The sequence below is a fragment of the Bacillus sp. BML-BC051 genome, from assembly GCF_019656175.1.
Taxonomy (GTDB): Bacteria; Bacillota; Bacilli; order Bacillales; family Bacillaceae_G; genus Bacillus_A; species Bacillus_A mobilis.
In genome coordinates this window covers 1-54439 of sequence record NZ_BPLI01000023.1, presented here as the reverse complement: position 1 = coordinate 54439, position 54439 = coordinate 1, and the positions used below count along the sequence as shown (strand labels likewise).

Sequence of the window (54439 nt, the reverse complement as noted above, 5' to 3'; positions counted from 1 at the left end):
AAACATGCTCTTTTATTAAAGTACATCAGTTTAATTTGAATGACCTAATCCGTTCCAATAAAAAGAAACGATTTCTTGGGCTAATTCATCTATATTTGTAAGAATAGGATTGTGATTTTCATCTTTAAAATTCCCAATTGATAATAAAGATACGAATGCATGAGCCGCAAAAGTAGCGTTTCCTCTTGGGATTTCTCCAATTTGCATTGCATCATCAAGTGCTTTTTCTAATACTTCATACATGTTGTCTTCAGCATTTTTTAATTGTTTCAATTGTTCTTCAGATAATGATAGTTTTGCATCTTTCATAAAATTCTTCATATCAATATCCATCGTTGCGTGTAAGTAGACTTTAGCGAAGTCCAATAATCTTTCTTTTAAAGTCTTATTTGTAGAAAGGATTTGAGACATATTTTCGCGTATACGTACCATCATTTGAATCATAGTAGCGGTAAATAAATCTGCTTTTGTTGAATAGTAATAGTAGACGGTTGCTTTCGTAACACCACAAACTTTTGCAACTTCATCCATGGAAACGACTTGATAATTTTGAGTAAGAAATAGCCGAGTTGCAACTTCTAAAATCATTTCTTTTTTAGATTTTGTATTTTTATTTTGACGAGGCCTTCCGAGAGGACGTTGTTTTTGTTCCAAATCCATTCGCTCCTGACATGTATTGTTGAGATAATTATAACACAAATTTTTATTCAATCTTGATTAATTAACCGACCAGTATATATAATTAATGGTAGAGGAAAAAAGGAAGGTGGGTTTTTATGAAAAAGCACCCGTTACATATGTTAGGGAGGCTTGTAGCAGGGAAGCATACGCAGTGGATAACTTTATCGATTTGGATTCTTATTACATTAGTACTTTCATTTACATTGCCACAAGTAAACAGTACGAAAGAACCGAATCCGAAAAATTTACCTGAAACAGCTATGTCGCAGCAAGCGGAAGCACTTATGAAAAAAGAGTTTCCGAATAATGCAGGGAATCCTTTATTAGTAGTATGGTATAAGGATGGTGGATTACAGTCACAGGATTATAAACTCATACAAGACGTTTATAAAGAGTTAAAAGCTAGTCCTTTAAAGGAGCAATCAACGTTACCGCCATTTGATACATTACCAGAACAAGTATTATCAAAAAGTGCATCAAAAGATGGTACATCATTTGTTACACCGGTATTCTTTAACAAGGAAGCTGGAACAGATATATTAAAAGGAAATCTTGATGATTTAAAAAACATAGTGAATAGTAAGATCGATGAAGATCCATTCAAACGAAAACTAAGTGACGCTGGCTTACACGTACGATTATCTGGACCTGTAGGTATTCAAACGGATGCAGTTAGCTTATTTAGTCAAGCAGATGTGAAATTATTAATTGCTACTGTATTACTCGTATTAGTTTTATTAATTTTACTGTACCGTTCACCGATTTTAGCAATTTTACCTTTACTTGTTGTTGGCTTTGCATACGGTATTATTAGTCCTACGCTTGGTTTTTTAGCTGATCACGGATGGATTAAAGTAGATGCTCAGGCGATATCAATCATGACAGTATTATTGTTTGGTGCTGGAACGGACTATTGTTTATTTTTAATTTCAAGATATCGAGAGTACTTGCTAGAAGAAGAAAGTAAATATAAGGCGCTGCAACTTGCAATGAAAGCTTCTGGTGGAGCAATTATAATGAGTGCGTTAACTGTTGTACTTGGATTAGGAACATTATTACTTGCTCATTATGGTGCCTTTCATCGATTTGCAGTACCATTTAGTGTTGCTGTATTCATAATGGGCATTGCTGCTTTAACAATTTTACCAGCGTTATTATTAATTTTTGGTAGAGCTGCATTCTTCCCATTTATACCGAGAACAGCTTCAATGAATGAAGAATTTGCAAGAAAGAAAAAGAAAGTCGTAAAAGTTAAAAAATCAAAAGGTGCCTTTAGTAAAAAACTTGGAGATGTTGTAGTACGAAGACCGTGGACAATAATTATGCTTACTGTATTTGTATTAGGTGGATTGGCATCATTTGTACCACGTATTCAATACACATATGACTTATTAGAATCGTTTCCAAAAGATATGCCTTCACGCGAAGGGTTTACGTTAATTAGTGATCATTTCTCAGCTGGTGAACTAGCGCCAGTAAAAGTTGCTGTTGATTCGAAGGGGAAAGAGCTTCCTATTAAAGAAGAACTAGAGAAGTTTTCTTTCGTAAAAACTGTGAAAGATCCAAAAGAGGGCAAAGAAAATAAGCAAATACAAATGTATGAGGTTTCTTTAGTTGAAAATCCATACTCAATTGAAGCGTTAGATCAAGTCCCTAAATTGAAAAACAGTGTAGAAAAAGTATTAAAAGATGCTGGGGTTAGTAATGCAGAAGATCAACTATGGATTGGCGGAGAAACGGCGTCATTATATGATACAAAGCAAATTACGGAACGTGATGAATCAGTTATCATTCCAGTAATGATTAGTATTATAGCTTTATTATTACTTGTTTACTTGCGATCAATTGTTGCGATGATTTATTTAATTGTAACTGTTGTATTATCGTTCTTCTCGGCATTAGGAGCAGGGTGGTTATTACTTCATTATGGTATGGGAGCGCCAGCCATTCAAGGTGCAATACCGTTATACGCATTTGTATTTTTAGTTGCTTTAGGTGAAGATTATAATATTTTTATGGTTTCAGAAATATGGAAAAACAGAAAGACACAAAATCATTTGGATGCAGTAAAAAATGGGGTTATACAAACAGGTAGTGTCATTACATCAGCAGGTTTAATTTTAGCAGGAACTTTTGCGGTATTAGGTACACTTCCAATTCAAGTTCTTGTTCAATTTGGTATTGTAACTGCAATTGGTGTACTACTAGATACGTTTATTGTTAGACCGTTACTTGTACCAGCAATTACAGTTGTTCTAGGACGCTTTGCTTTTTGGCCAGGAAAGCTTTCGAGAAAGAGTGAAGAAGTACAAAAGGTGGATGCATAGTTAAGAAAGCCAAGGATATTTTCCTTGGCTTTTTTCTATGTAGTCCATTAATTTTTTGAATTTAAATCTTCAGTTTCAGTGTGATCAGCATCTTCAATAATAGTTTCTGGCATTCCATATAAGCCGTTCATTGCTTGTTCTTCGATATTAAGATTTGCAGTATTATCATTTTGAATAGGTGTAGCGTTTTCGGTAACAGTTTCTTTTTTATTTACATTTTTGTTATTCATGTAGGCATCCTCCGAATTTCATTTGATTTATTTATAGTATGTGGATGTATTTCTAGAAATATGTGAACGGATTTTTGCAGATGTTATATAATTTAATAAAAACTTGAGGATAAATTTAAATTGTAAGGAGTGAAAAATTGTGGTGAGAACAAGAAAGTTAGCCTTCTAAAATAAAATGAAATTTTAGGAGGCTATTAAAATGAGGTTTCATATAATTGACAGAGAAAATTGGAATAGAGAGCAGTATTTTAAACATTATTTAAAGTTGAAATGTACGTTTAGTGTGACTGTGAATGTTGATATTACGAGGTTATTAAAGGAATTACATCAAAAGGGAATAAAATTTTATCCCGTTTTTATTTATTTAATTTCTAGAGTAATAAATAATCATAAAGAATTTCGAACATGTTTGAACGATGAAGGAGTTTTAGGCTATTGGGAGGAAATGATACCAAGTTATACAATCTTCCATAAAGATGATAAGTCTTTTTCAAGTATATGGACGGATTATTCTAGTGATTTCCACATATTCTATAAAAATTACGAAGAAGATATGAGATGCTATACTAATGTGCATGGTCTCTTCACGAAAGAGAATATGCCGCCAAATGTTTTTCCGATTTCTAGCATACCTTGGGCTAGTTTTACTGGATTTAATCTAAATATTAATAATGATGGTGATTTTCTATTACCGATTATAACTTGTGGGAAATATTTTAATGAAGAGAATAAGGTTATACTACCAGTTTCATTGCAAGTACATCATTCGGTTTGTGATGGATATCATGCGAGTCGATTTATAGAGGATTTACAGAAGTTAAGTAATAGTTGTAACGAGTGGCTTAATTAATATCTAATCTTTAATTATACACAATTGAAAATGAAAAAAAGAAGAGAACATGTTTATATAGCATGGTCTCTTTTTATTCATTAATACTAATAAATAGTGGAAGATATAGGTTGATTTGTAGTTTAATAGTAAATAGAATGATTGATTTTAATTTTCTGTATTTTATATCTATATCGTTCACAAAACTTATTATTTTGTAACAATGAAGGGGAAAACAAAAATGACAATAATATCTATAGAAAAAGCTTCAATTCTAGATGCAGAAAAATTAACAGAAATAATGACAAAAACATTTGATGAAGAAGCAAAACGATGGCTATGCGGTCAAGGTGATGTTATTGACTACAACATCCAACCACCGGGGTATTCTTCAGTTGAAATGATGAAATATTCGATTGAAGAATTGGATTGTTACAAAGTGATAATGGGTGGAAAAATAATCGGGGGAATTATAGTTACGATCTCAAGTAAGTCATATGGCCGAATTGATCGTATTTTTGTAGATCCTGTTTATCAAGGAAAAGGAATTGGTTCACATGTTATTAAATTAATAGAAGCGGAATATCCGAACATAAGAATTTGGGATCTCGAAACATCCAGTAGACAACGTAATAATCATCATTTTTATAAGAAAATGGGCTATGAAATAATTTTTAAATCGGAAGATGAGTATTGTTATATAAAAAGAATAACTGTAGAGTCGGTTGAAGAGAGCCTAATAAAGAATAAAGATATGGAAAATAGCCAATACGAAAACTGTAATCTAGCAAATACAGAGTATTATCAAGTGAATGTAAAAAACAGTTCCTTTGTTAGTAGCAATATGATGAGTATGAAGATGAGTAATTGTAATGTAAGTCAATCAAATTTTAGAAATATAAATTTCAGAAATTCTTCATATGCAGATTTAAATCTTTCTGGCAGTAAATTTAATTTTGTGACTTTAGGTGGAGTTCAATTTACAGATACAAGTCTTGGAGAAGATAAACATCCTATTTCATTTGATAGATGTGATTTAGAAGGTAGTACGATTAGTAATAGTAATCTGAAAAATATTGAAATAGAAAATTGTGATATATCCGGTATGAAAATAAATGGTATTTCAATTGAAAATCTACTTGAGTTATATAATAAAGTAAAAAGTTAACCTGTAATTTGTGTAGATAAGGTGTTCTTAAAACGGATGTTATACTGAAATAATTATGTAAAAATAACATAAAGAAATACAGAGGAGAAGGGCTTTCAACCAGGGTCCTAGAATAAATTTGTTATGGATATGGAGGAGAGAAGATATGGGGATCAAAGTAAGAGCGGTAGAACTTCAAGATGCTAGAGCCATTTATCGTATATGCATACAAGATGATGTTTTACCTTATATGGTTTTCTTACCAAGTATGCGTGTAGATGCAATGGAAAATAGAATTCGTAATTTAGCACCAAATCAATTTGAATTTGTTGCAGAGTATGATGGAGAAGTTGTTGGGTTTATTGGATTAACCCAAAGCCCAGGACGTAGATCTCATTCGGGGGATTTGTTTATGGGGGTAGATAGTGAATATCATAATAAAGGCATTGGGAAAGCTCTTCTTACAAAAATGCTTGATTTGGCTGATAATTGGTTAATGTTAGAGAGAGTAGAACTAGGCGTTTTAGAAACGAATCCTAAAGCGAAGTCACTATATGAAAAATTCGGATTTGTAGAAGAGGGAGTAAAGATAGGAAATTTGAAGGCTCACGGAAAGTTTATTAATGAAGTAATGATGAGTCGTTTTAGACCTGATGGTTTAATCGTACATAATGAATAGTGAAAAGCATGACAGTATACTGTCATGCTTTTTATTTGTTAGTTGTTGTTAGGCAGTTTTGGTTGCACTAAAAATAATGCTAAGCCAATAAAAATAACTGCAATGCCTAGTCCTTGTTGTATAGAAATGGTCTCATTTAATATAAAGTACGCTAGTATACAAGTTCCAATCGTTTCTCCTAAAATACTCATAGATATTACAGTAGCACTCATCCATTTTAATAGCCAATTAAAAATTGTTTGCCCTAAAATCGTTGCAATGAAAGCTAAGCCAATAAAGCATACCCAAGTTTGTGTAGAATAATGGATGAAAGCTTCGTTTTGCATGTAAGCAAATATACCAAGAAAACAGGCGCTACTTCCATAACTAATTACCGAATATGGTATAAGTGATAAATCTTTACGAACATGTTGGCTAATGAAAAAGTATGCGGTAATAATTCCAGCTGCAATAAACGCTAAAATGTCCCCGTATAAAGCTTCTCCGCTAATTTGGAAATCTTGCCATCCAATGACGATACTTCCTGAAATGGCGATGAGGCAACCAATAACTGCGCCTTTCGTAAATCTCTCTTTGAATAGAAAGTAACCACCAATCATTGAAAATAAAGGTTGTAACGTTACGATAACTGTAGAACTTGCTACAGAAGTATATTGTAAGGATTCAAACCAAAGTACATAATGTGCGGCCAAAAATAACCCAGATATGAATCCGAATCCCCATTGTCTTCTTGTTACGTTTTTTAACTCGTTTCGATTATTTTTATTAAATAGTAATAACGGTAACAGAATCAGTGCAGCAAAGAATAATCGATAAAAAGCAACGATAGCCGCAGGAGCATCTGCTAATTTTACAAAAATCGCTGAAGTTGATAGGGCGAATACGCCGAAAAATAAGATGCAATATGAAAGAATAGGTGATTTCACAGTTTGTCCCTCCGATAAAATGTTTATTATAATAAACTTAGTACGATATAATGTACAAAAGTAAGTATATAAGTCCCTAAGACGATAGGAAAGGATTATTTGCCTTTGTTTACTATGTCAGCACAAAGACAATGAAACATGCAATATGATGGACGAAAGGAAGTTTTTACTATGATACATGATAGACTCGGACAAACTGTATTAAGTTATCGTAAGAAAAATAATATGACAATTCGTGAATTTGCTGATTATGCCGGGATTAGTACTTCATTAATTAGTCAAATTGAACGAGGATATGCGAATCCTTCTTTAAGTGTATTGGAATTAATTGCGAAAGCATTAAATGTACCACTATTTACACTATTTATTAATGAAATCGATACAGATTCACTCATTTCTAAGAAAAAAGATCGAAAGAAAGTATATCGGGAAAACAATGATCACATTGTATATGATGTATTAACACCAGATTTTATGAAAGCTCGTATTGAAATGTTAATGATGGATTTAAATAAACAAGCAAAAACAACGGAAAGTCACTATTCACATGAAGATAAGGAGGAGATTGCTGTTGTTATGAAAGGGGAAGTGTATGTGGAATTAGAAGGGAAAGAGTATTTCTTAGAAGAAGGTGATGTTGTACGTATTCCGCCAAATATGAAACATCGTTTTTTAAATAAAAGTGATGAATCTAATCATATTTTATTTGTATTGACGCCATCTTTAGGATGAGTATAAAGTGATGGAGGATAAAAAGATGGAAAATAAAACTGTCTTAAGAGATGGCCTTTCAATTATTTCTCAATGCAAAAGACAAACAAATGATATTTGGCATGCACATTTCGGAGCAGCTGCAATTGCTAGTTATTTTTTTATAAAAGATAACAATATGGAAGAAGAAATAACTCGTAATATGTATTCCCAAACAAAAAGGATGCTGAACAAGCAAAACTTAGGTGAAGTCATTGATAATAAAGAAGAAATTAATTTTCAAATTGCTGAAAAAATGATTATAGAATCATTAGAACATACAATTGATGAACTTCATTGGGTGGGGCATAATGTCATTTATGCTGCATTAAGTTTATTAGCTATGAAAGAGTTACAAAAATGGGGCGATAATCAAGAGATTGAAGGGATTAGTAACCTTATATTTTCGTTTCGTAAAACAATTCCTGGTAGATCGTGGATTGGATTTACAACAAAGGAAGTAAAACAATTAAGTATAAAAGAAGAGATAGAAAGTGAATTAAGAAATCCAGAACAATTATCTACGTTTATTTTAAAAGAGCTTTCGCAATTTAATATTATTTATAGAGCGGAAGCACACCATGACTTAATTGGTCATTTACTTACTTTTTCTCATGCAATTAATATTATGTACGACTTAGGTCATAGAGATATATTCCGACGAGGGGTACGTCCGCTGTTAAAACTAGTATACGTGTTACGTGCTAGTCAAAATTTAACGTCAAATAGTGAAATAACTTTACACTCACCAATAGATTGTTTACCTTTAGTCGAATCTAAACGTGCTCATATATTACCAACAGAAAATCAATTTTGGCTAAAAGACTATGGTGCATTTGATTGGGATTTCGGGCATGTTTTTAAATTTTCATATAGTTATTTTGATCATATAAACAGGGCTCCAGAATATAAAAATATAACATTAGAGAAATTTCGATTTATTATTCATACGTAATGGAGTCTAATGATCTATATAAAGGGGCTAAATTTAAAATTTCTTTGTTGATAGTATATTATTTTTATATTTGTAAGATTTTACATGCGCATTTTACTTTTACTAATTATGTAAATAGGCTATACTAAAATACATACATTTTAGTATTGGAGAGAGAAGTAAAACGACATGGAATTAGTGAAATTGGAAAAAGTCATTGAAATAAAGAAAGAAGAACTTTTATATTTAGTATCGGATTACGGAATTCAACATGAAAAAGTATTAGCATTAAGCCAAGAAATAGACAAATTAATTAATTACTTTATGTTTTTAAAATAAAAAGAACTATGACATGATTTGAAAATGTTATAGTTCTTTTTTATTTGGAAATTCAGATGTATATTTTATATACTGTTAATTAATAGAATATTCAATTTGAAAAGGAGGGGAATAAATGATATTACATACGAACATTTCAGGTGAAGGAGAACCAATTGTGCTTTTACATTCTGGAGGTATGACAGGTTTAGTAGAATTCGAAGAGCAGGTAGCATTTTTTCGAGAAAAAAACTATCAAGTCATTCGTCCAGATTTAAGAGGACATGGAAAATCAGGGGGGACATTGGAGAATTATTTCTTACGCTCTGTACAGGATTTACATGATACGTTAGTGCATTTGCAAATTGATAGATGTCATATAGCTGGTGTTTCTCTAGGAGGATTAATCGCTTTATTATTTGCAAAAAAATATCCAGATAGAGTGAGAACATTAACTTTTTCAGGTATCTTTCCGATTAAGAGAGAAAATTGGGAGGAGTCTCAGGAGTATGAAGCGAAGTGTCATCAGCAATTGATGGAAAATGAAGAAGTTGTAACTTATATGAATCAAATTCATGAAAAAAGTGATTGGAAAGCATTACTTGAGTCGTGGCAAGTTAAAGATTGGTATCCATTTGGTGAAACTGGTGAAGTAGCTAATCTTCAAGTACCTACACTTTGTATAGCTGGGGGAGATTCAGAAGATGAAGTTACAGCTGCTACAACGTTCAAACAATTAAACGACAATATACATATTGCTGTAATTCCGTTTGCTGGTCATTTAGTGCACAATGATCAACCGGAAATCTATTCGAATATATTGTCTAATTTCTTACAGAATGCGCAAGCTGCTAGTCGAATATAAGGACTTTTGGGTATAATAAGAAAGGAATTATTAATTGTATCGGTTAGGAGCGCAGCACATATGAAAACAGTTGTTGTTATCGGTGGAGGTATAACGGGACTTTCTACTATGTTTTATTTAGAAAAATTAATAAAGGATTATAATGTTGGTTTAAATTTAATCCTTGTAGAAAAAGAAGAGTATTTAGGCGGTAAAATCCATAGTGTAGAAGAAAAAGATTTTATCATGGAATCAGGAGCAGATTCTATCGTTGCTCGTAATGAACATGTTTTACCGCTTATAAAAGATTTAAATTTAGAAGAAGAAATGGTATATAACGAAACGGGTATTTCTTACATATATTCTGATAATACTTTACATCCAATTCCTTCTGACACTATTTTTGGCATACCGATGAGTGTCGAATCGTTGTTTAGCAGTACGCTAGTATCAACGAAAGGGAAAATTGTTGCTTTAAAAGATTTCATAACGAAAAATAAAGAGTTTACAAAAGATACTTCACTTGCTGTATTTTTAGAAAGCTTTTTAGGGAAAGAATTAGTGGAAAGACAAATTGCCCCAGTGCTTTCAGGTGTATATTCTGGTAAATTGAATGAACTTACTATGGCATCGACATTACCGTATTTACTGGATTATAAAAATAAATATGGAAGTATTATTAAAGGTTTTGAAGAGAATAAAAAACAGTTTCAATCAGCAGGAAACAAAAAGTTCGTATCATTTAAAGGTGGGCTATCTACGATTATCGATCGTTTAGAAGAGGTGCTGACTGAGACAGTAGTTAAGAAAGGCGCTATAACGACAGCTGTAAGGAAACAAGGTGATCGCTATGAAATTTCCTTTGCAAATCATGAATCAATTCAAGCAGATTATGTTGTTTTAGCAACTCCGCATGATATTGCACAAACTTTATTACAGTCTAATGAGTTAAACGAGCAGTTCCATACATTTAAAAACTCATCTCTTATAAGTATTTACTTAGGATTTGACATATTAGATGAACAATTACCAGCGGATGGCACAGGATTTATCGTAACGGAGAATAGTGATTTACATTGTGATGCTTGTACATGGACAAGCCGAAAGTGGAAACATACATCTGGAAACCAAAAGCTATTAGTAAGAATGTTTTATAAGAGTACCAATCCAGTATATGAAACGATTAAAAATTATAGTGAAGAAGAATTAGTACGAGTCGCTTTATATGATATTGAAAAGAGTCTCGGAATTAAAGGTGAACTAGAAGTAGTTGAAGTTACAAATTGGAAAGACTTAATGCCAAAATATCATTTAAAACATAATCAAGCAGTTCAAACATTACAAGAAAAAATGACGGATCTTTATCCTAATGTATACTTAGCTGGTGCTTCATATTATGGTGTCGGAATTGGTGCGTGTATTGGAAATGGAAAGAACACTGCAAATGAAATAATGGCAACATTACATAAACCGTCCAATTAATAATACATTTTATTTATTTAACTTGAATTGAGACCTTTTTATTTGTTGTATTATTCTCGGTAATTGTTAAGGTTATGTTCCCAGATTCTTTAAATGAATATGATGAGAGTTGATAGAGTTCTTTTATATTATGTTGCTCTTTTAATTTATTGGCAGGAATTAATGTAATCTTCGGTTTCCAGGTTTCTTGTTTACCCGAAGGATAGTTTACTATTATTTCTGGACTATTTAATTGCATTGGTTTCCAAGAGGCGAAATATAGTTCAACTTCTGTATCTTTTTTTAGTAATTCTTCTGAGAAATATCCAACCTCTCCAACATTACCGAAAACAGTAAAGTTTTGATTTTGTAGTGTGATATCTAAATGTTTAGGTTGATATGTTGCTGCGTGATAGATTCCATATGAAAGAGAAAGAGTGGCTGCAATTAAAATGCCGATTGAAAAAGTTTTAAAGCTATTGCCTTTAAAACTAGTCATCATAAATGAGTTTGGGGCGAACTTTTTTGCGAATAAAAAAATGAGTAATATGAGTAAGAGGGACAAACCGATGAATATATACATAGAACAGTTACACCTCCACAATAAAATATGATATTAACTATATTTTACCATAAATGTATGGAGAAGGGTGTTATTTTAGAAGGGAAAAGTGAGTGTGTAATCGAAATTATTAGATATTATTATTACGAGCGGAATGATGGAAATGAAAAAAATTCATTTTAAAAATATAGAATAAAGAGATGATCAAAGTACTTTGATTATCTCTTTATTTTTTCTATTCATGCAAAAGTAAGAAGGGTTACTCTTAGTTCATATTGAATTAAGAGGATAAGCTTTTCTAGAAATATTTGATAAATGGGACATTGAGGACTTTCCTAATTATAAATACTTTTTCTGCTATAATGAATAAGTAGAAAGAAAGGAGTGATCCTGTGGCATTTCCTATATTAGAAACAGAACGTTTACGTTTAGTTGAAATAGAACAATCTTATTGTCAAAAAATATATGAAATTTTTTCATTGGATGAAGTGACATGTTATTACGGTATGAATTCTTTTACAGAGTTTGGACAAGCTTCACGTATGATTGAATCTTTTTCAAAAAATTACTTCGAGAAAAAAGCAATACGATGGGGGATTTTATTAAAAGAAACAAATACTTTAGTAGGTACAATAGGATTAAATAATTTACAACTATGGAGTAAACGATCTGAAATTGGATATGACTTACATCCTCGTTATTGGGGGAATGGGTATGCGTCAGAAGCGGCACAAGAAATTATCCATTATGGATTTCAAGATTTAGGTTTATTTAGAATCGGAGCTATTACATACCCTGAAAATGTTACTTCTTGTAAAATGTTATCTAAAATAGGCTTTCATAAGGAAGGGTTATTACGGGGATACATTCATCAAGGAAATAAGCAACATGATGCGCTATTGTATTCTATAGTTCGAACGGATGTAGAGAATATAAATTTATAATAAAAAACCCCTCTTATAAAAGAGGGGTTAAGTAAAAATTAACCTAATTTAGGTAATAAACGTTCTCCGCTTTTCATGCTACTTTTACATAAAGGGCATTTAGGCTCTTCTTCAAATGAAAAGTTCTTTCTCATCCATCCTAAACAATCCTCTGCTTCACATTCCCAAACAGGTGTTTGTTCTGGTGGTACTTCTGCTACATCGTTCTTTCGATTGCGATACATATAACCACTCCTTTTATGTAAAAAATTTTAGTTATATATTAAAAAGGTTGTTAACCGAGCTGGTAACAACCTTTTTATTGTTTGAATTATAGCTTTACAACGTTTTTAGCTTGAGGTCCACGGTTACCGTCTTCAACTTCGAAGCTAACTTCTTGACCTTCGTCAAGAGATTTGAAGCCGTCGCCAGTGATAGCTGAGAAGTGAACGAATACGTCGTTACCGCCTTCAACTTCGATGAAACCGAAACCTTTTTCGCTGTTAAACCATTTTACTTTACCTGTTAATGTCATGGTAATGCCTCCTAAAATTTAAAAAGATTACAATATGATCGGCCTTATTTGAATGAAAAATAAAAGTTCACATATTATCAAAAATCCATAAGGAGTATAAAATGTTCCTGATTGATACTTGATAATATGCAAAGAAAATATAGTGTTAAATTGACCTTAATTACTATCTTACAACAAATGGTGGGAAATAGCAAGTGCTGGTAATACCAGTGAATAATCTTGGTGATAATAGTAAAACGCACAAAGTCATCTCTTTTATTTATATATTATTCCAAATGTGGGTTTATGCTAAACATTGAATGTTTTTATTGGAAATTTGTGTTAGGAAAACGATATATAGTATAAGAATAGTGCTGATGTATTTGTTAAGGAGGCGAGAATATTGCAATTTAAAATAATTGAATCAGCCAAAGAAGGAAGAAAAAAAGTTCATCCAATATTTGCTGTTATACTTGCAATTGTATTTTTAACTTTAGGTGAATTGTTCATGTTATTTATGTTGTTTTTACCGAAAGCAGAAACACTTTTAATGAAGGCGATTTATAGCAATATTGAGATGATATTGTCATTTGGCGGTGCTATATTTTTTGTTTTTTTATGGATTAGATTCGCAGAAAAAAGATCAATTGCATCTATTGGCTTTTGGAGAAATCAATGGATAAGAAAATATTTGAGAGGTGCATTAATAGGTTTTGTTTTCATTTCAATACCAGTCATGCTACTTTTATTAACAGGAAATGTACAACTACAAATGCAACAAATCACGCCAACCGCTATACTTGGGATTGTGGGATCTTTAGTTGCTTTTTTAATACAAGGTGCAACAGAAGAAATCGTTGTTCGAGGTTGGTTATTTCCAGTGCTTTCTATTAGAAGCCGTATATGGATCGGAATTGTTGTAACTTCTTTTTTATTTGGTTTTCTTCATTTACTAAATCCAAGTATTACAATTCTTTCAATTTCGAATATAATATTAGTTGGTGTATTTGCAGCTTTTTATGTTTTGAAGGACAGTAGTCTTTGGGGGATATGCGCGTGGCATTCGTTGTGGAATTGGGCACAGTTTAATATTTATGGCTTTGCAGTAAGTGGAATGACGATGTATTCTACGCCACTCTTTAAACCTGTAACAAACGGATCGGAATTCCTCCATGGAGGCTCGTTCGGAATTGAGGGGAGTATCATAACAACAATCATGCTGTCTATCGCTTCAATTGTTTTATGGAGACAGTTATGGGAGGGAAAAGTAAAACAAAGAGATCTAAGTTAATGAAAGTGGGAGAAACAATGGGGATTATAGCATTTGAGGGAGCGAGTGCTGTTGGTAAGAGCAGCACTTGTCGTGAGTTAGAAAAAAATTATGGTGCATACATTATACCTGAAGTGAATGTATTATTTGAAAGACCAAAAAACGAACATAGAACATGGTATCTTGAAAAGCAAGTAGAACGCTGGAAAATAGCAGTGCAGATGTCAGAGCAATATGAATTAGTAATACTTGATGGTGGTATTTATCAGCCACTTAGTTATAATTGGTGTTTCCATTTTGATGTATTTAATCAGCCGTTATCTTTAATAGAAAACTTTTATAAAGAAAAGCTGATACATAGGGAAATTGGTTTTCCTGATCAATATTTTTATTTATATACGAATGATGAAGAACTTAGAAAACGGAAAGAATCTGACGAGACAAAAAGAAGAAGAAACTTTGAAAAACATTTACAAATATCAAAATCGTTTCAACGTTATTATGAAAATTTAAATGCTGTTACAGACGGGTATTGCAAAATGATTGATGCGAAAAGTGTAAAATCGAATGAATTAGCAATTGTGAAAAGTTTAAACGATTTAAATGTGTCTGAAGAGAGCCGTTTTGATATTTCGAGGTTAGATGCGATTACGAAGTGGTTAAAAGAACAACGTGCATAAAAACAACGAGTGCTTTATAAGGTGCTCGTTATTTTTTATGTATTATAAATTGATTTTAAAATTTGTAAGTTTGCTTCTTCATTTTTCTTAATGGCATTTGTATATTTAACTAGAAAGAGCTGAGAAGGATAAACCGGTAGTTCACCACAAATATCAATACCATAGACATTTTTATCTCTAATAATAACATGAATATATTTTAAAAGTGTAGAGAGTTTCATATGTCCTTGATCCCAATTTGTAATAGCTATTTTTGAATCTAAAACATCTTTATCAATGCTTACATATATAGTGTTTGTATGAATATGCGAAAGTATTGTATGAGTAGATACTTCATTTGACGTATCTATCGGGAACACTTCTACGCATGAATGATCATTAGAATGTATTGTTAAAGAAGAAGGCCCAATCATAATTACTTTCTTTAATTTCGGGTTATTTTCAAGAGCGAATGATACCCATGAGCCGCAAGAAATAAGAGTTTGTTCATTTTCTTCTTTTAAGTTCATGTCAGTGTGATGATCAAATAAAATAAGGCTAAATGGCTCATCTATTTCTTTTAGTAGTAAATAAGATACATAATGATAATTTCCAGAACCGATAAAAGTAATTCCTTTTTGCTTTCTACGATATAACTCCTGTTTTATCCGCATTAAAGAAGAAGTCTCGCAATACAGGTTTGAGTGCTCTATATGACTAAAATCAATATCTTCATGTGAATAAGAACGAAGTTTATTTTGTAATGAATATGTATCGTCAAAGTTCAAAAAAGTTAAACCGCTATACAATAAACTCATATTTATTCATCTCCTTTATATGTAGGCTAGCATATATTTTTATAAAGTTAAAACGAAATGCTTAGAGGTGGATTTGTATTTGAAATAGATGGGTTATTTTTACAGAATAATCTTTCAATTTATAAAGGAAAGAAATATAATATAAGGAAATACATATGTGGTTCAGGAAATAGAAAATATGAAATGGGATATGTGGGAGGAAACAAGCAAGATGAAAACATTATTTAAAATAATAAGTATAATAGCTGGTATGGCGGTAATCGGAGTAGGTGTAACATATGGCATGCTGTATTTTTTGAATAATAGTAAACCAGCTGCGAAAAAGGCATCACCAGCCGCTCCAGCAGCAGAGGTACTGGCTGATAGTAATGTAAAAGCTGAAGATGCAAAACTTTTAGAAAATGGAAATCATTCATTGCCAAATAGCGGCTTTAATAAAAACTTCAAGTGGACAGATGAGAACATACAGACAGCATTACATGAAATGGCTCATCAAAAAACGAAAGCTGATCAAAAATGGGGCTATATTTTTATCACACAAGAACGTATTGAAAGTTTACTTGATATTGTAAAGAGTAATGATTTAGTACAAGGAAATACATATGCAGACATTTTAGAGAGATGGAAACAAGGGAGATATGAAAAGATGGATGCGGATCACAATAAGATTTGGAAATTACAAAGCGGGAATTTAGGCGAAGGAAAAGGAGTAATGTCAGAAGCGGAACAAAAAGAATTAATTAATCAAGTGTTTATGCAAAAAGGTACATATTCAGGTAGTAAATTAATTGCAGGCGGGGGACAGGCTACTAAATAAGATAATATTGGAGGAGAGTAATTGCTTTTTAGACAATTACTCTTTTTTTGTGCACTTTTTAGTTTTTCTCTAGTAAGGAAAGAAACGATTGTAAAACGGGTGAAATCCATCTGGATTTATGATAGATTACATGGCTTTGAATAACTGTTGGCGTTTCGATAGGCTGAAAATAGAGTTGCTCTTTTTGACAACTTTCTTGTACAACGATGTAAGGAAGAATTGAAATTCCTAACTCACACATGACAGATTGTTTAATGACTTCAACGTTGGAAGTTTCAAATGTTTTAGCTGGAATATTCCCGCTTTGACATAAAAAACGATCTACCATTGGTCTATAGCCACAGCATTGCTCTGTAAAGATAAACTGGGTATCCTTTAATAAACAAAATGGATTAGAGTGTGTAGAGTATTGGGGAGGTAAAATCCAGCCAAATGATTCATTACAAAAAGTACGCGTAATAAAATCATTATGTTCCATACTTTCTCCAATTATAAAAATTACATCTGATTCTCCTTCACGTAGCTTATTCATTGCTTGTTCGTTTGTAGTTGTTTCCAGTACGATATTTACTTTCGGATTCTCCTGTTTGTACATACGTAATAATTTTGGTAATCGGTACACTGCTAATGATTCGTTAGATGTAATACTTAATGTTCCCTCTAAATCATCACCATTTTGAGGGATTTCTTGCGCTTTTTCATAAATAGCTAGTAATTCTAGAGAATAAGGATGAAATTGATGACCTGCTTTTGTAAGAAGTACTTTTTTCCCTAATCGATCAAAAAGAGGGAGGTGTAAATCGTTTTCTAATGCTTTCATATGCGCTGTTACAGTAGATTGCGCATAACCTAATGCATGAGCAGCTTTAGAAAAACTACCATATTTAACGATGGCACAAAAAGTTTTAACATGTCTCATTTCCATAAGTGATTCCTCTTTTATTATCATGATTTGTGAATGATTATATCACGTATTTCAATTTTCCAAATGGTTAAATTCTTTATAAAATAAAATTGTAAAAATATTCATTTAAGTGATATTGGAGGAGAAAAGATGATTGAAAAGGGCTATCATGTAGCTGTTGTGGGTGCTACAGGTGCAGTTGGACAGAAAATTATTGAACTGTTAGAGAAAGAAACTAATTTTAATATAGTTGAAGTTACATTGCTTTCGTCAAAACGATCCGCTGGTAAGGTAGTGCAGTTTCAAGGACGAGAGATAATGATACAAGAGGCAAAAACAACTAGTTTTGAAGGTGTAGATATTGCCTTTTTTAGCGCTGGAGGAGAAGTTTCAAAACGATTTGTTAATCATGCAGTGTCTAGTGGTGCAATCGTAATTGACAACACGAGTGAATACCGAATGGCTCACGATGTACCGCTCGTTGTTCCAGAAGTAAATGCGCACACTTTAAAGGAGCATAACGGTATCATTGCAGTTCCGAATTGTTCAGCATTACAGATGGTAACAGCTCTTCAGCCAATACGAAAATCATTTGGTTTAGAACGAATTATCGTTTCAACGTATCAAGCTGTATCAGGATCAGGAATTCATGCGATTCAAGAATTAAAAGAACAGGCTAAGTCAATGCTTGCAGGTGAAGAGGTTAAGGGTACTATATTACCTGTGAAGAAAGATAAAAAGCATTATCCAATTGCGTTTAATGTACTGCCACAAGTAGATATATTCACAGATAATGATTTCACATTTGAAGAAGTAAAAATGATTCAAGAAACGAAGAAAATTTTGGAAGATCCCAATTTAAAAATGGCAGCTACTTGTGTGCGTGTTCCAGTTGTTTCAGGGCATTCAGAATCGGTTTATATTGAACTTGAAAAAGAAGCAACTGTTGCAGAAATAAGAGCAGTACTGCTGGATGCATCAGGTGTTATATTACAAGATAATCCTAGTGAACAGTTGTATCCAATGCCATTATATGCAGAAGGTAAAATAGATACATTTGTCGGGAGAATTAGAAAAGACCCTGATACACCAAAAGGTTTCCATCTTTGGATCGTTTCCGATAATTTATTAAAAGGGGCCGCTTGGAACTCAGTTCAAATTGCAGAAACGTTGGTGGAAGAGGGAATCATTTAGTATTAAGAAAACTAGGAAACTGTTAATGATTACAGTTTCCTAGTTTTTATTTTATCCCAGCCACATTTGATTTGAATGACAGTAAAAAACATCAAGAATGATTAAATTTCATTTGGTATGATATGGATATATTCAATGTGAGGGGGAAATGTGATGTATGAAGTAAAGGGGTATTTTTCATCATTAAAAGGAAGTCATTATGATATCGGAAAGCAACAAGGAGAGTTTGTGAAAAATCATTCGTATCTCATCCCACAATTTATACAATTAAATCATTTAGTATCAGAAAACTTTTGGGCAGAATCTAGAAATATATTAAATCAATATTGTCCTGGAGTTAATGAAGAAATTGAAGGTTTTTGTGAAGTGTTGAAAATTCCTTCTAAACATATGATGTATTATTATCAAAATTTATTAAAGGCTGGATGTAGTCATTGTGTCCTATTACCTAAAAAGACAGATTCAAAACACACATATGTATTAAGAAATTATGATTTGTCGCCCAAAATAGATGATATGCGTTTTTGCTCAACGCATGTTGAAGGTGCATATGCTCATAGTGGCTTTTCTACTTTTTATTTTGGCCGAACAGAGGGTGTTAATGAGCATGGGTTATCCGTTACATTTTCAGCATGTGGTCAACCGGTAGGAAATATTGCAGGTTTAAGAAAGCCAGTGTTAAGTGGTTTACAATGTTTTACGGTAATTCGAGTAATATTAGAGAAATGTAAAAATGTGCAGGAGGCGAAATCACTTATAGTTGAAATGCCAATTGCAAGTAATATTAATCTAATTGTAGCGGATCCTTTAGACGCAGCAAGAATTGAAATATTTGACGGGTATAAATCCATAACCACAATCAATGAGGAAAACCAAGATTTTATCGTATCAACAAACCATGCGATTAGTTTACCTATTCAAAAATTAAATAGTAGGAGATTAGAACAATCTACAAACAGATATCACACATTGTATGATCATTTAAATCGAAATGAACAAGTGAGTATGGAATCTTTAAAAGGATTAGTAGAAAAAGAATATCCTACTGGGCTGACAGTACATAATTATGAAGAGTGGTTTGGAACTTTGCATTCTGTCTTATTTGATTTACATAATCATACAATGAATATTTGTTTTGGATCTCCACTTTTCAACGACTGGTACTCATTGAAAGTTGGAGAAAGTTTATCTTTTTCTGAGGTGAATGTGAAATTTAAAAATAAAACGTATGCTGACTTTTGGAGAGAAGAGCATAATGAATTGATTCCAAAAGAATAAATGAGATAAAATGGTAATAGTAAGGTGTATATACGGGAGGGAATGCCATTGTTAAAAATTATATTACCGATTGTTCTTATCTTATTTGTTGCCGTTTCAATGTATATTACTTATGAAAAAAGAAAAAAAGCAGGGATAAAAGGATTGAAGAGTGCGTTAACTTCAATTTGTTTCTTTACACTAGCAATCTTGAATTTGTTTGCATATTGGTTTAACTTTGGAGGGATTTTTATTTGGTTCATTTCAATCGTATTATTGCTAGTTGGAGCATATTTCACGAAATATATTCCAATATCTAAAAAGGTACATTGAAATCTATATGAATCTTAATATGATGTTTTATTTTGAAAAGAGATTATTCTACTAGGTCGTTGTGAAGCGATTTTATAGGATAATCTCTTTTGTTCGTTTAGCTTTGTAAAGAACGTACTGTTCTTTTTAGTTGTTCAATAAATTCTCGGGTTGCAGCACACATATATTTATTTTTTCTATAAATAAGCCCAATTTCTATTGTTGGAGTAGGATTTTCTATTTTAATAGCTTGAATGTTTTTATTTTGTAAAAAGTCTATATACGGTTTTGGTAACACTGTAATTCCCATTCCTTTTGAAACCATTTGGATTAAAGATTCCATCGTACTAATTTCTAAAATTGGTTTTGGTATAAAATTGAATTTGTGACAATGAGATGTAATTAGTTCGGTTAAAAAGAAATTTTTAGGTAATAGAATTAAAGGGTAGTTCTGTAATTCAGCAATAGATACATGATTACGTTCAGCTAATTGATGACCGGTTGGTACGACTAATGTAAGTTCGCTTTTATATAGAGGGATAGAAATAATCTCTTTATCTTGCATCGGGAGAAATGTAATGCCAATATCAAGTTCATTTTGTAATAATTTTTCGCGAATATCTCCTGTACGAAGCCCTAATACAGAGAGTTCTATATTGGGATATAATTGATTGAAATTTAAAATAGCGGGTGGTAGTAAATAATTTACGACGGTTAACAATGATCCTATTGTTAAGGAACCTTGCTGTAACCCGTTTAAATCTTGAATAGCAGAACGAGCTTGTTCGACTTCATGAAAAATGGTTTTACTATGTAATAATAAAATCCTTCCGGCGTTAGTTAAAGATATTTTTTTACCAATGCGATCGAAAAGTGGCATTCCAACTTCATGTTCTAATGCACGTATTTGCTGACTTAGAGAAGGCTGTGAAATATTTAATTTCTCAGCTGCTTTTGTGAAATGTAATTCTTTTGTAACAGCTAAAAAATATTCAAGTTGTCGTAATTCGATGGGGATCACCTCAAGTTTAATGATAGGTTATACCTATCATTATTATATAAATAATTGGATTGAACAATGATTTTTCGGGTTTTATAATCAACTATATATAACAGAGATAGTTGTGAAAATAAATCGAGAGAGAAATTCATGTGACACCTTTAAAGGAGGAAATAGAATGAAAAATGAATATCAATTATTATCTTTAAATATAGGGTTACCAAAAGAGGTTACATACGGCGGAAAGGTAATTCATACAGGCATAAATAAAAAACAAGTAAAGGAAGCGGTGTTTTTATCCTTTGTAAAATTTAATGGGGATGGCCAGGCGGATTTAGTGCATCATGGCGGAGTAGATAAAGCGGTGTGCGTATATTCGGGAGAACATTATGGATATTGGGAAAAAGAGTTGAATCAAGATCTTGTATATGGAGCATTCGGAGAAAATATAACAATTAGTGATATGCGTGAAGAGGATGTTTGTATTGGTGATACATTTCAAATTGGAGAAGCAATTGTACAAGTAACGCAGCCAAGGCAACCATGTTTTAAATTAGCTAAGAAATACAATATTCCAAAGTTACCATTATATTTTCAAGAAACAGGATATACAGGGTTTTATTTTCGGGTATTAGAAGAAGGATGGGTATCACCTGTTGATACATTAAAGTTAATAAAGTCTGATCCGAAAGGTGTTACAGTAGCATTTGCTAATCGTATCATGCATAAGGAAAAACAAAATATAGAAGGATTAAAAAGGGTTTTAGATGTTCATGCACTTTCTACAAGTTGGAGACTAACGTTTGAAAAGCGAATGAGGGGAGAAGAAATTAACACGCAGGAGAGACTAGAAGGAAAAAAATAATAAAAAAATATTTTTTATAAATGGTGCATTTCTATTAGTAAAAACGACTTAGAAAGCACTATTTTTATATAATAAACTTATTAATATTCAAAAATCTTAATATTGTTTTATTCGACTTATTTTCAAATAGTCGAAACATAAAATTAATTAGACTATTTTTTTATGTTTTATGTTAGTATATTGATTGGTAAGACCTATTACATTAAGAGCAGGTTATATAACTAAATCTAATTTGATGGAATTAACGTATGGAGGGACTACATGGGGAATGTTGAAAATTTTGAAAAACTTCTTTTAGAAGAACCGAAAAGAGAGCAGTTATTTCCTTTATTTGAAGAAGTGTTTGGGATTTCAATTCAAACATTGAATGATTTTTCAGAGAGAGGTTATTGGGATAATACATACAAAGCTTTATCATTTTTACATGACGACAAAGCGGTTGCAAATGTTGCGGCATTTTCGCTACCATTGCTAGTAAATGGTGAAAGAATAAATGCAGCGGGAATTCAATCGGTAATGACTCACCCTAATTTTCGTAGACAAGGATTCATGACACAATTAATGAATAAAATGATAGAAGAAATCGATAAGAAATGTGAATGTACATTATTGTTTACAGAAAAACCTGAACTATATGAATCATTTGGATTTAAAGTCGTGCAGGAATATTTGATGACTATTCTATATGATAAAAAGAATAATAATGATTCCTTACTTAGAAAGTTAGATTATTATATGGAAGAGGATAGAAAGTTAATACATGAAACTATTGATAGTAGCCAAAGACTTTCAAATAATTTTTCAACATTAAACTTCCATCCTTCGTTTTATTTGAATATGTATGATTCGGAATGGAATGAGAAATTGTATTATTCAGAGAAACTAGATGCTCTAATTGTGTATGAAGTAGATAATAAAAAGTTGAAATTATATGGAGTGTTTGCACCAGTAATTCCAGTTTTAGATGAAATATGCGGGGAAATCGCTGAAAGATTTACAGAAATCGAATTTTACTTCTCACCAGATCAATTAGGGATTGAGGATGTACAATTTACAGAATTACAGTCAAGTAAGTGTTTAATGGTTCGAAGTAATAAAGAGTTAGAATTTAAAGGATTAAAATTCCCAGTGTTAACGGAGTTTTAAATGTTTATATAGATATTTTTGAGGGGGAGTATATAAGTATAAATACTATTTAAATAGGTTTATATATTTGAAGTTTACCTGAAAATATGAATTTGAGAATAAATTTTGTAGTTTAACTCATATAGATAAAAACCGTATTCTTTCAATTTAAGAATACGGTTTTTCTAATTGTGTAATATAAAGCACATTTATTGACCGAAAAGTCATTAATGCGTATCATTTAATAATGTTAAATATTAATTTACATAATATAATAGGAATAAGAAAGAAATTACAAACTATATCACTTAAATAAGGAGGGATATGAATTATTCAGTGGTAATTTCATGGGAAAAGGAGATTATGTATGAAATCATTTCGTAAGTTATTACAGTATTTAAAACCATACATGTTCTTCGCTATAATTGGACCGCTATTTATGGTACTTGAGGTTGCGATGGACTTAATTCAACCGACTATTATGCAACATATTATTGATGTTGGGATAGCAAATCGGGATTTGAATTATGTAATAAAGATGGGGCTTCTTATGATAGGAGCAGCAGCACTCGGTTTAGTTGGAGGACTTGGGTGTATGATGTATTCTACAAAAGCAGCTGTTAATTTCGCTACTGACATACGAAAAGATGTGTTTGCGAAAATAGAAACATTTTCTAGCGAAAATCGTGATTCGTTCGGAACTGGAAAGTTATTAACGATTGTGACAAATGATATTACTTCTATTCAAGCGGCGATGACGATGACATTACGTGTTCTTGTTCGTGGTCCTTTGTTATTTATCGGAAGTATAATAATTGTTTTTGTAACAGCACGCGAGTTATTTCCTATATTACTTGTAGTTGTTCCAATTTTATTACTTGCGATTATATTCATTGCAAGTAAAGCGAGCGGGACGTTCAAAAAAGTGCAAGAAGCATTAGATAAAGTGAATACAAAGCTACAAGAAAATTTATCTGGAGTACGTGTTATTAAAGCGTATGTAAGACAAAAATATGAAATTACTCAGTTTGGAAATGTTAATACAAATTTAACGAAGATAAATATTCGAGCGGTGCAGCTAATTTCCATAATGATGCCAATCATTATGTTAGTTGTAAGCGGCGGGATTGTCGCAACACTATGGATTGGTGGAGAAAAAGTATTTGATGGAACTCTTCAAGTAGGAGCTATATTAGCGTTTATAAACTATTTGAATATTATTTTAATGTCACTTATGTCTATAAGTATGGTATTTATGCAAATCGCGCGAGCATTTCCATCTGCGGATCGTGTACAGCAAGTTTTAAATACTGAGGTTGAAATTACGACCGAAACAAATGCGGTTGTACCTAAGCAAATCGAGGGGCAAATTGACTTTAAAAACGTTAGTTATAGTTACACGAAAAATAATGAATATGTTTTAAAAGATATTTCATTTAACATATGTAAAGGTGAAAAAGTAGGAATTATTGGTTCTACAGGAAGTGGTAAAACTACTTTAGCAAAACTATTACCGCGTTTATACGATGTTGATCAAGGTGAAATATGCATTGATGGAATCAATGTTAGAGCATACGATTTACAAAAACTTCGTGCTTCAATTGGGTTTGTACCTCAAAAGGCATTGTTGTTTTCGGGTAGCATAGAAGAGAACTTACGTTATGGTAAAGAAGATGCAACGAATGACGAACTGGAAGTAGCGGCTTCATCAGCTTGTGCGACTGAGTTTATAAGCAAGTTGGAAGATTCATATCAATATCATTTAACACAAGGTGCGACGAATTTATCAGGTGGACAAAAACAACGTGTTTCAATTGCAAGGGCGCTTGTGAGAAAGCCATCCATTCTTATATTAGATGATTCTACATCAGCAGTTGATGCGAAATCAGAATCTAACATTCAATCGGCATTAAGAACAGAATATAAAGGAACAACAACATTATTAATCGCCTCTAAAATCTCATCTATAATAGATGCTGATAAAATTCTCGTTTTAGATAACGGTGAATTAGTTGGTGATGGTACACATAAAGAACTGTTAGAACAATGTGAGGTATATCAAGAAATTTATCTTTCCCAAGGTGGTAATTTAAATAAAGAAGGTGGGAAAGAACATGCGTAATTTTCAAGGACAATTTGCTAATAAAGGTGGGCGTAACGCGTCTAAGGTGGGTAAAGCTAAAAATACGAAAGGAACTGTAATGAGAGTATGGAACTATATGGGGTACCAAAAGGCTGCTCTTACGTTCGTTATGTTTTTAGTATTTGTTACGACGTTACTTGGGCTGTTAGGTCCGTATTTAATGGGAGTAATTATAGATCAATATATTGTACCGAAAGATTTAAGCGGTACGGCAAGAATGTGTTTGTTACTTATCGCGATTTACGGTGTAACAGTATTGTTAACTTGGTTACAAACATTTGTCATGGTTAATGTTGCATTAAAAACGATACAAAAAATACGACAAGATATTTTTGAGAAAATCCAAACGCTTTCTTTACGGTTCTTTGATGTACGTTCGCAAGGGGATTTAATGAGTCGTGTGACAAATGATATAGATAATTTGAATCAAGCGTTGACACAAAGTGTTGTACAAATTATTTCATCAGCATTAACCTTTATAGGTGTAACGATTGCGATGTTCGCATTAGATTGGATATTAGCGATTGTTACTTTAGTTACAGTACCTATTATGTTTTTCGTTACAAAAAAACTAGTTGCTTATAGTGGTAAAAACTTTGCAAAGCGCCAAAAAGATTTAGGAGAATTAAATGGTTTTATTGAGGAAGCTATAACCGGAGCGGATGTTACAACGTTATACGGGAAAGAAAAGGAAACCGTACAAAATTTCGATAAAATTAATGAACAGCTAAGAATTTCAGCTACGAAGGCGGATACATTTTCAGCTTTTATTTTTCCGAGTATGAACTTTATTAATAACTTAGGTATGGGACTTGTAATTGGGACTGGATCAATTATGGTTTTAAATGGAATGACAACAGTAGGTGTCATTGCGGCTTTTATTAATTATTCCCGTCAATTCTCAAGACCACTCAGTCAATTCGCAACTTTAATGAACACGATTCAAGCGGCAGTTGCTGGTGGAGAGCGTGTCTTTGAAATTATGGATGAAGTACCGGAAATTCAAAATAAAAAAGATGCGTTCGTTGTACAAAATTTACAAGGGCATGTTGCACTTGAGAATGTTTCATTTGGTTATGAGGGAAATAAAACGATTTTAAAAGAAGTGAGTCTTAAGGCGCAGCCAGGGGAGACAATTGCTTTAGTTGGTCCCACTGGATCGGGCAAAACAACAATTATTAATTTGTTAACTCGTTTTTACGATATACAGCAAGGGAAAATTCATATCGATGGAAAAAGTATAAAAGATTATGAAATGAATTCGTTGCGAAGTAAAATAGGAGTAGTTTTACAAGATACGTATTTATTTGCTGGGACGATTATGGAAAATATCCGTTATGGTCGACTAGATGCAAGTGATGAAGAGGTAATCAGTGCAGCTAAGGCAGCATCTGCACATTCTTTTATAAGGCATTTACCGAATCAATATGAAACAAAAATTGCTTCAGAAGGATCGAATTTAAGTCAAGGGCAAAAACAACTTCTTGCGATTGCACGAGCAATTTTAGCAGATGCAGATATACTAATTCTTGATGAAGCAACATCTAATATTGATACAAGAACAGAATTACAAATTCAAGAAGGACTAAATCATTTAATGAAAGGTCGAACAAGTTTTGTAATCGCTCATCGACTGAAAACGATTGAAAAAGCAGATCAAATCCTTGTTATAAAAGATGGAAGTATTTTTGAAAGAGGGAATCACGAATCTCTTATGGAAGATAGAGGGTTTTACTTTGATCTGTATACGAGTCAGTTCAAAATCTAATAAAAACTTTAATATGGTGCGGTTTCTCCAGGAAGGAGAAACCGCATTTTTATATTTGTAAACATTATTATCCAAATAGTTGTTCACTAAATTTTTGAACTGCGTATTCTTGCATCCAAGGTAAAACATGCGTAAGGTTATGAAAACACCTTTATGATTCAATCGTTCACTTGTAATTTTTGGATTTTAAAATTATTCCAAAAGTGTTGCGTGATTATGACGTAAACTATGAAATTGAATTTTTTAAATTCAGATTTTATTAAATAAGCCTTAAAAATATCATGAAATTCCCTGCGGCAACCTCATGTAGCTTTTTGATGCTAACAACTAAATCACAGTCCGTAATACGCTTGACCAAGTATTGCTTTATCAGTGGGTGTTATAATTTTCTGTTATTATAATGCTTCAATTGTTTTTTCAACAATTGAGACTAATCGTTTGGAAATCGAATTTTTTTTATTTAATAGTGAAATAATTGAACTTTGATTATACAACGGCAGTGGAATAAATAGAGAGAATGAAGACAACCTTAATGATTATTTCACTTTATATTTATATATAATAATATTTTTGTAAATAATACAATTTGAATTTTATCAAAAAAAGACACTGTTTCCAGTGCCTCAACTTACTACGAGAGTTTTATGAGGAAACTTAAATAGGTGAATTTAAGTTTCTCTATAATATATGAAACTACAATTAGAAAATCACTTGTTTTTTAAAGGAGTTAATGGGTAATTGTACGTGCTAAAATCTTTATTAAAAATATCTTGTGCTAATTGGATAGTTTCATGATCATAAAAACTATCGTATGTTGGGAGGCGTGGGAATAAAGGATCGGTAATATCAGCATCTGCAAAATCACCTCTAAAAATCGCCCTGTCCTTTTGATGATGCCATGATTTGGTTAGTATGTGTAAAGGAGAAGTTTTTAATTGATATGTTTGTTCTAAGTGCGCAATTTCAGTAGAGAAATTTTCAAGGTAGATATACTTTGTAACAAACTCTTCCTCACCTGGTTCATATTGCTGCATTAAATGTGGATCTACTTGTTCTAAATCTATCATTTGCTCTTTTAAGTAGTAGAGAAAGATTTTAAATGAAATAGGCTTATTACAAAATTCATTACCATAATAAAAATTCCGAATAGGATTCCATGCTGGGTTTACTATGTGAGGGGGGGCAATTAGTGAGAAGAATGAACTTACAGCTCTTGTATAGGGGTTTCTCACTAATTTATAGGAATCTTTTCCGTTGGTATATAAAGCCGCAGCTAGTTCAATAAAGTAGTCCGAGGAATTTTTGTATATTTTATTTTCATAATTATGGATGAAAGAATCGTATTTTATGGCTTCTTTAAATAAATTTATTTGATAAAAAAACCAATGTGCAAGAGAGGTACAGCCACTTTTTTGACTCCAAAATAAAATCAAAGGGAAGTTAGAATTAAAGAGGGGAACGCGTCCGTATTTAATAATATTTGAAAAAGACATAGTTAGCCTCCATTCAGTTATGTCAATTATTTTTAATTTATGAATAAACAACTCGGCATATGAACAAGAAAAGAGAAATAGAATAGATAATTTAAAACAATATAACTTTGAAATGGCAGCGTTATTTTATAGAAATGTGAAAAGAGTACACAAAATATGTGTACTCATAACAATCTAAATTATTTTAAGGACCATGATATATCATCAAGGGCTTTATAAATATAACTGTACATGCGGTAAAAGAGATATTTTGGATTGTATTTTTGTTTCCAGTTTATAATAATCACCTCTCATGCAAATAGCTTAATTATATTATATAGTTATTAATTCGAATGTTAAGAAAAAATGATGTGAATTAAGGTGAATTTAAACAAAATAGTTAATTTATAAAAAGTAGTTAGCTTTCGCTAACTGCCCCACTCCCAACTGGAGTTCTAGTTATGTAATTTAGATGAAGATACTACCTAATAGGATTAAGGCTCCTAGCAAAATTAGAGAATCAACTAAAATCAAGAACTGGTTTTTCTGTGGCTTTTTCAATTCTTTTATTAAGCTGAAAACTGCACTTAATCCGAAACAAATGTATAACAAAATTATTATCGTTCCTGACATAATTAACACTCCTAATATATCGATGCTTTAATTATATAACGAAAAAAATATATATGTAAGTTTTTAATAAAATTCTCATTTAAGTAAAAGAAACCCCGATTGTCTGCGGGGTTCCTAAGGGTAATCGTCAACTAATTAACGATATCATGAATTTTTTGGTAAAAACACTGGTAAATACGTTCAAATTAATAAGATTCTCATTTGAAACAAAAACGCTATTTTAATAGTAATTGGGGGGAATAAAAAAGAAATAGAGCTCCATTTGGGACTCTATTTCTTTTTAAAATATGAAAAAACTACAGTCAGACTCAACGTGGTTATGACTAAAGCGACTATAAGTATGACTATCAATACCAATACAGGGTCTTTCATATGTTACCTCCCTTTTTAGTATTATTTAAAACCTAAAGTGTTGCAAACTCTTTTAATCTGACTATACTTTTTGTATTTCTGGCAGTAACCAGCTACTGCGAGTTTATATAGGTCAGCTACTATTAATGCAGCGATAGTAGCTCCTACAAAAGCAGCAACAGCAGAGGCAGCTGCAACTAATCCTTTAAAAGTAAATACAAGTACAATTGGTACGACATGTTGAATGCCATCTGGAGCAACTGTATCAGTTAAAGTATTAAGTGATACAGGTTCATCAGGATTGTTTGCTCCTTCGTAAATGTCCTTCATAACATTTTGTGGTTGTTGTGAAAAAAATGTTTCTAAATTATTAAGTTGTTCTGGAGTAAGTGTAGTTCCTGCTTTTTCTCTATCAAATTTGTATACATCATTTTCAGAGTAAAGGCCATTACGTATAGCTTCTAAACTATTATTAAATTGTTCTTCGGTAATATTGTTAGCGATTTGTTGGAGTTGTTCTTGTGGTGCTTCGGTTATTGTGGCCGCTTTTGTTGGAGCTTCTAAGGGTAGTATGGTAAATAAAATTACCACTAATAGAGATGCTACAAATTTGTTGAAGTTAAAACGTTTTAGATTAAACATGAATATCCCACCTTTTCCTGTATTTTCCTTACAAGTAAATGATAGTATAGAAAATACAATTTTTTCAATATATTTAGAAAAATTGTTATTTATGCCAAGTGAATACCAGTAATTTTGATGGTAATTTATTGATAGAGAGCGAGATTATGATGACATATTAAAAACAATATATAGAATTCAAACTAAATTGCCCATTTGTAGTATTGGAGGATAGCTTCAATTGTATAAAAGATCGACTTACAATAGGCGGCAGTGAAAATAATCCATGAAGTAATGTTTGTAGAACATTTTTTAACAAAATAATCCTTTGAAAAGAAAGCTAGGTTAAAAGAATGGAAGGTAACGTAAAGCTTTTAGGTGATGATGGGATGTTAGGGATGGAGTTCAAGGAAAGAACAATTCGTGTTTATAACACAGAAGACGATGTAATGGAATTACTTTCTACGAGAGTGCAGACTCAAGAAGACATCGATTTTCTTGAATAATGTAAAAAGGAAATGAAGTAAAAGTTCAGCAGAGTAGATCGAACGGAGGGGAACCGTATCGTATGAATCAATCAATTGTCATTTTTCGAAGACATCGATGAGAAGGAGAGATACGAAGACTTGTGATGAAAGAGCTGAAAAACTACAAAGCATTGTGCATCCGGATGAAGAATCAAGAAGAACAGGATCAAGCTGGATGTGTTGTTCTTTTTCCTAAAATGAAAGGTGACGATAAGAATTATGAGATACGTTTTAAACAAATTGAAATATAAAACTTAAGTTGTTTGAGCATGTATTAAATAAAAAGTGCAGGTAATTAACCAGGTTAAAATTATGCAGGAAGTAATTGTGATTAGTTGCTGAAAACCCGCGATGTATGAAATATTAATTTCCCTGCATAAATTAGTTTTCTTTTTGGATTTTATAAAATAAGGTTCTTTTGAGGTGATTTTGTGGAAGTCCATAAAAATAAAAAGAAATTCTCTTTAAACATTTCTTATAGCTAAGAATACTTATGTAAATATGGGAAACAGATTTGATTCTTGGAATGAGGGGATCGATGTGGATATAACACAAAGTATGGCAGAATAGTTGTTAATGGGATAGATCTTCCGTTTACTTCAGTTAGGACAACTGCATGGATTAATGGACCTGCGAATGATTTAATTGTTACGACTAGGAAAAGAGTAAATGAGCTTTATCGATTTATGTGGTCACGGGTGCCAGTTATGCTAAAGATGTATTTCCTTCAGGGTGCTGACATGATGAGATTTGCTAGGGTTGCAGGAGTTGATGAAAGTAAAACGGGAGAATATATATATCATTTTATTTGGTGATAAGACAAACTTTAAGTAGCCTAATAGCTGCTTTTTTATTTTACATAGAAAAAGGAAGCATAGGAGGCTCCTTAATTCGAGTCAGAAGTTGTGTAGTTTTTCGTGATAATATCTTTTATGTTGATAATTAAGGATATAAGGAACCCGCCAGTTAGGATACCGTTTAACCAGTAATATGCATTGCCTAATGTAAATTTAATATAGTGCGGTTTCTCTAGAACGGAGAAACCGCATTTTTATGTTTGTAAAGATAATTAGAAATATAAAGTCGGATTTTTTAAGATACACGAATTGCTAGCAAAAACTAGCAACTTCAGTGCCAGATGGAAGAAGTAATTTACGTGGTATTGTAATAATCTCAAGAGCCATCTGAGCTGAATAGAGAAGTATCGGAGTTAATTCTAAAGCGTGAGTTAATAATAATATAAAGCTTGTTAGGATTGCAAAGCTCCCCCAAAAGAAACTTTTTGAAATGTTACGGAAATCTTTTATTAAGGAAAAGAAAGAAACAAATGCTGTAACAAAGAGAATCAAAAATTTATATTTATCAGCCATTAAACCCCTCCTAAAGAACAGTAGCTTATATTATAACGTATTTTTATGTATTATAATAAAAAGATTTCGAAATAAATAGTTTAAATGCGTAAAAACCGCAACTAAAAAATATTAGTTGTGGTTTTTATTTATGAGTCCTTTGTTTTAGAGAATAGATAATCTAGAATTAAAAATTAAAAAATAGATTAGTGCCCTTATTATTGTTTGCTGGAGCTTTACTGGATATTTGGCCGGACAATAAGACGAGCTTTGAATATATTAATAAAAAAGGGGATGTTGAACAATGGCTATATATAGTTTACATGGAGGTCACAATAGTATTGTACAGGGTGCAAATTATGGGAATCGGAAAGAACATATTATGGATCGCCAAGTTAAGGATGCAGTTGTTGCTAAATTAAGAGCATTAGGGCATACAGTTTATGATGATACTGATGAAGTAGGGACAACACAAGCGCAAAATTTAAATAACATTGTATCTAAAACAAACTCACATGATGTAGACTTAGTAGTTTCATTTCATTTAAACTCATATGATACGAATGCTAATGGTGTTGAAGTACTGTATTATGACCAACAAGCTTTATCAGCAAAGATAGCAGCGCAACTTTCAAAAGATATTGGCTGGTCAAATCGTGGTGCAAAGGAACGAAAAGACCTTTATGTGTTATCGAAAACGAAAGCACCTGCAATCTTAATTGAACTTGGATTCATTGATAATGAAGCAGATATGGCAAAATGGAATCCAGATAAGATTGCTAATTCAATAGTGTATGCATTAACTGGGCAATCTGGTGGGACAACTCCGCCATCTAAACAAAATATTATCCAATCCGGCGCTTTCTCACCATATGAAGTTCCTGAAGCTATGCAAGCTTTAAATTCAGTTAAAATGACAGCTAAATTTATTTTACAGCCTGATGGATTAACATATTTTATTTCTGATCCAACATCAGATGATCAATTAAATGGTATGAAAGGCTGGCTTGATCGCAAAGGTTGGTGGTATGAAGTAAAGTAAAGGTTCTAGTTTAGCGGAACAGAATGTTTAAAAATGATAGGACATAAAAAGAGGATTACTTATTATGAGTAATCCTCTTTTTATAATTTTATATCGTATAAATATGATTAGATATAGGAGACTTACGCCTTGAAAATTGATAAGTAATGCATGTAAGTGGGATATTAATTGGGCATCTTAGCAAAATTTTTAAAACATACTTTTAAAAAGAAAAGAAATTTAGAATTCGAATTTAATTGATTACAATTGAAATAGCACTGAAAACTAATAAAACGGCCATAATGATGTTAAATGATTTCGTATGTTTTAATAAAAGTTTTTGGAACATGGAACCAAATAAGCTCCAACTAAATGTACTCATTAACCCGACTACACCTAGAAATAATGAGAAAAGTAGAAAACTTGAATATGAATTATAGTAAGGGAGAATAAAAGTAGATACTACAGTCAGCCCAAATAGTATTCCTTTAGGATTAACAAATTGAAGAAAAATCCCGACTGTAAATAAGTTTTTATTATGTTTTTCATCTGGATCTGTACTCGTTTTACTAGTGAGTATTTTAAAGGCTAAATATAGCATGTATGCTACACCTAAAATTTTTAAAGGGAATTCGATTATGGGTAGGATATTAATTAGTACAATATTAAAGAAGCTACATAATGAAGTGAGGATGAAAAAACCGAAAGCTACTCCAAAGCAAAATTGCATACTCCTTTTTAAACCATGTTGATTGGCATATGTCATAGCTAAAAAATTGTTAGGTCCGGGTGTGAAGCTACTTATAAAAACAAATAATAAAAAAGAAAATATAGGCATTTCAAAACCCCCTAATTAATTAGTGTGTGTTATAATGACCGAAAAGAACAATATAACGTGTGCTTTTTATTATACATAATGGTCGCTATATTGTATATATTTTAGGGGTGTTTCTTATGGAAGAAATTCAACTTATTTTAGCAAAAAATTTAAAAACAATACGTGAAAAAGAGAAAATGAGTTTAGAAAAGGTCTCTCAATTAACAGGTGTGAGTAAAACGATGATTGGACAAATTGAACGAGGAGAGTCAAGCCCAACATTAACAACGATATGGAAAATCGCTAATGGTTTGAAAGTGTCTTTTACTTCTTTAATCAATAATCCGCAACCGGATACAAAAATTGTGTTACGAAATGATGTTCAAGTATTATCAGAAGACAGTGGGAGATATAAAGTGTATCCTTCTTTTCCTTTTCAAGATGATAGGAACTTTGAAATCTATACGGTTGAAATTGAAACAGAAGGGAAATTAATTTCGGAAGGCCATAAAGAAGGGACCGAAGAATTTATTACGGTGTTTGAAGGGGAATTGACAATTGAAATAAATGATTGTCAATATAAATTAAATAGCGGGGATGCAATTCGCTTTAAGGCAGATAGACCACACTTCTATCATAATTCTGGAAGTACGCTAACTCGGTTAAGTATGACCATTTATTATCCAGCTACATAAACTTGCAATTATATCATGTATAAGAGATTATCTTGTATGTTGATTGGGTAACTATTTTATATGTAACTTTTCTTTAACTTTTAAAGGTAAATCGTCTTTTTGAACTTCTTCGTAGGATTTTATCTCTCTATGATTTATCTCTGTATTGTTTTTATCTTTTTGATCGACATAAAGGCGTATGAAGGCATTTTCTTTAAGTGGTTTATTATCGGGTTTTACACTTCCAAACGTAACTGTTTTTTCTACCCCATCCTGATTATAAGTAGATAAAGTATAGAATCGTTGGTTCTTTTTTATCTCACCGTTGTTTGTAATTTGTACATAGTATTGTTCGGTTCCCATTCTATTTATAGTAGGTGATCTTTCACATCCAATAGCAAAACTAGAAAACAGTGTGAGTAATACAGATATAACTAATGATTTTTTCATATAATTCTCTCCTTGTTTGTGTATATAGAAAATTATAGTAAAGAGTTTATTGTGAAAAAATTGATTTTAGTGACATTAATATTACAAAACTGTAAGGAGTAGCTCATTAATGATTTTTAATAAAATAGTTATTTAATAAAAAATCGTGTACAAAAAATGTACACGATTATATACAAATTATGTCTTGAGTGCTCTTTACATTCTATGGTTATGGTATGTAAAACGTGTTACATTGCAATACATTAAAGAGCACTTTTAGAAGTGCTCTCTGACCAAAACTAATATTGAAAAAGAATACCCAACATATTATATGTATGTTTTTTAGATATGTTTAATTTAAAAACAATAGAAACGCTGCGCTTACAGAAATAGTTTGCAACTTAAAGTTACAAAAATAGTATGAACGGGATTGAACACGTTATGTAGAAATGAAAAAAATAAAAAAGAGCACCATGCATAAGTGCTCTTTAAGATAGGAGGTAACACTTTGAGCTGGATAGTTAGGTTAAAAGTATATGATGTAGAAAAGGAATAAGACCTAAATTTTATTATTAACTCAATATAAAAGAGCAATTAGCTTTTGCTAACTGCTCGGCCCAAGGTAATAGACATAGAGTGGGTATTAGTAAAATTGGCTATTCACGATCCGGTTTACAGTGTAACCAAGATTATAAAATGTATTCCCACTTTAAAGACCTTCTTCAAACGACGCTCTTTAAAGAGGGAGTGGAGTAATGAAAAAGAATACTTTTCCTTAAATACAAAATCATATTTTGATTCTCAATAATATATGAGTATTAAGACAAAAACGTGCAATTAAAAGAGCAGCTAGCAAAAGCTAACTGCTCGGCTCTCGACCAAGAAAGCTAGAGTGGGAAGAACTTAAAGCTAACTTTATAAAGTCTTATATAGTATCGGGAAAATTTAGATTTTTATTCGTGTAAAACATAAAAAGAGCCGCTAACAAAAGTTAGCCGCTAAGCCCTCGGGTATGAAGGGAATTTAGAAACTGTATTTTTATTATTAACGGAATGTTGAATTTTATTCGGTTGAGCCTAAAAAAGAACTATATATTAGTGTCCTACAGACCTAGTCTCTTATAGTAACAGTTACTGGCGTTATGTGTAAGAACTACACGTTTATCTTGAAAATAATGATTATTTATTCACATATAAATTCACAATAAAAGCACAATCGCATCAATACGCTCACAGTTAACTACAGTGATATCTCCGCTTTCATCTATAAATGTAGCAAGGCCGGATCTATTATGGAATCCTACAAATATAGAAGCTTTTAATATTGTGCCGTTAACTAACAGCTGTTTTATTTTTTTTCCTAAGTAAAATGTTTCTAAAAGATAGCAAATATTTTTAGAACTCTCTTTTGGGGTTGGGATAAAAGAAATTCGGTTATTTGGAAGAGATGTTAGATTAGGATTGAATACTTTGGGAGTAATAGCATAGTTGATGAAAACTGACATTTTTCCGGCTCCTCTATTTTATAATTTATATTGAAATATGCTGTATGAAATAGGGCTTTTTTCAAAGCCCTATCTTTACTCTACTCAGCTTCAATTCTAAGCGCTTGAATATCACGACAGTCCAAAACAATTATAGAGCCAGGTTCTGTTGTGTTATCTACAAATGTTACACAAAAATTATCTGGATTAAAGTTAGTAAAAATAAGATCCTCTAGTGTTGTTCCTGTAAGGAAAACATCTACTTCTGTACCTAACTGTAATCTTTCTAATTGTTCACATACACATTTTGTATGCTCAGCCATATAAAAACCTCCTTTCCTCGATTTACTATTAATATATGTATAAATTAAATAGAACGATTGGAGTAATAGCTTAATAATACTAATTATTTTGCTAGTTAATATGTTTATAAAATAATCCTTTTAATAGAAAGCGAGGTTTTGAAAATAGAAGATAACGTAAAGCTTTTAGGTGATGATGGGATGTTAGGGATGGAGTTTAAGGAAAGAACGATTCGTGTTTATAACACAGAAGGCGATGTGATGGAATTACTTTCTACGAGAGTGCAGACTCAAGAAGTCATCGATTTTCTTGAAGAATGTAAAAAGGAAATGAAGTAAAAGTTCAAGAAAGTAGATCGAACGGAGGGGAACCGTATCATATGAATCAATTGTCATTTTTTGAAGACATCGATGAAAAGGAGATGCGAAGACTTGTGGTGAAGGAGCTGAAAAACTACAAAGCATTGTGCGTCCGGATGAAAAATCAAGAAGAACAGGCTCAAGCTGGGGGCATTGTTTTTTTTCCTAAAATGAAAGGTGACGATAAGAATCATGAGATACGTTTTAAACAAATTGAACGGACGTTGAAACATGCCCTTGATAATGATCAGCGGCAGATTATTGAGTTGAAATATTTAGGGAATGAGAAAGTGAAAGATTCCTATGTTTATAACGAATTGATGATGAGGCGTGATAATTTTTATGAGAATAAAAAAAGTGCTATTTGGTTGATAGCTATGGCTTTGGGGATTATATAATCTATTAAATCATAGATTGTAATTAGTTAGGTAAGAAGGGGCAACTTCTTACCTTTATTTTTGATATAATCATATTGAGTTATACATATAATTGAAAAGGAGAAAATATGAATGAATTACAGTGACATTAAGTTTGAACAAGATTCAAGTGGATTTACAACTTCAATTGAATCGTTAACGAAAAAAGATACTGAAATTAGTAATAAATTAAATACAGTTGAGTCTACTGTGGAAGGTACGAAAAAGACGATATCTGATGTACAGCAAACAACTAATGATTTAAAGAAAAAAACTACTGAAATAGAAGAGAAGGCTGGAAAAATCACCGAAAAATTTACAAGTTTAGAGACAAGAGAAGTTAATGTTCGAAACTATGTAATTAACTCTGATTTTTCGAATGGTACAAATTCTTGGATTGGAATTACTAATACAACTCTTTTTAAATTTATAGATGTGAATATCTGGGAAGTACCAGCTATTAAGAATGGTTTACAAATAACAAGTAATAAAGCTTTTATTTATCAAAAGTTACCCGTAGACGTGTTTAAAAAGAAGAAGGGGATAGCTTCTTGTTATATAAATGTATCAAGTTTTACAACTGGTACAGATTATCCACGTTTATATATGAGGTTCACCTATGACCAAAACGGAACAGAAAAGCAATATTATGCCATTTTAAGACAACAAGAAGTAACCAATGGATGGATTAGGATTTCTATACCATTCGATACAACTATATATACAGGTGAATTAAAAGAAGTACGTGTAAATATAGCTACCGCTGACATAACTACTATCGATGCAACGTTCACTGGAATAATGGTTACATTCGGTGACTTAATTGAATCTTGGAATCTCGCTCCAGAAGATGGAGTAACACAAGGTACTTTTCAATCTAAAACAACCGATATTGAAAAAAGTGTGGATGGTGTAAAAACCACTGTAACAAATGTCCAAAATAGCCAAGCTGGATTTGAAAAACGCATGAGCAATGCGGAGCAAACAGCAGATGGGTTATCTTCCACAGTTAGTAATTTAAACAATGTAGTATCAGATCAAGGAAAGAAACTAACTGAAGCAAATACAAAACTTGAACAACAAGCAACCGCAATCGGAGCAAAAGTTGAGCTTAAACAAGTAGAGGATTATGTTGCTGGGTTTAAGATTCCTGAGTTAAAACAAACAGTGAATCAAAATAAACAAGATTTATTAGATGAATTAGCCAATAAGCTTGCAACTGAACAATTTAACCAGAAGATGACTCTGATTGATAACCGTTTCACTATTAATGAACAGGGTATCAATGCCGCAGCAAAAAAGACAGAAGTATATACAAAGACACAAGCAGATGGACAATTTGCTACAGATTCTTATGTAAGAGATGTGGAGTCACGCCTCCAGTTAACAGAAAAGGGCGTTAGTATATCTGTAAAAGAAAACGATGTAATAGCAGCCATTAACATGAGTAAAGAAAACATTAAGTTTAAATGCTGCACGAATAGATTTAATCGGTAAAGTTAACGCTGAGTGGATTAAAGCGGGATTGCTAACTGGTTGCCAAATTAGAACGTCAAATAACAATAACTATGTTAGTTTAGACGACCAATTTATACGCCTATATGAAAGTGGAATTGCTAGAGCTTTTCTGGGGCATTACAGAAGAGCAGATGGTGCAGTGCAACCGACTTTCATCTTAGGGTCAGATGAAAAGACTAATGCTCCTGCAGGCACGTTATTTATGTCTCAAGCAGGTGCAGGATGGTCTGGGGCTTATGCGAACATTGGGATTAGCGATGGCATAGAAAATGGTGAAATCAAAAAATCTGTGTATTGGGAATTGCAAAGAAACGGATTAAGTGTTCTGAACGCTAATGATTACCATGTTTTTTATGCAGGAAATGGGAGTTGGTATTTTAGACGAGGAAAAACTGGATTATATCAAACTTCGTTAGTCGTTGAAGATAATAGTACAGATTCTGATTTAAGATTACCTAATATCACTTTACGTAATAGCCGTGCAGCAGGATATACAGGAATTATCCAACTAAAATCCGCTGTTACTCAAAATGGTTGGGGTGCTATTCAAGGGAATTTTATGACTCCTTCACTACGGGAATATAAATCCAATATTCGTGATATTTCTTTTTCCGCCTTAGAAAAAATTAGAAATCTTAGAATCAGACAGTTTAATTATAAGAATGCTGTAAACGAACTTTACCGGATGAGAGAAGAGAAAGCTCCTAACGATCCACCCTTAACAACACAAGATATTAAAACATACTACGGTTTAATCGTAGATGAATGTGATGAAATGTTTGTGGATGAAAGTGGGAAAGGAATTCACTTGTATTCATACGCATCACTTACAATCAAAGCCTTACAGGAACTTGAAGAAAACCAAAATGTGAAAATACAAGAAATGGAGAGAAAGCATAATGAAGAAATTACATTAATAAACAACAAACTAGCATCATTAGAAAACTTAGTTCGAAAATTAATAAATGAGAAATCAGAGCAGCCGTAAGCTGGTCTTTTTTTATTGCTTAAAAAGGAGATGAAAAGATGGATCGTATTGATGTATTACTGAAAGCATTTATAGCTACGTTTGGTGGCCTCTGTGGTTATTTTTTGGGGGGATGGGATACAACATTGAAAGTTCTCGTTATCATGGCAATCATCGACTATCTCACTGGTGTATTCGCAGCAGGGGTTAATGGGGAGTTGAAAAGTAAAGTTGGTTTTAAAGGCATCGCCAAAAAGGTGGTGCTTTTTCTTTTGGTAGCAGCAGCTACTCAAGCCGATGCAATTATGGGAACAAACAGTGCAATTCGTGAAGCAACGATTTTCTTTTTCATCGGGAATGAATTGCTTTCATTATTAGAAAATGCTGGTCGTATTGGAATCCCTTTACCGTCAGCTTTAACTAATGCGGTTGAGATTTTAGGAGGGAAACAAAAACAAGCAGATAAAAAAGGAGCGAATCAATAATGGGACAAATCGTAGATATTTCAAAGTGGAACGGTAACATTAACTGGCCAGTCGCAAAACAGTACTTGGATTTTGTAATTGCTAGGGTACAAGATGGCTCAAATTACGTTGATCCATTATACAAAGGGTATGTACAAAGTATGAAGCAGCATAACATTCCTTTTGGTAACTATGCATTTTGCCGATTTGTTTCGATTGCTGATGCAAAGAAAGAAGCGCAAGACTTCTGGAACCGCGGTGACAAGAGCGCTACAGTTTGGGTTGCGGATGTAGAAGTGAAAACAATGAATGATATGAGAGCCGGCACCCAAGCTTTTATTGATGAACTATACCGCTTAGGAGCTAAGAAAGTCGGTTTATATGTTGGCCATCATATGTATGCGCCTTTCGATACGGCAAATGTAAAATGTGATTTTGTATGGATTCCGCGGTATGGCGGTAATAAACCAGCGTATCCTTGTGATATTTGGCAGTACACGGAAACAGGCAATGTACCTGGTATTGGCAAGTGTGACCTTAATTCACTTATTGGAAGTAAGTCATTATCTTGGTTTACTGGAGCAGCGGAGCAAGTACAAGAAGAGGTACCAAAACAAAATATCATTCAATCAGGAGCTTTTTCACCGTATGAGGTTCAAGATGTTATGCAAGCTTTAACATCTGTTAAAATGACAGCGAACTTTAAATTACAATCTGATGGATTAACATATTTTGTTTCTGAGCCAACATCAGATACACAACTTAATGCAATGAAAGGATACCTTGACCGTAAAGGTTGGTGGTATGAGGTTAAGTAAAATATACTATGTAACAGCTAATGAGGCCTATGTAAACATATATTAATTTAGTAACAGCATGACAAAGAAACCGATTCCCATAAAAGAGTCGGTTTCTTATAATTATTATGTCAACGTTTAATGCTGATATCTATTAAACAATAAACTCTAAATATTCCGGAAAATCAATGCTATTCATATTTTCTATACCACCATTTTCTTCTATGTGAGCATATATTTTGTGAACGCATTTATATAACAAGGAAATATGTTTCTCAGGCATATCATCTAGTAAAATAAATGCTTCCACACGGTTAGTTGCATTCTTTGCAACTTTAAAATTCCATCTACTATAAAGCTCTGGATTTAACATACAAGATTCAGTATCTGGACCAAAACTGTAAATCACATTTTCTTTATCCTCATTTTCTTTTATGATTGCTATTAGTGGATATCTCCCCATTGTTCTCAACACTCCTTAATTAAAAACTTTATCAAGAGGAACTTTTAAATGCTCATCAAAAGGTATCATTGGCTCAGTAGATGCAGGTTTAGAATTTACGATTGATGCGAAAGTAACTGTCTACACAAAAGCAAAGGGAAAACATACTATGTAACAACTAATGAAGCCTATGTACATGTGAAGTAGGAAGAGAGTCTGCTTATATTGAGCAGACTCTCTCTTTGTTTAAAAAGATTAAATATAATAATCAGGATTTTCAACCATTTTATTTATAAATTCCTCTAAAGAATCCGCTATTTTTGTAGAACTCGAGTAAATAGGACATTGGCCTAATTCATTTTCTTCTTTGAATTTAATTGTTAAAAAATTTAATTCTGTTACTTCAAAGAACACCAGCGATTCTTCATCATCAACACCATCTATATTGGGGTTGTATTCATAAATATCTTCCCTTAAACGAAAATCAGAAACCGAAAATGGGTCCATAAATCTATTAAAAAAGAACCTATCTGATGCTTCTAAAAAACCATAACCAATTTCCTTGTAAAAATCTTTTAATTCTTTAGGGAATTTCATTTTTAACAACTCTTCTGCCTCTTCTATTTCCTCACTTTTTAAAGGATAGAAAATAGGTGTTTGGTCAGATTTTACACTTTCATTAGCTACAACATACTTTTTCAAAAAATCAAACATAGCTTTCGTTACCTCCGTTAATTACTTTTTAAAAATTTCTCTTGAGATACTGTCCTTAGCGTGTATACCACCTTGATGTTCATCAGGGTATTTAGCTGGGTGCATATTCCACCATTCATGTTCTCCGCCATGTGCATTTTCAATAAAATGATGTGCATCAAATGGCTTATCAATTCTCCGTGATACTTTACCTCTTCTCGAAATAACTTCCTCCGTATATGTAGGCCATGTTTGGCCTGTTTCTTTTTCCCATTCAGCTATCAGCTTATTTTTTATAGTATTGAACTCAGCCCTTCTTTGATCTACTTCTTCTTTGCTTAATCGTTCATAAGCATTCTTTTCTAAAGCTTCCTGAAGCAATTCTCTTTGATTTTCAGGAATTTTTCTGTTTGTTATTTCTTCTACTTGGCTAAGATATTCTTGGAATCTAGGTGTATTTAAATTACCAGAGTCAGCAAACATAAATGTATTACGTGCTTCTTCTAAAGAATTAAAAGAAGTTTTTGGAATATCTCTAAACTCACTAACGCTAGCATATGCAAAGCGATCTCCCATTTGCAATTTATTTGTAAAATGCGAAATACCTTCTGAGAATTTTGCTACACTCGCACCCTTTGCGAGTGTAGTGACTTTGCTTATTCCTTTATCACCAATAAGTCCTAAACCAACTTGAGTTAAAGCATAACTTCCCCATTTTGCACGACTTTCTGCGTCACCATTTATTACATCATTAATAAATGAATCTGACAATACATTATACATGGTACTAAGGGTATCAATAGGGTGCAGGGCGGCATTCCCCATGTTTTCCCACGTCTCCCATTTACCAAGTGCCTTAAAGCCTTCTACTGTATCTTCAACAGCTAGTCCCGTACCTTCTACAATACCGTCCCAAACCTTTTCTATTGTAGATTTTTCAGGGGGTTTACCACACATTGCACCTTCTTCCATTGTAACATCTTGATTATCTGTGTTGCGGAATTTTTCGGCAATTCGTTTTAAATCTTCTTCTACTTGTATAATTGAATTGATAGATGTAAAAGCTTTTGGTCTCGCATCATTGAACATTTGAACGAATTGTTGATTAGAGGCACCAACCCATTGAAAACACAATTGATCTATTTCGTTACATAAATTATTATGTATAGATTCTAATGCGATTCTGGTATTATTTGCGCGATTAGCCACTTCTTCTAGCATTTCAGGTGTTACTTTGATTTGAACCATTTTTTTTCTCCCTTTCCCAATTAAAATTATGAGATAAAAAGAAAAAAATGTAAACATGGAAATTTTAGATTAGTATAATAATATTTATGTGAAATAAAATCTGCTTAATTGTAAATAAAGCCTATGTGTATGTGAAGTAAAAACTCCGCTCTTAAAAGGGCCGAGTTTTTTTATTACATCCAATATTTATATTATTGTTTATTTAGATATTGGAAGTGTACGAAAATAGGAGGTAACGATGAGTATAGATTTGGCATTAAAAGATTTAATTCCATTTGGAAGTACTACGGGCACAGTTGAGCATTATTAATAAGAGCCCAATAAAAAATTCTCTTGGATGCAAGAGGATTTTTTTATTGGGAATAGTAAGAGTGAGGGGAGGTGCATTACATATGGGAAAAGGTAGAAGTAATAATGCGGGTAAAAAGCAACCGAATTTCGATGATTCATCTAATTTCGCTAAACAAAGTCAACCAACAGAAAAGAAGAAGAAATAAGAAAAGGAGCTCTCTTGATAAAGAGAGCTCCTTTTTAAGGTATATTGACATTTCAGCATAACATATCGATTGCTCAACAAAATAGTCATAAGTGCAAGGCTTAAATTTTTACGGCGAATGGCAGCAAATATAATATTATTGTCCTGCTTTTTCTAATGCTTCTTGACGTTGACTTCATATAAAATGCCAATACTCTATTGTATATAGTGTGATGCTTAATAAATAAATTTTAATTCAAAAGAAATACTATTTCTAAGGTGGTGTGTATATGTTATATGCTTTTCTAGTGATAGCAGGTATACTTTACATTTCGTGGTATGTCTATAAAAGAAGAAAAGACCATCATTTATACCAACTCATTGCTCGTTTTAATAAAGATGAAGAGTTTAAACGTACTTTAGCAATGGGGCTTTATTATCGATTTATGAAGCCGTTAGAAAATGAAAAGTGTTCATCAGTATTCATCCGTCAAACACCATTAGAATTTGAAGCTTTTGTTGCTGATGTAATTGAGAAATATTATGGTGGTTCTGCATTTGTAACGGTAGCTACAGGTGATTATGGTGTAGACTTTGAACATACAGTAAACGGTGACCTTTATCTGGGGCAGGTGAAGTGTTTATGTAGCGATATGTCCTATAAAGCAATTGCCCTGGTGCATAGTAATATTGCCAAAAGAGAGGCAAAAGGTGGTTATGTAGTATCAACAGGTGGTTTTTCAAAAAATGCAAAAAAATATGGTGAAGAATTGAATATACAACTAATCGATGGATCAAGATTGGCTGAAATGTATATGGAATCTATTGAGGGCCAACCGTTACCTCAATATGCGCTAAACCCTGCTAGTAATTAATTAGCAGGGTCTTTTTCTTGTACTTCGTATAAATCATCTACCCTACAATCGAATATTTGAGCTAACTCAAATGCTTTGTCTACTGGTGGATAAGATTTACCCGTTACATAATTACTCATTTGATTCTGGCTTATATTTAATCGTTGAGCAATCCACTTTCCTTTTAATCCACTATGTTTTAATAATTCTCCAATATTACTCTTCAAAATAATCATTATCATCACCTGTTGAATTATTCCATATTGTAAAGGGAATTACCTTCAAAATATAATTTGTAAAAAAATCATAATTAAATTTGTATAGACAGGCAAACTCCTTCTTTCTGGGTCATATACCTATATCAAGACCACGAGGAATACCAAGTGGAATCAGGGACACCAAGAAGGGAGAGTACGTATATGCGTTGGCAATATTCACACTTAAACGAAACACCTTACCTGTATCCATCAAAAGAATTAAGAAGTATGTATAAAGCTTCTAATGGTAAAAAAGAAACGAATGCAATTGTGGATCACATGGCAAGACATGAGGTTTTTGATAATCGTGAGTACAAAGGCTATTACCGTTTATCAAACGATATAATGGATGATTTATATGAAGACGAGGATGAAGTGCTGGAGTGGGGAGATGTCATTAATGAGTATCAACCGGTTATGACACCGAAGGGATTACTACTCATTCGAAAAGAGGGATTCAAATGACAATCGTAGGTGAAGCGGTAGTGGTATGGACGGCAACTGGCTTGTCAGTGATTACGATGAAGGTTGCAGAGAAAATGGGGCAGAGTGTTCCACATTGGCTTCCACGTATGACCATGTACACAACGCTCACAGGCTCGTTCTTGTATCTTCTACGTTATGTGCTTTTCACGTTTCTATAAGGGAATACCAACATGGAATTGCGGGACATTTACTGGTCGTTAACATAGAGCAAGTACGGGAGTCTTCCAAAAACAAGGGATATATACCCTTATAAAGGGTATATGGGGAGTGGAGAAAATGATTGAATTATTACTCGTTCCAGTTGCAGGTTTAACAGTGGCATTATTCGGTGAAAAGTTCAAAAGAAAAAATGATGATAAGCGAAAGATACAGGTGTTTTTTGAGGTAGCTGGTATCGCGATCAAAAGAAATAATGAAGAAAAATTACAATATCCAAAGTTCCGAAAACAAATTGATGATGATCGTAGTATGACTTATGTATATACCTTATCGCTTGGTATGCCGAGTAAAATCGTACAGAGGGTTGAGGACGTTGTTTCTGAAGGATTAAATAAACCAGTACGTATTCAATACGATAATTATAAATTGAATATCCGTGTATTCCGTAGAGAAATACCGAAGAACTGGTCTTGGTCAATGGATTTAGTAACGAAAGGGAAATGGCGTATTCCAGTTGGCCAGAGTTTAGAAACCATTGTTTACCACGATTTTGATGAAACACCACATATGGCTGTAGGTGGATTAATTCGTATGGGGAAAACAGTCTTCCTTAAAAATATGTTTGCTTCTTTATCATTAGCAAATCCAAATCATGCACATTTCTATTTAATTGATTTAAAAGAAGAAGGACTCGAATTTAGCGAATATAAAAAGCTGAAACAAGTTGAACAAATCGCTGAAACATCAGAACAAGCGCATGGCATGCTGTTAAAAGTAATGGAGAAAATGCATGAGCGAGGAAAGTACATGAAAGAACGTGGTATCAAGAATATTGTTCATACGAAGGAAAAGGACCGGTATTTCATAGTAGTGGATGAAGGAGCGGTACTCGCACCTGCAAAAGGATTACCGAGAGCTCATAATAAAATGCTGGAAGAGTGCCAATACATGCTTAGTCACATTGCGCGTGTCGGAGGGGCACTTGGGTTTCGTATTGTCTTCTGTACACAATATCCGACAGGAGATACATTGCCGAGGGTAGTCAAACAGATGGCGAATGCAAAACTAGGTTTCCGTTTACCGACTCGTACCGCATCAGAGGTTGTAATTGATCAGTCCGGATTAGAACAACTACCATCTATTCCAGGAAGAGCTATATATATGAAGGAAAGCTTCACCGTACTGCAAGTGCCGTATATTGATGACAAGGTCACGTGGAAACATCTAAAAGAATATGAGGTGGAAAAACATGAACATCCAGAGCCACATGAAAATCAACCGTCAGATGGCGATACTTGCGACGATTAGAAAGCTTCAGTTTGCAACGAGAAGACATTTAATGAGTGTGCATGATATGGGTGGTATACGTAATGCAAACCGTATTTTGGGAGATTTAAAACCATACGTGAGTAAAACCATGCAAAATAAAGAGTATGTGTATTATCTCAATAAAGAAGGGCATGCCATGTTTGGTGATGATGGTAAGGTTGTATCGAGAGGGAAACTAGCTCATGCACTATTACGGAATGAAGCATGGTTACATTTATTTTGTCCGGACGATTGGCAGATTGAAACGGATATACGTTATATAAAGAATAAGGAGAAAAAGAAAATAGTACCTGATGTGAAGTTTCGGGATGAAGAAAATATACTCCATGCAGTCGAAGTAGATCGGTCACAGAAAATGAAAGTGAATGATGAGAAGTTAAAAAAATATGAAGAGTTTACGCAAATTTATAAACTGAAGTATAACGGAAAAGTACCAGTTATTCATTTTTTTACAGTGACAAAATACAGAGAGAAGAAATTAGAAGAGTTAGCAGCTAAGTATGACGCGTTTGTGAAGGTGTATGGGATTAGAATTATATAAGAGCAAATTAAAAAGAAACAGTACTTCTGTGATGATATATATCGTTACAACTCTTTAGAAAACAGTTCTAGTTCATCAAAAATCGATAATTTCATATCAAAAACGCCATCCTTTCCTATGATTCTACATAAAGCATAGCGTATTTTTTCATTTTATGGGGTATTTTGTTTTGTTAGCTTGATAGCGATGGGGTGGGCTCCCTTTTTAGCTTAAGGGTAATTTATGTCGCATTTGCAATTATTCATGACATAATGCAAATGATTGTTTACATTTTGTTAGTAATCATTTACAATTACAGTAATTGTAAATGAGGAAAGGGAAATTATGATGCTAGAAAACAGAGTTAGAGAATTACGAGCACGATTTAGATGGACTCAGCAAGACTTGGCTGATGCAATTGGGGTCACAAGGCAGACAATTGGATTAATAGAAAAAGGTGATTATTCTCCATCTGTCACTATGGCGTTAAAAATAGCTGCTGTATTTCAAGTTACCGTAGAAGAGGTTTTTTATTTAAAGGGAGAGGAACGATTATGATAAAACAGGTTTTAAGGTCTCCACTTATAGGGGCCAGTATATTTGTGTTGATTATTGCATTTTTACTGTTTTCTCTTATGAATACACAAGTCATTTTAGCTAAGTTATGTTTCGGGATTTTAGTGACGGTTACTTTTTTATGGCTCATTCTCACAAGGATTTATAACCGAAAGAATCCTCATGATAAGATTAGGTTATTTGGTTTTATACCATCTGAATTTCGTGAAATAGATGAAGGGCAGCAGTGGGTAACCTATAAGTCTTGCCGAAATGTGTATATTTACTATAGCATTGCGCTTCCAGTAACGGCAGGGATTTGCTTCCTCTTTTCTCAACATAATTTTGTTCCGTTATTGTGCATTGGTTTACTAGGTGCAGGTCAATACATTGTCTATTGGTTAACTACTATTCTTATTTTAAATCGTATTTAACAAAGGGGATGAAACAATATGGTGGAGTGGGCTCAAAATGCGGGTGCATTATGGCAATATGTAGTGTTATTTCTTTTAGCTTTTGCCCCATGGATGGATGTATCAATCGTTGTACCACTTGGTATCGCATGGGGGTTACAACCATTTGCAGTAGGAGTAACAGCATTTGCAGGAAATCTTATCTTGGTTCTATTACTCGGTTTTTTCTTTAAACAGTATGCAAAATGGCAAACAGCAAGAAAACTAAAAAAAGGTATAACAACACCTTCTAAAAAAGAAACCCGATCAAGAAAAATATGGGAACGATATGGTATTCCCGGTTTGGCTCTTCTAGCTCCAATTCTCGTAGGAACTGATATTGCAGCCGTATTAGCTTTAACATTTGGATCTAACCGGACACATGTCATAAGTTGGATGACGGTCAGTCTAGCAGTATGGACAGTCATTTTTACAGTTGCTGCGATGTATGGGCTTAGCTTTTTAAATATTATTTAGGACATCATAATGATTTTAGGTAATCTAAAATCGTTCACTACCTAAAAATTATGGAGTAATCGAGTGAGTTCATATAATATCAAGACAAAAGCTCTGACCAAAAACATTTAAACACTCAACTAGCTGTATGATATGGTCATAGTACAGTAGCTCACGAACTTATATGGGTAGAGCCACATTGCTACCAAGCTAATATTTTGAAGCATCCCCAAAACAAAAAAATTGTACATTTTCATCTGAAGATGTCAATTTTCTCGTTTTGGGGTATTTGCTTTTCTTAGGTTGATGGGCATGTGGTACTACCCCACATCCATCAACTTAAGAATTTTATAACACCCTCAAAACAAAAGAATGTACATTTTACCATTTCGGGGTATTTGTTTTTCTTAGCTTGATAGCGATGCGGCGAGCCCCCCTTAAATAGCAAATGAGATGAAAATACTTTATACTTAAAATCTAAATAATATGGAGGTTAAATAAAAATGAAACATACAACATCTTGGATACCTAGAGGCATTATACAGTGGATTTTGACCATCCTAACATTAGTAGTATTCCCTATCATTGGCATAATATCGTACTATATTCTGAATCCAAGTGATATGGATAAATTAATGAGTTCACTCGCTTGGGCTACAGCGTTATTTCCAGTGTCTCTATTAATTGTAACATTGTTCATAATAGTTCTTTTAATACTAGCTTTTTGGAAAAAAGCCAAAATTGCACAGGTGATTTTAGTACCATTGTCACTACTATTAATCTTTCTAACTGTACAGCCAATTACTAGTATGTTGGGCTATGCTAACAGTAAAGACGCTACTGTTTCTCTTAGTTCCCACTTTTTCAACAGCCAAACTATATTAACAAAACCCATGGAGAATGTAGTGTATGGAAAAACTACGGATGGTATTGAATTAAAGATGGATGTGTGGCCAGCTAAAGAGACTTCAAAAAACAAATTAAAGCCTGCTGTTGTACTAGTGCATGGAGGAGGATGGGTATCGGGTGATAAAGGGGAAGCTCCACACTGGAAACAATGGCTAAATGACCTAGGATACACCGTTTTTGACGTACAATATCGTATGCCCCCACAAGCAGGATGGAAAGATGAAGTAGCAGATATCAAATCTGCACTAGGATGGGTATTACAGAATGCAGATACCTATCAGATTGATCCGAATAAAATAAATGTAATGGGGGAATCGGCAGGAGGGAATCTCGCTATGTTGGCTGCTTATAGTATGGGGGAAGAACAGTTACCAGCCTCAACTAATGTTCCAGAAGTACATGTTAACTCTGTCATTAACATGTATGGGCCAGCAGATATGACAATGTTTTATAATGATAATCCGAGCACTAATTATGTACACGGTGTTATGAAAGAGTACATTGGAGGCACTGTTTCACAATTTGCCGAACGATATAAATTACTTTCACCGATCAATTATATTCAAGACAACACACCACCGACCATTACATTATTAGGAACAGGTGACCGTATAGTTCCAGTAGAACAAGGTGAAATGTTAGACAAAGAACTGACTGTGAAAAATGTAGCTCATGAATTCTACCTTCTTCCGGACGTTGACCATGGATTCGATATAAACCCAGGTAGTTTGAGTACTCAGTTTGCAAAAGAGAAGGTTACGATATTTCTTCAAAGATATAATAAATAAACATATAAATTATCCATTTAAAAACAATTAGGTAGACTAAAATTTTTAGTATGCCTAATTGGGGTACTGACGCATCGCTATCAAGCTAAGATTTTGCACTATCCATAAAGCGAAAAAGACGTTATCCTTTCTGTAGAATTATAGGAAAGGATGGCGTTTTTTTATGGGTCTTTCGATTCTTGACGAACTTCAACCGATTGCTGAAGAATTACAACGACATATGTCTCCTCATGTTCTAGAACACCTAGCTAAAGAAAAAGGATTCGTTCAGCGAAAGAGTAAATATCAAGCAAAGGAGTTAGTTGCTTTATGTGTATGGCTTAGCCAACATGTTGCAAGTACATCACTCACACAATTATGTAGCCATCTTGAAGTATCTACGGGGGTTCTTATCAGCCCTGAAGGACTTAATAAACGATTTAATGCTTCCGCAGTACAGTTGCTAGAACAAGTTCTAGCTAATCTTCTAACTCAAAGAATTTATTCAACAAAAGAAATAATTCATCAATATACCACGAGTTTTAAACACATTCGGATTCTAGATTCTACAACATTTCAGCTTCCAGATAAGTTTTCTTCACAATATCAAGGTTCAGGTGGAAGTAGCCATACCGCAGGAGTCAAAATTCAATTAGAATATGACCTATTGAGTGGGAAGTTCCTGCACGTTTATGTAGGCGAAGGAAGAGAAAATGATAAAACCTTTGGTTCAACAAGCCTACAAACCATTCGACCCAAAGACTTGTATATAAGAGATTTAGGCTATTCATTCGACCCAAAGACTTGTATATAAGAGATTTAGGCTATTTCGACCTACATGACTTACAGAAGATCCATGATAAAGGAGCTTATTATGTCTCACGCTTGAAATTAAATTCTCGAATCTATCGTAAGAATGATAAGCCAGAGTATTTTCGAAATGGGACCGTCAAGAAAGGGACACTCTATATTCAGTTAGATATGGAAGAACTCATGAATCAATTGTCCCCTGGCCAAACAATGGAGATTTCAGAGGCATACATTGGACAGTATCAAAAATTACCAGCTCGTGTTATTATTCATCGATTAACAAAAGAACAAACAGAGAAAAGGTTGAAGGAACAAGCCAAAAAAGAAAAGAAGAAAGGTATTACCTACAAAGAACGAAGTAAAAGGTTGAGTGGAATCAACGTGTATATTACGAATCTTTCTACAGAAAATGTTCCAACGGAACATATCCATGACTTGTATTCATTACGCTGGCAAATTGAAATTTTGTTCAAAACATGGAAATCTTTTTTTCAAATTAACAGGTGCAAAGAAATTAAGAAAGAACGCTTAGAATGCCATTTATATGGGCAACTCATTAGTATTTTACTCTGTTCATCGACGATGTTCAAAATGCGTCAGTTACTCTTGGGTAAGAAAAAGAAAGAGTTAAGTGAATACAAATCCATCTATATGATAAAGAATTATTATCTAATGTTTTATGATGGACTACAGAAGGGCATCCATGAATTATTAAAAGTTTTACTGCGTTTGTTTTACCTTTTAGAGAAAAACGGGAGAAAATCTCACCGGTACAAGAAGAAAACAGTCTTTGATATCTTAGGCGTCGTATACGACTTTACTATGTCTCACAATCATGTAGCATAATCAAAAAAGTTGAAACCCGATAGGGTTTATTTAGTATGCAAACCTTTAAAGAACTTACACTGGACCTTTAGAAAAAAGAAAAAAACTCACGTGAAATTAAACTTATATAATCTTAACTTGATGGGCATGGGGTAGTACCAACAAAACACTAATTTTACAGCCTAAGAAAAATTTGAGAAAGAAAAAAATTTCTGTACGTTAAGGAAGCGACTATTATAATTTGTTTCTTTAATTGATGATTTGCGTCATAATGGCAGTGAGAGTGATGTGTAATAGAAGAGATACAATGAAGTTTTTTGTAGAAGAAAAATAAAAAAGTGCTAACAAGTTTGCAAACGAACTTGCTAACACCTATACAGAATAGACATAAATTATCGCTGATATGTCGTCTTTGAAAATAGCTTTAATCAGTTAAATCATGCTTATACGAAATGCTCATAAAAATAGTCTTAATATCAAGAATATAAATCAATGTGTGTTGATAAACCATCTATAAGAGATGGTTTTATTTTTAAAATTCATAAAAAAAGACACTCTTTTGAGTGTCAACATAGTATTGCTCTCGCGTATAGGATTGGAGTATGTTTCTCAAATACGTTTTGAGATGGTTCGCATTTGGGAATCTGTCTTCTTATTCAATGTAACATCGTTAGGAAAAAGTGTAAATTGATAATGTATATACGGAAAATTTAGTATAGATAATTTCTACTATTAATATAGTAGAAATGTTTTTTATTGCTTAATCACTATCGTGTAGTTATTGAAAGGATTTTAGCTTTAATTACGTAATCGTTTCTATTTGACCATTTAAGAATGATTATTATAAAAAAGAACGAATCATTTTTTAATCAATTCGTATAATTGTTAAAGAGGCACCAGTTGAACCACCTCCAACTAAATTAACTACGGATAATAGGCCGAATAGTTGAAGTGAAATTGTATTACCGGCAATAAAGTTGGTTATTAAATTATTATTATAATTTGAAGTTGATATTGCGGGTGAAAAAATAGATCCGAGAAGTGGAGTTGAAGCGTTTAATAGTAGCCTTGTACCAGCAAGTAGTGCAGTTGTCGTATTAACTTGATAGGTTAAATAATATCTCTTAGTAACAGGAACTGTAAATATATCATTTGAAGCGTTCACTGTAAAATTGCCGAGACTTTGGTTATTAGAAAGTGGAATATTAGTTCCACCTAATATGACTGAAATCGGACCACCTATCGTATTATTAGCGAACATAGAGTTTGTTGTGATAATAGGCCCAGTAATGCCTGTGGGTCCAGTAGGACCTGTAAGTCTGTATGGAAGAATAATTTCAAGAGCCAGTGATAATAGTTCTTTTTTTATTTCTTCATTTTTATCTTGAATATAAATCACCTCATTTTTAAATTAGAACGTAACCGATTTAGTATTTTGAAATTGAACTATGATTTTATTATATTAATACTACTAGTTATAGCAACGGTAAAAAGTTTACTATATGTAAAAATCATTTGAGAATGAAAAAGTAGTTATGGAATTCTTCCAAAATGATAGATGTATTATTTTGTTAAGTAGTAAACAAAATGTGGAATGAGGTATTAAATTGAACCGCAATGACAAATTATCGTTGAATAAAGGTATGATAAGACCAGAAAATATTGGACCTACCTTTCCAGCTCTTCCGCCAATTTATATTCCAACGGGAGCAACAGGTCCAACGGGAGCAACAGGAGCAACGGG

The 54439-nt window shown here is 32.8% G+C and carries 59 protein-coding genes and 4 pseudogenes; 42 read left to right on the top strand and 21 right to left on the bottom strand.

Going from position 1 to position 54439, the window contains the following annotated elements; translation table 11 throughout:
- Positions 1-30 precede the first annotated feature (30 nt).
- Positions 31-654 (bottom strand): TetR/AcrR family transcriptional regulator, encoded by a 624-nt coding sequence (locus K5S59_RS12350; protein WP_120450142.1) that lies wholly within the window; start codon positions 652-654, stop codon positions 31-33.
- 122 nt (positions 655-776) lie between these two features.
- On the opposite strand from K5S59_RS12350, the gene K5S59_RS12345 reads away from it, so the two are divergent.
- Positions 777-3008, top strand: a complete 2232-nt coding sequence (locus K5S59_RS12345; RefSeq protein WP_000716537.1) for an MMPL family transporter — start codon at positions 777-779, stop codon at positions 3006-3008.
- 47 nt (positions 3009-3055) lie between these two features.
- On the opposite strand, the gene K5S59_RS12340 is transcribed toward K5S59_RS12345, so the two are convergent.
- Positions 3056-3238 (bottom strand): DUF4021 domain-containing protein, encoded by a 183-nt coding sequence (locus K5S59_RS12340; RefSeq protein ID WP_001060705.1) that lies wholly within the window; start codon positions 3236-3238, stop codon positions 3056-3058.
- A gap of 199 nt (positions 3239-3437) precedes the next feature.
- Here K5S59_RS12340 and catA point away from each other — a divergent pair, with 199 nt between their 5' ends.
- The 3 genes from catA to K5S59_RS12325 all read left to right on the top strand — a co-directional run bounded on the left by catA (position 3438) and on the right by K5S59_RS12325 (position 5893).
- Positions 3438-4088 (top strand): type A chloramphenicol O-acetyltransferase, encoded by a 651-nt coding sequence (catA, locus tag K5S59_RS12335; protein WP_120450144.1) that lies wholly within the window; start codon positions 3438-3440, stop codon positions 4086-4088.
- Between the two features lie 220 nt (positions 4089-4308).
- Positions 4309-5235 carry a GNAT family N-acetyltransferase gene (locus K5S59_RS12330; protein ID WP_120450146.1) on the top strand — a complete coding sequence of 309 codons (927 nt, stop codon included), beginning with the start codon at positions 4309-4311 and terminating at the stop codon, positions 5233-5235.
- A 145-nt stretch (positions 5236-5380) separates the two neighbouring features.
- Positions 5381-5893, top strand: a complete 513-nt coding sequence (locus K5S59_RS12325) for a GNAT family N-acetyltransferase (protein ID WP_097845102.1) — start codon at positions 5381-5383, stop codon at positions 5891-5893.
- Between the two features lie 38 nt (positions 5894-5931).
- Here the strand turns inward: K5S59_RS12325 and K5S59_RS12320 are convergent, their stop codons facing one another.
- Positions 5932-6819, bottom strand: a complete 888-nt coding sequence (locus K5S59_RS12320; RefSeq protein ID WP_097845101.1) for a DMT family transporter — start codon at positions 6817-6819, stop codon at positions 5932-5934.
- Positions 6820-6957: 138 nt separating this feature from the next.
- On the opposite strand from K5S59_RS12320, the gene K5S59_RS12315 reads away from it, so the two are divergent.
- The 5 genes from K5S59_RS12315 (at position 6958) to K5S59_RS12295 (ending at position 11147) form a co-directional block, all read left to right on the top strand.
- Positions 6958-7551: a helix-turn-helix domain-containing protein gene (locus K5S59_RS12315; protein WP_308443131.1), complete on the top strand. Its 594-nt coding sequence runs from the start codon at positions 6958-6960 to the stop codon at positions 7549-7551.
- Positions 7552-7576: 25 nt separating this feature from the next.
- Entirely contained in the window at positions 7577-8524 is a 948-nt protein-coding gene (locus K5S59_RS12310; RefSeq protein ID WP_097845099.1) for a hypothetical protein, read from the top strand.
- Between the two features lie 168 nt (positions 8525-8692).
- The gene (locus K5S59_RS12305) at positions 8693-8842 is read left to right on the top strand and encodes an aspartyl-phosphate phosphatase Spo0E family protein (RefSeq protein WP_000424361.1); all 150 of its coding nucleotides are present in this window, start codon (positions 8693-8695) and stop codon (positions 8840-8842) included.
- 115 nt (positions 8843-8957) lie between these two features.
- Positions 8958-9686, top strand: coding sequence for an alpha/beta fold hydrolase (locus K5S59_RS12300; RefSeq protein WP_000600641.1), 729 nt, complete (start codon positions 8958-8960; stop codon positions 9684-9686).
- 60 nt (positions 9687-9746) lie between these two features.
- The gene (locus K5S59_RS12295) at positions 9747-11147 is read left to right on the top strand and encodes a protoporphyrinogen oxidase (RefSeq protein ID WP_000860331.1); all 1401 of its coding nucleotides are present in this window, start codon (positions 9747-9749) and stop codon (positions 11145-11147) included.
- Positions 11148-11160: 13 nt separating this feature from the next.
- On the opposite strand, the gene K5S59_RS12290 is transcribed toward K5S59_RS12295, so the two are convergent.
- Positions 11161-11709, bottom strand: a complete 549-nt coding sequence (locus tag K5S59_RS12290; protein WP_000275225.1) for a hypothetical protein — start codon at positions 11707-11709, stop codon at positions 11161-11163.
- 371 nt (positions 11710-12080) lie between these two features.
- Between K5S59_RS12290 and K5S59_RS12285 the strand changes: the two genes are divergently transcribed.
- Positions 12081-12632: a GNAT family N-acetyltransferase gene (locus tag K5S59_RS12285; RefSeq protein ID WP_000885373.1), complete on the top strand. Its 552-nt coding sequence runs from the start codon at positions 12081-12083 to the stop codon at positions 12630-12632.
- 38 nt (positions 12633-12670) lie between these two features.
- On the opposite strand, the gene K5S59_RS12280 is transcribed toward K5S59_RS12285, so the two are convergent.
- Positions 12671-12856 (bottom strand): cold-shock protein, encoded by a 186-nt coding sequence (locus K5S59_RS12280; protein ID WP_000286198.1) that lies wholly within the window; start codon positions 12854-12856, stop codon positions 12671-12673.
- A gap of 86 nt (positions 12857-12942) precedes the next feature.
- A complete protein-coding gene (cspD, locus tag K5S59_RS12275; RefSeq protein WP_000176368.1) occupies positions 12943-13146 on the bottom strand; it encodes a cold-shock protein CspD in 204 nt (67 codons plus the stop codon).
- 382 nt (positions 13147-13528) lie between these two features.
- Here cspD and K5S59_RS12270 point away from each other — a divergent pair, with 382 nt between their 5' ends.
- Entirely contained in the window at positions 13529-14416 is an 888-nt protein-coding gene (locus tag K5S59_RS12270; protein ID WP_120450148.1) for a CPBP family intramembrane glutamic endopeptidase, read from the top strand.
- A 17-nt stretch (positions 14417-14433) separates the two neighbouring features.
- Positions 14434-15075 (top strand): nucleoside/nucleotide kinase family protein, encoded by a 642-nt coding sequence (locus tag K5S59_RS12265; RefSeq protein ID WP_098872674.1) that lies wholly within the window; start codon positions 14434-14436, stop codon positions 15073-15075.
- 35 nt (positions 15076-15110) lie between these two features.
- Here the strand turns inward: K5S59_RS12265 and K5S59_RS12260 are convergent, their stop codons facing one another.
- Complete coding sequence (locus K5S59_RS12260; RefSeq protein ID WP_000055493.1) at positions 15111-15872, bottom strand: arginase family protein; 762 nt, start codon at positions 15870-15872, stop codon at positions 15111-15113.
- A 190-nt stretch (positions 15873-16062) separates the two neighbouring features.
- Between K5S59_RS12260 and K5S59_RS12255 the strand changes: the two genes are divergently transcribed.
- A complete protein-coding gene (locus K5S59_RS12255) occupies positions 16063-16689 on the top strand; it encodes a PRK06770 family protein (protein WP_120451096.1) in 627 nt (208 codons plus the stop codon).
- 58 nt (positions 16690-16747) lie between these two features.
- On the opposite strand, the gene K5S59_RS12250 is transcribed toward K5S59_RS12255, so the two are convergent.
- A complete protein-coding gene (locus K5S59_RS12250) occupies positions 16748-17638 on the bottom strand; it encodes a LysR family transcriptional regulator (RefSeq protein ID WP_002071708.1) in 891 nt (296 codons plus the stop codon).
- Positions 17639-17743: 105 nt separating this feature from the next.
- On the opposite strand from K5S59_RS12250, the gene K5S59_RS12245 reads away from it, so the two are divergent.
- The 3 genes from K5S59_RS12245 to K5S59_RS12235 all read left to right on the top strand — a co-directional run bounded on the left by K5S59_RS12245 (position 17744) and on the right by K5S59_RS12235 (position 20377).
- Positions 17744-18787, top strand: a complete 1044-nt coding sequence (locus tag K5S59_RS12245; RefSeq protein WP_000570355.1) for an aspartate-semialdehyde dehydrogenase — start codon at positions 17744-17746, stop codon at positions 18785-18787.
- A 153-nt stretch (positions 18788-18940) separates the two neighbouring features.
- Positions 18941-20065 carry a C45 family autoproteolytic acyltransferase/hydrolase gene (locus K5S59_RS12240; protein ID WP_000273362.1) on the top strand — a complete coding sequence of 375 codons (1125 nt, stop codon included), beginning with the start codon at positions 18941-18943 and terminating at the stop codon, positions 20063-20065.
- A gap of 48 nt (positions 20066-20113) precedes the next feature.
- The gene (locus tag K5S59_RS12235) at positions 20114-20377 is read left to right on the top strand and encodes a hypothetical protein (RefSeq protein WP_000912562.1); all 264 of its coding nucleotides are present in this window, start codon (positions 20114-20116) and stop codon (positions 20375-20377) included.
- A gap of 97 nt (positions 20378-20474) precedes the next feature.
- Here the strand turns inward: K5S59_RS12235 and K5S59_RS12230 are convergent, their stop codons facing one another.
- Positions 20475-21377, bottom strand: a complete 903-nt coding sequence (locus K5S59_RS12230) for a LysR family transcriptional regulator (RefSeq protein ID WP_000612257.1) — start codon at positions 21375-21377, stop codon at positions 20475-20477.
- A gap of 157 nt (positions 21378-21534) precedes the next feature.
- Here K5S59_RS12230 and K5S59_RS12225 point away from each other — a divergent pair, with 157 nt between their 5' ends.
- From K5S59_RS12225 to K5S59_RS12210, 4 genes are all read left to right on the top strand, one after another.
- Positions 21535-22221 (top strand): MOSC domain-containing protein, encoded by a 687-nt coding sequence (locus K5S59_RS12225; protein ID WP_000787562.1) that lies wholly within the window; start codon positions 21535-21537, stop codon positions 22219-22221.
- 261 nt (positions 22222-22482) lie between these two features.
- Positions 22483-23367, top strand: a complete 885-nt coding sequence (locus K5S59_RS12220; RefSeq protein WP_000528685.1) for a GNAT family N-acetyltransferase — start codon at positions 22483-22485, stop codon at positions 23365-23367.
- A gap of 346 nt (positions 23368-23713) precedes the next feature.
- Positions 23714-25468, top strand: a complete 1755-nt coding sequence (locus K5S59_RS12215; RefSeq protein WP_000834762.1) for an ABC transporter ATP-binding protein — start codon at positions 23714-23716, stop codon at positions 25466-25468.
- Positions 25461-27257 (top strand): ABC transporter ATP-binding protein, encoded by a 1797-nt coding sequence (locus tag K5S59_RS12210; RefSeq protein ID WP_001243537.1) that lies wholly within the window; start codon positions 25461-25463, stop codon positions 27255-27257. The genes K5S59_RS12215 and K5S59_RS12210 overlap by 8 nt, the downstream gene beginning before the upstream one ends.
- A gap of 707 nt (positions 27258-27964) precedes the next feature.
- Here K5S59_RS12210 and K5S59_RS12205 read toward each other — a convergent pair.
- Both K5S59_RS12205 and K5S59_RS12200 read right to left on the bottom strand, forming a co-directional pair.
- Positions 27965-28750 carry a sulfotransferase family 2 domain-containing protein gene (locus tag K5S59_RS12205; RefSeq protein WP_000010530.1) on the bottom strand — a complete coding sequence of 262 codons (786 nt, stop codon included), beginning with the start codon at positions 28748-28750 and terminating at the stop codon, positions 27965-27967.
- A 1005-nt stretch (positions 28751-29755) separates the two neighbouring features.
- The gene (locus K5S59_RS12200) at positions 29756-30355 is read right to left on the bottom strand and encodes a hypothetical protein (protein WP_000482634.1); all 600 of its coding nucleotides are present in this window, start codon (positions 30353-30355) and stop codon (positions 29756-29758) included.
- Between the two features lie 332 nt (positions 30356-30687).
- Between K5S59_RS12200 and K5S59_RS12195 the strand changes: the two genes are divergently transcribed.
- From K5S59_RS12195 to K5S59_RS12185, 3 genes and pseudogenes are all read left to right on the top strand, one after another.
- The gene (locus tag K5S59_RS12195) at positions 30688-30840 is read left to right on the top strand and encodes a hypothetical protein (RefSeq protein WP_000398982.1); all 153 of its coding nucleotides are present in this window, start codon (positions 30688-30690) and stop codon (positions 30838-30840) included.
- A gap of 122 nt (positions 30841-30962) precedes the next feature.
- The gene (locus tag K5S59_RS12190) at positions 30963-31112 is read left to right on the top strand and encodes a hypothetical protein (protein WP_002071722.1); all 150 of its coding nucleotides are present in this window, start codon (positions 30963-30965) and stop codon (positions 31110-31112) included.
- 250 nt (positions 31113-31362) lie between these two features.
- Positions 31363-31676, top strand: a pseudogene (locus K5S59_RS12185) (hypothetical protein).
- Between the two features lie 294 nt (positions 31677-31970).
- Here K5S59_RS12185 and K5S59_RS12180 read toward each other — a convergent pair.
- Positions 31971-32231, bottom strand: a complete 261-nt coding sequence (locus K5S59_RS12180; protein ID WP_000774120.1) for a hypothetical protein — start codon at positions 32229-32231, stop codon at positions 31971-31973.
- 283 nt (positions 32232-32514) lie between these two features.
- Here K5S59_RS12180 and K5S59_RS12175 point away from each other — a divergent pair, with 283 nt between their 5' ends.
- Entirely contained in the window at positions 32515-33252 is a 738-nt protein-coding gene (locus K5S59_RS12175; protein ID WP_097845092.1) for an N-acetylmuramoyl-L-alanine amidase, read from the top strand.
- Positions 33253-33484: 232 nt separating this feature from the next.
- Here K5S59_RS12175 and K5S59_RS12170 read toward each other — a convergent pair whose 3' ends face one another.
- Positions 33485-34069, bottom strand: a complete 585-nt coding sequence (locus K5S59_RS12170) for a LysE family transporter (protein WP_001121296.1) — start codon at positions 34067-34069, stop codon at positions 33485-33487.
- A 59-nt stretch (positions 34070-34128) separates the two neighbouring features.
- Between K5S59_RS12170 and K5S59_RS12165 the strand changes: the two genes are divergently transcribed.
- A complete protein-coding gene (locus tag K5S59_RS12165) occupies positions 34129-34743 on the top strand; it encodes a helix-turn-helix domain-containing protein (RefSeq protein WP_002071727.1) in 615 nt (204 codons plus the stop codon).
- A 51-nt stretch (positions 34744-34794) separates the two neighbouring features.
- Here the strand turns inward: K5S59_RS12165 and K5S59_RS12160 are convergent, their stop codons facing one another.
- From K5S59_RS12160 to K5S59_RS12150, 3 genes are all read right to left on the bottom strand, one after another.
- Positions 34795-35172 (bottom strand): YxeA family protein, encoded by a 378-nt coding sequence (locus tag K5S59_RS12160; RefSeq protein ID WP_000749405.1) that lies wholly within the window; start codon positions 35170-35172, stop codon positions 34795-34797.
- A 1177-nt stretch (positions 35173-36349) separates the two neighbouring features.
- Positions 36350-36655 (bottom strand): hypothetical protein, encoded by a 306-nt coding sequence (locus K5S59_RS12155; RefSeq protein ID WP_000110267.1) that lies wholly within the window; start codon positions 36653-36655, stop codon positions 36350-36352.
- An 80-nt stretch (positions 36656-36735) separates the two neighbouring features.
- A complete protein-coding gene (locus K5S59_RS12150; protein ID WP_000807684.1) occupies positions 36736-36957 on the bottom strand; it encodes a hypothetical protein in 222 nt (73 codons plus the stop codon).
- Positions 36958-37095: 138 nt separating this feature from the next.
- On the opposite strand from K5S59_RS12150, the gene K5S59_RS12145 reads away from it, so the two are divergent.
- From K5S59_RS12145 to K5S59_RS12125, 5 genes and pseudogenes are all read left to right on the top strand, one after another.
- Entirely contained in the window at positions 37096-37275 is a 180-nt protein-coding gene (locus K5S59_RS12145) for a hypothetical protein (protein ID WP_000687408.1), read from the top strand.
- Positions 37276-37316: 41 nt separating this feature from the next.
- Positions 37317-37694 (top strand): ArpU family phage packaging/lysis transcriptional regulator, encoded by a 378-nt coding sequence (locus tag K5S59_RS12140; RefSeq protein WP_098258366.1) that lies wholly within the window; start codon positions 37317-37319, stop codon positions 37692-37694.
- Between the two features lie 129 nt (positions 37695-37823).
- Positions 37824-40218, top strand: a pseudogene (locus K5S59_RS12135) (tail fiber domain-containing protein); the annotation flags it as partial.
- A gap of 38 nt (positions 40219-40256) precedes the next feature.
- Positions 40257-40682: a phage holin family protein gene (locus K5S59_RS12130; RefSeq protein WP_000373876.1), complete on the top strand. Its 426-nt coding sequence runs from the start codon at positions 40257-40259 to the stop codon at positions 40680-40682.
- Complete coding sequence (locus K5S59_RS12125) at positions 40682-41479, top strand: GH25 family lysozyme (protein WP_000529847.1); 798 nt, start codon at positions 40682-40684, stop codon at positions 41477-41479. The genes K5S59_RS12130 and K5S59_RS12125 overlap by 1 nt, the downstream gene beginning before the upstream one ends.
- A 133-nt stretch (positions 41480-41612) precedes the next feature.
- Here the strand turns inward: K5S59_RS12125 and K5S59_RS12120 are convergent, their stop codons facing one another.
- Positions 41613-41921, bottom strand: coding sequence for a hypothetical protein (locus tag K5S59_RS12120; RefSeq protein WP_000534158.1), 309 nt, complete (start codon positions 41919-41921; stop codon positions 41613-41615).
- A gap of 58 nt (positions 41922-41979) precedes the next feature.
- On the opposite strand from K5S59_RS12120, the pseudogene K5S59_RS30145 reads away from it, so the two are divergent.
- A pseudogene (locus K5S59_RS30145) lies at positions 41980-42107 on the top strand (N-acetylmuramoyl-L-alanine amidase); the annotation flags it as partial.
- A gap of 48 nt (positions 42108-42155) precedes the next feature.
- Here K5S59_RS30145 and K5S59_RS12115 read toward each other — a convergent pair.
- Both K5S59_RS12115 and K5S59_RS12110 read right to left on the bottom strand, forming a co-directional pair.
- A complete protein-coding gene (locus tag K5S59_RS12115) occupies positions 42156-42614 on the bottom strand; it encodes an SMI1/KNR4 family protein (protein ID WP_000459261.1) in 459 nt (152 codons plus the stop codon).
- A 21-nt stretch (positions 42615-42635) separates the two neighbouring features.
- Complete coding sequence (locus tag K5S59_RS12110) at positions 42636-43841, bottom strand: WXG100 family type VII secretion target (RefSeq protein ID WP_000249926.1); 1206 nt, start codon at positions 43839-43841, stop codon at positions 42636-42638.
- Positions 43842-44606: 765 nt separating this feature from the next.
- Here K5S59_RS12110 and K5S59_RS12105 point away from each other — a divergent pair.
- Positions 44607-45191: a restriction endonuclease gene (locus tag K5S59_RS12105; protein WP_000964895.1), complete on the top strand. Its 585-nt coding sequence runs from the start codon at positions 44607-44609 to the stop codon at positions 45189-45191.
- Here the strand turns inward: K5S59_RS12105 and K5S59_RS12100 are convergent.
- A complete protein-coding gene (locus K5S59_RS12100) occupies positions 45188-45406 on the bottom strand; it encodes a helix-turn-helix domain-containing protein (RefSeq protein WP_000584773.1) in 219 nt (72 codons plus the stop codon). The genes K5S59_RS12105 and K5S59_RS12100 overlap by 4 nt on opposite strands.
- A 183-nt stretch (positions 45407-45589) precedes the next feature.
- Between K5S59_RS12100 and K5S59_RS12095 the strand changes: the two genes are divergently transcribed.
- The 9 genes and pseudogenes from K5S59_RS12095 to K5S59_RS12055 all read left to right on the top strand — a co-directional run bounded on the left by K5S59_RS12095 (position 45590) and on the right by K5S59_RS12055 (position 52716).
- Positions 45590-45892, top strand: coding sequence for a hypothetical protein (locus K5S59_RS12095; protein WP_120450150.1), 303 nt, complete (start codon positions 45590-45592; stop codon positions 45890-45892).
- Positions 45889-46071: a hypothetical protein gene (locus K5S59_RS12090; RefSeq protein ID WP_098259197.1), complete on the top strand. Its 183-nt coding sequence runs from the start codon at positions 45889-45891 to the stop codon at positions 46069-46071. Before K5S59_RS12095 ends, K5S59_RS12090 begins: the two co-directional genes overlap by 4 nt.
- A gap of 118 nt (positions 46072-46189) precedes the next feature.
- Entirely contained in the window at positions 46190-47380 is a 1191-nt protein-coding gene (locus tag K5S59_RS12085) for an FtsK/SpoIIIE domain-containing protein (protein ID WP_120450152.1), read from the top strand.
- Positions 47322-47942 carry a replication-relaxation family protein gene (locus K5S59_RS12080; protein ID WP_162937137.1) on the top strand — a complete coding sequence of 207 codons (621 nt, stop codon included), beginning with the start codon at positions 47322-47324 and terminating at the stop codon, positions 47940-47942. The genes K5S59_RS12085 and K5S59_RS12080 overlap by 59 nt, the downstream gene beginning before the upstream one ends.
- A 324-nt stretch (positions 47943-48266) precedes the next feature.
- Positions 48267-48479 (top strand): helix-turn-helix transcriptional regulator, encoded by a 213-nt coding sequence (locus K5S59_RS12075; RefSeq protein WP_000979036.1) that lies wholly within the window; start codon positions 48267-48269, stop codon positions 48477-48479.
- Positions 48476-48910, top strand: coding sequence for a hypothetical protein (locus K5S59_RS12070; RefSeq protein WP_098080451.1), 435 nt, complete (start codon positions 48476-48478; stop codon positions 48908-48910). The genes K5S59_RS12075 and K5S59_RS12070 overlap by 4 nt, the downstream gene beginning before the upstream one ends.
- A gap of 18 nt (positions 48911-48928) precedes the next feature.
- Positions 48929-49405, top strand: coding sequence for a small multi-drug export protein (locus K5S59_RS12065; protein WP_078206864.1), 477 nt, complete (start codon positions 48929-48931; stop codon positions 49403-49405).
- A gap of 482 nt (positions 49406-49887) precedes the next feature.
- Entirely contained in the window at positions 49888-51081 is a 1194-nt protein-coding gene (locus K5S59_RS12060) for an alpha/beta hydrolase fold domain-containing protein (RefSeq protein ID WP_098873047.1), read from the top strand.
- 163 nt (positions 51082-51244) lie between these two features.
- Positions 51245-52716, top strand: a pseudogene (locus tag K5S59_RS12055) (IS4 family transposase).
- 844 nt (positions 52717-53560) lie between these two features.
- Here the strand turns inward: K5S59_RS12055 and K5S59_RS12050 are convergent.
- Positions 53561-54094, bottom strand: a complete 534-nt coding sequence (locus K5S59_RS12050; RefSeq protein WP_120450154.1) for a BclA C-terminal domain-containing protein — start codon at positions 54092-54094, stop codon at positions 53561-53563.
- Between the two features lie 208 nt (positions 54095-54302).
- Between K5S59_RS12050 and K5S59_RS12045 the strand changes: the two genes are divergently transcribed.
- A partial coding sequence (locus K5S59_RS12045; protein ID WP_220784055.1) for an exosporium leader peptide-containing protein occupies positions 54303-54439 on the top strand: 137 nt, incomplete at its 3' end.

Coding starts and splice junctions, on each gene's coding strand:
- K5S59_RS12180 (WP_000774120.1), bottom strand. CDS start 32,231: ATGGCTGATAAATATAAATTTTTGATTCTCTTTGTTACAGCATTTGTT.
- K5S59_RS12250 (WP_002071708.1), bottom strand. CDS start 17,638: ATGATAATAAAAGAGGAATCACTTATGGAAATGAGACATGTTAAAACT.
- K5S59_RS12225 (WP_000787562.1), top strand. CDS start 21,535: ATGAAAAATGAATATCAATTATTATCTTTAAATATAGGGTTACCAAAA.
- K5S59_RS12080 (WP_162937137.1), top strand. CDS start 47,322: ATGAACATCCAGAGCCACATGAAAATCAACCGTCAGATGGCGATACTT.
- K5S59_RS12095 (WP_120450150.1), top strand. CDS start 45,590: ATGCGTTGGCAATATTCACACTTAAACGAAACACCTTACCTGTATCCA.
- K5S59_RS12065 (WP_078206864.1), top strand. CDS start 48,929: ATGGTGGAGTGGGCTCAAAATGCGGGTGCATTATGGCAATATGTAGTG.
- K5S59_RS12240 (WP_000273362.1), top strand. CDS start 18,941: ATGTATGAAGTAAAGGGGTATTTTTCATCATTAAAAGGAAGTCATTAT.
- K5S59_RS12115 (WP_000459261.1), bottom strand. CDS start 42,614: ATGTTTGATTTTTTGAAAAAGTATGTTGTAGCTAATGAAAGTGTAAAA.
- K5S59_RS12105 (WP_000964895.1), top strand. CDS start 44,607: ATGTTATATGCTTTTCTAGTGATAGCAGGTATACTTTACATTTCGTGG.
- K5S59_RS12150 (WP_000807684.1), bottom strand. CDS start 36,957: ATGGCTGAGCATACAAAATGTGTATGTGAACAATTAGAAAGATTACAG.
- K5S59_RS12215 (WP_000834762.1), top strand. CDS start 23,714: ATGAAATCATTTCGTAAGTTATTACAGTATTTAAAACCATACATGTTC.
- K5S59_RS12210 (WP_001243537.1), top strand. CDS start 25,461: ATGCGTAATTTTCAAGGACAATTTGCTAATAAAGGTGGGCGTAACGCG.
- K5S59_RS12140 (WP_098258366.1), top strand. CDS start 37,317: ATGAATCAATTGTCATTTTTTGAAGACATCGATGAAAAGGAGATGCGA.
- K5S59_RS12305 (WP_000424361.1), top strand. CDS start 8,693: ATGGAATTAGTGAAATTGGAAAAAGTCATTGAAATAAAGAAAGAAGAA.
- K5S59_RS12060 (WP_098873047.1), top strand. CDS start 49,888: ATGAAACATACAACATCTTGGATACCTAGAGGCATTATACAGTGGATT.
- K5S59_RS12175 (WP_097845092.1), top strand. CDS start 32,515: ATGGCTATATATAGTTTACATGGAGGTCACAATAGTATTGTACAGGGT.
- K5S59_RS12310 (WP_097845099.1), top strand. CDS start 7,577: ATGGAAAATAAAACTGTCTTAAGAGATGGCCTTTCAATTATTTCTCAA.
- K5S59_RS12300 (WP_000600641.1), top strand. CDS start 8,958: ATGATATTACATACGAACATTTCAGGTGAAGGAGAACCAATTGTGCTT.
- K5S59_RS12340 (WP_001060705.1), bottom strand. CDS start 3,238: ATGAATAACAAAAATGTAAATAAAAAAGAAACTGTTACCGAAAACGCT.
- catA (WP_120450144.1), top strand. CDS start 3,438: ATGAGGTTTCATATAATTGACAGAGAAAATTGGAATAGAGAGCAGTAT.
- K5S59_RS12205 (WP_000010530.1), bottom strand. CDS start 28,750: ATGTCTTTTTCAAATATTATTAAATACGGACGCGTTCCCCTCTTTAAT.
- K5S59_RS12220 (WP_000528685.1), top strand. CDS start 22,483: ATGGGGAATGTTGAAAATTTTGAAAAACTTCTTTTAGAAGAACCGAAA.
- K5S59_RS12265 (WP_098872674.1), top strand. CDS start 14,434: ATGGGGATTATAGCATTTGAGGGAGCGAGTGCTGTTGGTAAGAGCAGC.
- K5S59_RS12315 (WP_308443131.1), top strand. CDS start 6,958: ATGCAATATGATGGACGAAAGGAAGTTTTTACTATGATACATGATAGA.
- K5S59_RS12130 (WP_000373876.1), top strand. CDS start 40,257: ATGGATCGTATTGATGTATTACTGAAAGCATTTATAGCTACGTTTGGT.
- K5S59_RS12085 (WP_120450152.1), top strand. CDS start 46,190: ATGATTGAATTATTACTCGTTCCAGTTGCAGGTTTAACAGTGGCATTA.
- K5S59_RS12160 (WP_000749405.1), bottom strand. CDS start 35,172: ATGAAAAAATCATTAGTTATATCTGTATTACTCACACTGTTTTCTAGT.
- K5S59_RS12075 (WP_000979036.1), top strand. CDS start 48,267: ATGATGCTAGAAAACAGAGTTAGAGAATTACGAGCACGATTTAGATGG.
- K5S59_RS12325 (WP_097845102.1), top strand. CDS start 5,381: ATGGGGATCAAAGTAAGAGCGGTAGAACTTCAAGATGCTAGAGCCATT.
- K5S59_RS12110 (WP_000249926.1), bottom strand. CDS start 43,841: ATGGTTCAAATCAAAGTAACACCTGAAATGCTAGAAGAAGTGGCTAAT.
- K5S59_RS12295 (WP_000860331.1), top strand. CDS start 9,747: ATGAAAACAGTTGTTGTTATCGGTGGAGGTATAACGGGACTTTCTACT.
- K5S59_RS12330 (WP_120450146.1), top strand. CDS start 4,309: ATGACAATAATATCTATAGAAAAAGCTTCAATTCTAGATGCAGAAAAA.
- K5S59_RS12100 (WP_000584773.1), bottom strand. CDS start 45,406: ATGATTATTTTGAAGAGTAATATTGGAGAATTATTAAAACATAGTGGA.
- K5S59_RS12345 (WP_000716537.1), top strand. CDS start 777: ATGAAAAAGCACCCGTTACATATGTTAGGGAGGCTTGTAGCAGGGAAG.
- K5S59_RS12245 (WP_000570355.1), top strand. CDS start 17,744: ATGATTGAAAAGGGCTATCATGTAGCTGTTGTGGGTGCTACAGGTGCA.
- K5S59_RS12255 (WP_120451096.1), top strand. CDS start 16,063: ATGTGGGAGGAAACAAGCAAGATGAAAACATTATTTAAAATAATAAGT.
- K5S59_RS12260 (WP_000055493.1), bottom strand. CDS start 15,872: ATGAGTTTATTGTATAGCGGTTTAACTTTTTTGAACTTTGACGATACA.
- K5S59_RS12155 (WP_000110267.1), bottom strand. CDS start 36,655: ATGTCAGTTTTCATCAACTATGCTATTACTCCCAAAGTATTCAATCCT.
- K5S59_RS12290 (WP_000275225.1), bottom strand. CDS start 11,709: ATGTATATATTCATCGGTTTGTCCCTCTTACTCATATTACTCATTTTT.
- K5S59_RS12280 (WP_000286198.1), bottom strand. CDS start 12,856: ATGTATCGCAATCGAAAGAACGATGTAGCAGAAGTACCACCAGAACAA.
- K5S59_RS12070 (WP_098080451.1), top strand. CDS start 48,476: ATGATAAAACAGGTTTTAAGGTCTCCACTTATAGGGGCCAGTATATTT.
- K5S59_RS12120 (WP_000534158.1), bottom strand. CDS start 41,921: ATGGGGAGATATCCACTAATAGCAATCATAAAAGAAAATGAGGATAAA.
- K5S59_RS12200 (WP_000482634.1), bottom strand. CDS start 30,355: ATGTTTAATCTAAAACGTTTTAACTTCAACAAATTTGTAGCATCTCTA.
- K5S59_RS12195 (WP_000398982.1), top strand. CDS start 30,688: ATGGAAGGTAACGTAAAGCTTTTAGGTGATGATGGGATGTTAGGGATG.
- K5S59_RS12090 (WP_098259197.1), top strand. CDS start 45,889: ATGACAATCGTAGGTGAAGCGGTAGTGGTATGGACGGCAACTGGCTTG.
- K5S59_RS12170 (WP_001121296.1), bottom strand. CDS start 34,069: ATGCCTATATTTTCTTTTTTATTATTTGTTTTTATAAGTAGCTTCACA.
- cspD (WP_000176368.1), bottom strand. CDS start 13,146: ATGACATTAACAGGTAAAGTAAAATGGTTTAACAGCGAAAAAGGTTTC.
- K5S59_RS12125 (WP_000529847.1), top strand. CDS start 40,682: ATGGGACAAATCGTAGATATTTCAAAGTGGAACGGTAACATTAACTGG.